This window comes from Nocardia halotolerans, from assembly GCF_042650145.1.
GTDB lineage: Bacteria > Actinomycetota > Actinomycetes > Mycobacteriales > Mycobacteriaceae > Nocardia > Nocardia halotolerans.
This window is the reverse complement of sequence record NZ_JBHSDL010000002.1, coordinates 113,786-169,845: the sequence shown is the minus strand read 5'-3', so window position 1 is coordinate 169,845 and position 56,060 is coordinate 113,786. Positions and strand designations below refer to the sequence as shown.

At 68.7% G+C, this 56,060-nt stretch carries 54 protein-coding genes (2 of these 54 running past the window's edge); 31 read left to right on the top strand and 23 right to left on the bottom strand.

Features of this window, described 5'->3' with window-relative positions:
* The 3 genes from ACFO5K_RS01795 to pruA all read right to left on the bottom strand — a co-directional run.
* A protein-coding gene (locus ACFO5K_RS01795) for an ATP-dependent Clp protease ATP-binding subunit (RefSeq protein ID WP_378555340.1) crosses the window boundary here: on the bottom strand, positions 1-2,083 show its 5' portion. The gene continues 506 nt to the left of window position 1, outside the view; 2,083 of the gene's 2,589 nt are visible here — the first part of the coding sequence; the start codon lies at positions 2,081-2,083; the stop codon falls past the left edge of the window.
* A 129-nt stretch (positions 2,084-2,212) separates the two neighbouring features.
* Positions 2,213-3,169: a proline dehydrogenase family protein gene (locus ACFO5K_RS01790; RefSeq protein WP_378555339.1), complete on the bottom strand. Its 957-nt coding sequence runs from the start codon at positions 3,167-3,169 to the stop codon at positions 2,213-2,215.
* Positions 3,169-4,821 (bottom strand): L-glutamate gamma-semialdehyde dehydrogenase, encoded by a 1,653-nt coding sequence (gene pruA, locus ACFO5K_RS01785; RefSeq protein ID WP_378555338.1) that lies wholly within the window; start codon positions 4,819-4,821, stop codon positions 3,169-3,171. Before pruA ends, ACFO5K_RS01790 begins: the two co-directional genes overlap by 1 nt.
* Positions 4,822-4,956: 135 nt before the next feature.
* On the opposite strand from pruA, the gene ACFO5K_RS01780 reads away from it, so the two are divergent.
* Positions 4,957-6,603: a PucR family transcriptional regulator gene (locus tag ACFO5K_RS01780; protein WP_378555337.1), complete on the top strand. Its 1,647-nt coding sequence runs from the start codon at positions 4,957-4,959 to the stop codon at positions 6,601-6,603.
* Positions 6,604-6,769: 166 nt separating this feature from the next.
* On the opposite strand, the gene ACFO5K_RS01775 is transcribed toward ACFO5K_RS01780, so the two are convergent.
* Positions 6,770-7,573, bottom strand: a complete 804-nt coding sequence (locus ACFO5K_RS01775) for a VOC family protein (RefSeq protein WP_378555336.1) — start codon at positions 7,571-7,573, stop codon at positions 6,770-6,772.
* 256 nt (positions 7,574-7,829) lie between these two features.
* Here ACFO5K_RS01775 and ACFO5K_RS01770 point away from each other — a divergent pair, with 256 nt between their 5' ends.
* On the top strand, positions 7,830-9,863 hold the full coding sequence (locus ACFO5K_RS01770) for a CocE/NonD family hydrolase (protein ID WP_378555335.1): 2,034 nt from the start codon (positions 7,830-7,832) through the stop codon (positions 9,861-9,863).
* Between the two features lie 12 nt (positions 9,864-9,875).
* Here ACFO5K_RS01770 and ACFO5K_RS01765 read toward each other — a convergent pair whose 3' ends face one another.
* Positions 9,876-10,793, bottom strand: a complete 918-nt coding sequence (locus ACFO5K_RS01765) for an LLM class F420-dependent oxidoreductase (RefSeq protein WP_378555334.1) — start codon at positions 10,791-10,793, stop codon at positions 9,876-9,878.
* A gap of 131 nt (positions 10,794-10,924) precedes the next feature.
* Between ACFO5K_RS01765 and ACFO5K_RS01760 the strand changes: the two genes are divergently transcribed.
* Positions 10,925-11,407 (top strand): gluconokinase, encoded by a 483-nt coding sequence (locus ACFO5K_RS01760; protein ID WP_378555499.1) that lies wholly within the window; start codon positions 10,925-10,927, stop codon positions 11,405-11,407.
* On the opposite strand, the gene ACFO5K_RS01755 is transcribed toward ACFO5K_RS01760, so the two are convergent.
* Complete coding sequence (locus ACFO5K_RS01755; protein WP_378555333.1) at positions 11,398-12,144, bottom strand: M50 family metallopeptidase; 747 nt, start codon at positions 12,142-12,144, stop codon at positions 11,398-11,400. The two genes, ACFO5K_RS01760 and ACFO5K_RS01755, sit on opposite strands and share 10 nt — an antisense overlap.
* A gap of 150 nt (positions 12,145-12,294) precedes the next feature.
* Here ACFO5K_RS01755 and ACFO5K_RS01750 point away from each other — a divergent pair, with 150 nt between their 5' ends.
* Complete coding sequence (locus tag ACFO5K_RS01750) at positions 12,295-13,263, top strand: SMP-30/gluconolactonase/LRE family protein (RefSeq protein WP_378555332.1); 969 nt, start codon at positions 12,295-12,297, stop codon at positions 13,261-13,263.
* Between the two features lie 68 nt (positions 13,264-13,331).
* Positions 13,332-14,072: a glutamine amidotransferase gene (locus tag ACFO5K_RS01745; protein ID WP_378555331.1), complete on the top strand. Its 741-nt coding sequence runs from the start codon at positions 13,332-13,334 to the stop codon at positions 14,070-14,072.
* 13 nt (positions 14,073-14,085) lie between these two features.
* Here ACFO5K_RS01745 and ACFO5K_RS01740 read toward each other — a convergent pair whose 3' ends face one another.
* Together ACFO5K_RS01740 and ACFO5K_RS01735 are read right to left on the bottom strand one after the other, a co-directional pair.
* Positions 14,086-14,661, bottom strand: a complete 576-nt coding sequence (locus ACFO5K_RS01740) for a pyridoxamine 5'-phosphate oxidase family protein (RefSeq protein ID WP_378555330.1) — start codon at positions 14,659-14,661, stop codon at positions 14,086-14,088.
* A 167-nt stretch (positions 14,662-14,828) separates the two neighbouring features.
* A complete protein-coding gene (locus tag ACFO5K_RS01735; RefSeq protein ID WP_378555329.1) occupies positions 14,829-15,821 on the bottom strand; it encodes an LLM class flavin-dependent oxidoreductase in 993 nt (330 codons plus the stop codon).
* 228 nt (positions 15,822-16,049) lie between these two features.
* On the opposite strand from ACFO5K_RS01735, the gene ACFO5K_RS01730 reads away from it, so the two are divergent.
* The 9 genes from ACFO5K_RS01730 to ACFO5K_RS01690 all read left to right on the top strand — a co-directional run bounded on the left by ACFO5K_RS01730 (position 16,050) and on the right by ACFO5K_RS01690 (position 25,166).
* Entirely contained in the window at positions 16,050-17,057 is a 1,008-nt protein-coding gene (locus ACFO5K_RS01730) for a hypothetical protein (protein ID WP_378555328.1), read from the top strand.
* A gap of 333 nt (positions 17,058-17,390) precedes the next feature.
* On the top strand, positions 17,391-18,518 hold the full coding sequence (locus ACFO5K_RS01725; protein WP_378555327.1) for a polyprenyl synthetase family protein: 1,128 nt from the start codon (positions 17,391-17,393) through the stop codon (positions 18,516-18,518).
* A 42-nt stretch (positions 18,519-18,560) separates the two neighbouring features.
* Positions 18,561-20,087, top strand: coding sequence for a phytoene desaturase family protein (crtI, locus tag ACFO5K_RS01720; protein WP_378555326.1), 1,527 nt, complete (start codon positions 18,561-18,563; stop codon positions 20,085-20,087).
* Positions 20,084-21,055, top strand: coding sequence for a phytoene/squalene synthase family protein (locus ACFO5K_RS01715; RefSeq protein WP_378555325.1), 972 nt, complete (start codon positions 20,084-20,086; stop codon positions 21,053-21,055). Before crtI ends, ACFO5K_RS01715 begins: the two co-directional genes overlap by 4 nt.
* 89 nt (positions 21,056-21,144) lie before the next feature.
* Positions 21,145-21,498 carry a lycopene cyclase domain-containing protein gene (locus tag ACFO5K_RS01710; RefSeq protein ID WP_378555324.1) on the top strand — a complete coding sequence of 118 codons (354 nt, stop codon included), beginning with the start codon at positions 21,145-21,147 and terminating at the stop codon, positions 21,496-21,498.
* A complete protein-coding gene (locus ACFO5K_RS01705; protein ID WP_378555323.1) occupies positions 21,495-21,821 on the top strand; it encodes a lycopene cyclase domain-containing protein in 327 nt (108 codons plus the stop codon). The genes ACFO5K_RS01710 and ACFO5K_RS01705 overlap by 4 nt, the downstream gene beginning before the upstream one ends.
* Positions 21,818-22,579 carry a class I SAM-dependent DNA methyltransferase gene (locus ACFO5K_RS01700; RefSeq protein WP_378555322.1) on the top strand — a complete coding sequence of 254 codons (762 nt, stop codon included), beginning with the start codon at positions 21,818-21,820 and terminating at the stop codon, positions 22,577-22,579. Before ACFO5K_RS01705 ends, ACFO5K_RS01700 begins: the two co-directional genes overlap by 4 nt.
* Before the next feature lie 8 nt (positions 22,580-22,587).
* Positions 22,588-24,153: an FAD-dependent oxidoreductase gene (locus ACFO5K_RS01695; protein ID WP_378555321.1), complete on the top strand. Its 1,566-nt coding sequence runs from the start codon at positions 22,588-22,590 to the stop codon at positions 24,151-24,153.
* The gene (locus ACFO5K_RS01690) at positions 24,150-25,166 is read left to right on the top strand and encodes a DUF5914 domain-containing protein (protein WP_378555320.1); all 1,017 of its coding nucleotides are present in this window, start codon (positions 24,150-24,152) and stop codon (positions 25,164-25,166) included. The genes ACFO5K_RS01695 and ACFO5K_RS01690 overlap by 4 nt, the downstream gene beginning before the upstream one ends.
* A 67-nt stretch (positions 25,167-25,233) precedes the next feature.
* Here ACFO5K_RS01690 and ACFO5K_RS01685 read toward each other — a convergent pair whose 3' ends face one another.
* Positions 25,234-26,712 (bottom strand): SDR family oxidoreductase, encoded by a 1,479-nt coding sequence (locus ACFO5K_RS01685; protein ID WP_378555319.1) that lies wholly within the window; start codon positions 26,710-26,712, stop codon positions 25,234-25,236.
* 201 nt (positions 26,713-26,913) lie between these two features.
* Complete coding sequence (locus ACFO5K_RS01680) at positions 26,914-27,786, bottom strand: MerR family transcriptional regulator (RefSeq protein WP_378555318.1); 873 nt, start codon at positions 27,784-27,786, stop codon at positions 26,914-26,916.
* Positions 27,787-27,918: 132 nt separating this feature from the next.
* Here ACFO5K_RS01680 and ACFO5K_RS01675 point away from each other — a divergent pair, with 132 nt between their 5' ends.
* Positions 27,919-28,557, top strand: coding sequence for a lipocalin family protein (locus ACFO5K_RS01675; protein WP_378555317.1), 639 nt, complete (start codon positions 27,919-27,921; stop codon positions 28,555-28,557).
* Between the two features lie 49 nt (positions 28,558-28,606).
* Here ACFO5K_RS01675 and ACFO5K_RS01670 read toward each other — a convergent pair whose 3' ends face one another.
* On the bottom strand, positions 28,607-29,155 hold the full coding sequence (locus ACFO5K_RS01670) for a hypothetical protein (protein ID WP_378555316.1): 549 nt from the start codon (positions 29,153-29,155) through the stop codon (positions 28,607-28,609).
* A 109-nt stretch (positions 29,156-29,264) separates the two neighbouring features.
* Between ACFO5K_RS01670 and ACFO5K_RS01665 the strand changes: the two genes are divergently transcribed.
* From ACFO5K_RS01665 to ACFO5K_RS01650, 4 genes are all read left to right on the top strand, one after another.
* The gene (locus ACFO5K_RS01665; RefSeq protein ID WP_378555315.1) at positions 29,265-30,416 is read left to right on the top strand and encodes a sensor histidine kinase; all 1,152 of its coding nucleotides are present in this window, start codon (positions 29,265-29,267) and stop codon (positions 30,414-30,416) included.
* The gene (locus tag ACFO5K_RS01660; RefSeq protein ID WP_378555314.1) at positions 30,413-31,054 is read left to right on the top strand and encodes a response regulator; all 642 of its coding nucleotides are present in this window, start codon (positions 30,413-30,415) and stop codon (positions 31,052-31,054) included. The genes ACFO5K_RS01665 and ACFO5K_RS01660 overlap by 4 nt, the downstream gene beginning before the upstream one ends.
* A 215-nt stretch (positions 31,055-31,269) precedes the next feature.
* Entirely contained in the window at positions 31,270-31,560 is a 291-nt protein-coding gene (locus ACFO5K_RS01655) for a hypothetical protein (RefSeq protein WP_378555498.1), read from the top strand.
* Between the two features lie 55 nt (positions 31,561-31,615).
* Positions 31,616-32,812 carry a GNAT family N-acetyltransferase gene (locus tag ACFO5K_RS01650; RefSeq protein WP_378555313.1) on the top strand — a complete coding sequence of 399 codons (1,197 nt, stop codon included), beginning with the start codon at positions 31,616-31,618 and terminating at the stop codon, positions 32,810-32,812.
* Between the two features lie 24 nt (positions 32,813-32,836).
* Here the strand turns inward: ACFO5K_RS01650 and ACFO5K_RS01645 are convergent, their stop codons facing one another.
* Positions 32,837-34,087: a serine hydrolase gene (locus ACFO5K_RS01645; protein WP_378555312.1), complete on the bottom strand. Its 1,251-nt coding sequence runs from the start codon at positions 34,085-34,087 to the stop codon at positions 32,837-32,839.
* A 73-nt stretch (positions 34,088-34,160) separates the two neighbouring features.
* Positions 34,161-34,835, bottom strand: coding sequence for a PaaI family thioesterase (locus ACFO5K_RS01640; RefSeq protein ID WP_378555311.1), 675 nt, complete (start codon positions 34,833-34,835; stop codon positions 34,161-34,163).
* Positions 34,836-35,004: 169 nt separating this feature from the next.
* On the opposite strand from ACFO5K_RS01640, the gene ACFO5K_RS01635 reads away from it, so the two are divergent.
* Both ACFO5K_RS01635 and ACFO5K_RS01630 read left to right on the top strand, forming a co-directional pair.
* Positions 35,005-35,658, top strand: coding sequence for an HAD family hydrolase (locus ACFO5K_RS01635; RefSeq protein WP_378555310.1), 654 nt, complete (start codon positions 35,005-35,007; stop codon positions 35,656-35,658).
* Between the two features lie 52 nt (positions 35,659-35,710).
* Positions 35,711-36,187 carry a hypothetical protein gene (locus tag ACFO5K_RS01630; RefSeq protein WP_378555309.1) on the top strand — a complete coding sequence of 159 codons (477 nt, stop codon included), beginning with the start codon at positions 35,711-35,713 and terminating at the stop codon, positions 36,185-36,187.
* Here ACFO5K_RS01630 and ACFO5K_RS01625 read toward each other — a convergent pair.
* Positions 36,156-37,448: an MFS transporter gene (locus ACFO5K_RS01625; RefSeq protein WP_378555308.1), complete on the bottom strand. Its 1,293-nt coding sequence runs from the start codon at positions 37,446-37,448 to the stop codon at positions 36,156-36,158. The two genes, ACFO5K_RS01630 and ACFO5K_RS01625, sit on opposite strands and share 32 nt — an antisense overlap.
* A 111-nt stretch (positions 37,449-37,559) precedes the next feature.
* Between ACFO5K_RS01625 and ACFO5K_RS01620 the strand changes: the two genes are divergently transcribed.
* Together ACFO5K_RS01620 and ACFO5K_RS01615 are read left to right on the top strand one after the other, a co-directional pair.
* On the top strand, positions 37,560-37,943 hold the full coding sequence (locus ACFO5K_RS01620) for a winged helix-turn-helix transcriptional regulator (protein ID WP_378555307.1): 384 nt from the start codon (positions 37,560-37,562) through the stop codon (positions 37,941-37,943).
* A gap of 73 nt (positions 37,944-38,016) precedes the next feature.
* A complete protein-coding gene (locus ACFO5K_RS01615) occupies positions 38,017-38,313 on the top strand; it encodes a hypothetical protein (RefSeq protein WP_378555306.1) in 297 nt (98 codons plus the stop codon).
* A 16-nt stretch (positions 38,314-38,329) separates the two neighbouring features.
* On the opposite strand, the gene ACFO5K_RS01610 is transcribed toward ACFO5K_RS01615, so the two are convergent.
* The gene (locus tag ACFO5K_RS01610; RefSeq protein ID WP_378555305.1) at positions 38,330-38,590 is read right to left on the bottom strand and encodes a hypothetical protein; all 261 of its coding nucleotides are present in this window, start codon (positions 38,588-38,590) and stop codon (positions 38,330-38,332) included.
* Between the two features lie 165 nt (positions 38,591-38,755).
* Between ACFO5K_RS01610 and ACFO5K_RS01605 the strand changes: the two genes are divergently transcribed.
* Both ACFO5K_RS01605 and ACFO5K_RS01600 read left to right on the top strand, forming a co-directional pair.
* Positions 38,756-39,409, top strand: a complete 654-nt coding sequence (locus ACFO5K_RS01605; protein ID WP_378555304.1) for a YdcF family protein — start codon at positions 38,756-38,758, stop codon at positions 39,407-39,409.
* A gap of 136 nt (positions 39,410-39,545) precedes the next feature.
* Positions 39,546-40,379 (top strand): IclR family transcriptional regulator, encoded by an 834-nt coding sequence (locus ACFO5K_RS01600; RefSeq protein WP_378555303.1) that lies wholly within the window; start codon positions 39,546-39,548, stop codon positions 40,377-40,379.
* Between the two features lie 7 nt (positions 40,380-40,386).
* Here ACFO5K_RS01600 and ACFO5K_RS01595 read toward each other — a convergent pair whose 3' ends face one another.
* The gene (locus ACFO5K_RS01595) at positions 40,387-42,084 is read right to left on the bottom strand and encodes an FAD-binding dehydrogenase (RefSeq protein WP_378555302.1); all 1,698 of its coding nucleotides are present in this window, start codon (positions 42,082-42,084) and stop codon (positions 40,387-40,389) included.
* 96 nt (positions 42,085-42,180) lie between these two features.
* On the opposite strand from ACFO5K_RS01595, the gene ACFO5K_RS01590 reads away from it, so the two are divergent.
* The 4 genes from ACFO5K_RS01590 to ACFO5K_RS01575 all read left to right on the top strand — a co-directional run bounded on the left by ACFO5K_RS01590 (position 42,181) and on the right by ACFO5K_RS01575 (position 44,862).
* The gene (locus ACFO5K_RS01590; RefSeq protein ID WP_378555301.1) at positions 42,181-42,393 is read left to right on the top strand and encodes a hypothetical protein; all 213 of its coding nucleotides are present in this window, start codon (positions 42,181-42,183) and stop codon (positions 42,391-42,393) included.
* A 182-nt stretch (positions 42,394-42,575) separates the two neighbouring features.
* Positions 42,576-43,238, top strand: coding sequence for a cutinase family protein (locus ACFO5K_RS01585; RefSeq protein WP_378555300.1), 663 nt, complete (start codon positions 42,576-42,578; stop codon positions 43,236-43,238).
* Positions 43,239-43,333: 95 nt separating this feature from the next.
* Positions 43,334-43,912, top strand: coding sequence for a DapH/DapD/GlmU-related protein (locus ACFO5K_RS01580; protein ID WP_378555299.1), 579 nt, complete (start codon positions 43,334-43,336; stop codon positions 43,910-43,912).
* Positions 43,913-43,983: 71 nt separating this feature from the next.
* A complete protein-coding gene (locus ACFO5K_RS01575) occupies positions 43,984-44,862 on the top strand; it encodes an NmrA family NAD(P)-binding protein (RefSeq protein WP_378555298.1) in 879 nt (292 codons plus the stop codon).
* 41 nt (positions 44,863-44,903) lie between these two features.
* Here ACFO5K_RS01575 and ACFO5K_RS01570 read toward each other — a convergent pair whose 3' ends face one another.
* The 4 genes from ACFO5K_RS01570 to ACFO5K_RS01555 form a co-directional block, all read right to left on the bottom strand.
* Complete coding sequence (locus ACFO5K_RS01570) at positions 44,904-46,928, bottom strand: SDR family oxidoreductase (protein WP_378555297.1); 2,025 nt, start codon at positions 46,926-46,928, stop codon at positions 44,904-44,906.
* 378 nt (positions 46,929-47,306) lie between these two features.
* On the bottom strand, positions 47,307-48,938 hold the full coding sequence (locus ACFO5K_RS01565) for an ABC transporter permease (RefSeq protein ID WP_378555296.1): 1,632 nt from the start codon (positions 48,936-48,938) through the stop codon (positions 47,307-47,309).
* Positions 48,935-49,873, bottom strand: a complete 939-nt coding sequence (locus tag ACFO5K_RS01560) for an ABC transporter ATP-binding protein (protein ID WP_378555295.1) — start codon at positions 49,871-49,873, stop codon at positions 48,935-48,937. The genes ACFO5K_RS01565 and ACFO5K_RS01560 overlap by 4 nt, the downstream gene beginning before the upstream one ends.
* Before the next feature lie 2 nt (positions 49,874-49,875).
* Positions 49,876-50,523 carry a TetR/AcrR family transcriptional regulator gene (locus tag ACFO5K_RS01555; protein ID WP_378555294.1) on the bottom strand — a complete coding sequence of 216 codons (648 nt, stop codon included), beginning with the start codon at positions 50,521-50,523 and terminating at the stop codon, positions 49,876-49,878.
* Between the two features lie 100 nt (positions 50,524-50,623).
* On the opposite strand from ACFO5K_RS01555, the gene ACFO5K_RS01550 reads away from it, so the two are divergent.
* Complete coding sequence (locus tag ACFO5K_RS01550) at positions 50,624-52,555, top strand: acyl-CoA dehydrogenase family protein (protein ID WP_378555293.1); 1,932 nt, start codon at positions 50,624-50,626, stop codon at positions 52,553-52,555.
* An 8-nt stretch (positions 52,556-52,563) separates the two neighbouring features.
* Here the strand turns inward: ACFO5K_RS01550 and ACFO5K_RS01545 are convergent, their stop codons facing one another.
* From ACFO5K_RS01545 to ACFO5K_RS01535, 3 genes are all read right to left on the bottom strand, one after another.
* A complete protein-coding gene (locus ACFO5K_RS01545; RefSeq protein WP_378555292.1) occupies positions 52,564-53,175 on the bottom strand; it encodes a phosphatase PAP2 family protein in 612 nt (203 codons plus the stop codon).
* 31 nt (positions 53,176-53,206) lie between these two features.
* A complete protein-coding gene (locus tag ACFO5K_RS01540) occupies positions 53,207-54,088 on the bottom strand; it encodes a nuclease-related domain-containing protein (RefSeq protein WP_378555291.1) in 882 nt (293 codons plus the stop codon).
* 115 nt (positions 54,089-54,203) lie between these two features.
* Positions 54,204-55,601: a DUF2252 domain-containing protein gene (locus ACFO5K_RS01535; RefSeq protein ID WP_378555290.1), complete on the bottom strand. Its 1,398-nt coding sequence runs from the start codon at positions 55,599-55,601 to the stop codon at positions 54,204-54,206.
* A 110-nt stretch (positions 55,602-55,711) separates the two neighbouring features.
* On the opposite strand from ACFO5K_RS01535, the gene ACFO5K_RS01530 reads away from it, so the two are divergent.
* Positions 55,712-56,060: the 5' portion of a CDP-alcohol phosphatidyltransferase family protein gene (locus ACFO5K_RS01530; RefSeq protein ID WP_378555289.1), read on the top strand. 287 nt of this gene lie beyond the right edge of the window; only the first 349 of its 636 coding nucleotides appear in the window; the start codon lies at positions 55,712-55,714; its stop codon lies off the right edge, out of view.

The window sequence follows — 56,060 nt, the reverse complement described above, 5'->3', positions numbered from 1 at the left end:
GGGGTGCGTCGAGGATGATGTCGGAGCCGATGTTGGACGTCATGATCACGATGGTGTTCTTGAAATCGACGGTGCGGCCCTTGGAATCGGTGACGCGTCCGTCGTCGAGCAACTGCAGCAGCACATTGAACACATCCGGGTGCGCCTTCTCGACCTCGTCGAACAGGATCACCGAATAGGGCTGGCGGCGCACCTTGTCGGTGAGCTGGGCCGCGTCGTCGTATCCCACATATCCGGGCGGGGCACCGACCAGCCGCGACACCGTGTGCTTCTCCTGGAATTCGCTCATGTCGAACCGGATCAGCCGGTCCTCGTCACCGAAGACCGCCTCGGCCAGCGCCTTGGCCAGCTCGGTCTTGCCGACACCGGTCGGACCGAGGAACAGGAACGAGCCGATCGGCCGGTTCGGATCCTTGAGCCCGGCCCTGGCCCGGCGCACCGCCTCGGCCACCGCCACGATCGCCTCGTTCTGCCCGATCACCCGCTTGTGCAGCACATTCTCGAGTTCGAGCAGACGCTGCTTCTCCTCGGCGGTCAGATCCGCCACCGGTATGCCGGTTCGCCGCGAGATCACCTCGGCGATGTCGACGACACCCACCTCCGGTTCCGACGACGTGACACCGGATTCCTCGAGTTCCGCTTCGGCCGCGGCGATATCGGCCTTGAGCGCCTTGGCCTTCTCGTAGTCCTCGTTGTCGACGGCGGCGTCCTTCTCCCGGTACAGCCGGGCGATCTGCTCGTCCTTGGCCTTCACCTCCGGGTCGGGCGTGCCCGACCGCAACCGCACCCGCGCCCCGGCCTGATCGACGAGGTCGATCGCCTTGTCGGGCATGAACCGGTCGGTGATGTAGCGGTCGGAGAGCTGCGCGGCCGCGATCAGCGACTCGTCGGAGTAGCGCACCTGATGGTGTTCCTCGTAGACGTCGGCCAGCCCGCGCAGGATTTCGATGGTGTCCTCGACCGAGGGTTCGGCGATCATCACCGGCTGGAATCGGCGCTCCAGCGCGGCGTCCTTCTCGATGTGTTTGCGGTACTCGTCGATCGTGGTAGCGCCCACCACGTGTAGGTCACCGCGGGCCAGGGCCGGCTTGAGCAGGTTGCCCGCGTCCATCGAGCCCTCGCCACCACCGCCCGCCCCGACGATGGTGTGCAACTCGTCGATGAACACGATCAGCTCGTCCTTGTGCGCGCGCACCTCGTCGAGGATCTTGGTCAGGCGCTCCTCGAACTCACCGCGGTACTTGCTGCCGGCCACCAGCGAACCGACATCGAGGGCGATGACGCGCCGGTCGGCGAGGATGGTCGGCACATCGCCGTTGACGATGCGCTGCGCCAGACCCTCCACGATGGCGGTCTTGCCCACCCCTGGATCACCGATCAGCACCGGATTGTTCTTGCGCCGCCGCGACAGGATCTCGATGGTCTGCTCGATCTCCTCGGCCCGCCCGACCACCGGATCCACCAGACCCTCGCGGGCCTCGGCGGTGAGATCGCGCCCGTACTCGTCCAGGGTCGGGGTCTCGGTCTTGGGTTGGCGGCGCGACGTGGGGGTGGCGGCGGCAGTGCCCGGCGGTGGTGTGCCGCCACTCTGGCTGGCGGCGATCCCGGCCACCAGCGCTTGCGCGGCAACACTGTCGGACAGCGAGGCGATGCCGAGCAGGATGTGTTCGGGGCCGATGTAGCTGCTGCCCGCCTGCGCGGCCTGCCGCTGAGCCGCGCGTAGAGCCGTCTTGGTCGCGGGGCTGAGGGTGATGTCGGCGAGGTCGTTCTCGCTGGGAGTTCCGGTGTCGAGATAGTCCTGCATCTGCTCGGCGACCTGATCGGGGTCGAGACTGAGTTCGGCGATGATGCTGCGACCCGGTTCTGCTTCGGTGGCCGCGTAGAGCAGGTGCTCGGGGGTGATCTCCGGGTTGCCCCACTCCTGGGCGGCTGCCCTGGCGGAACCGACCAGCAACTTCGCATTGTCGGTCATCAGCCGCCCGAGGTCGATCCGTTGCACGGGCGGCTTCGACGACATCCCGGAACCGAAAAACCGCTGGAAGATGTCGTCGAAGGGGTCAGAACTCGGCCAGCTGGCTGTCATGTCCACACCTTTTCGCTCGTCGCGCCGCTACGTCGCGGCGACTTCTGCAGATCGGGTAGGTACTGCCAGCAATACTTCGGCATCCTCGGGCGGTGTGCAAGCGATCAGCGGCTTTCGCCCGCGCGGCGCTCAGTTCCCGACCAGCGCGCGCAGGAAGAATCCGAGATTGGCGGGGCGTTCGGCCAGCCGGCGCATGAAGTACCCGTACCACTGCTCGCCGTAGGGGACGTACACGCGCACGTGGTTGCCCGCGGCGGCGAGTCGCTGCTGTTCGTCGACGCGGATGCCGTAGAGCATCTGGTACTCGTACTCCTCGCTCTTGCGCCGCGCCGACCCGACCGCCACCGCGGCCGCACCCAGCATCGCCGGATCGTGCGAAGCGATCATCGGATAGCCCTGGCCCGCGGCGAGCACCGCCAGACACCGCAGGTAGGAGGCGTCGACGTCGGCCTTGTCGCGGAACGCCACCGACTCCGGTTCGTCGTAGGCGCCCTTGCACAACCGGATCCGGGATTGCGGGCCGGCCAGCGCGCGGCAGTCGTCCTCGGTGCGCCGCAGGTACGCCTGTAGGACCGTGCCCAGCCACGGGTAGTCGGCCCGCAGTTCCCGCACGACGGCCAGCGTGGAATCGGTGGTGGTGTGGTCCTCGGCGTCGACGGTGACCCACAGACCGGCGGCTTCGGCGGCGGCGCAGATCTGGCGGGCGTGGTCGCGGGCGATGGCGTGCCCGTCGTGGGACAGGGCCTGTCCCAGCGCGGACAGCTTCACCGAAACCTCCAGTGGCCGAACGGCTCCCGCCGTGGCGTCGGCCTCGGGTAACCGGCCCAGCGCGGCGATCAGCGAGCGGTACTGCGCGAGCGTGGCCTGGGCGCCGGCCAGGTCGGTGGTGTCCTCACCCAGATAGTCGATGCTGACGAAACGCCCCGAACGCAACAGGGCCCCGGCCGCGGCCACCACCTGCTCCTCGGTGCTGCCCGCCACGAAGCGGCGTACCACCGCACGACTGACCGGCAACTTGGTGACGGTCTGTTCGAGCCGCGCGGATCGACCCGCCGCGAGCAGCGCCGAACGTAGCGGCGCCGACATCACCGTGCCTCCGTCTCGGGCGCCTGGTGCGGATAGCGATGGTCGGTGGGCGGATCGAAGGTTTCCTTGATCGTGCGCGCCGAGGCCCAGCGCAGCAGGTTCTGCGCCGAGCCGGCTTTGTCGTTGGTGCCCGAGGCGCGCGCACCACCGAAGGGCTGCTGGCCGACGACCGCGCCGGTGGGCTTGTCGTTGATGTAGAAGTTGCCCGCGGCGAAGGCCAGGCGCTCGGTGGCCGCGGCGATCGCGGTCCGATCCTGCGCGATGATCGAACCGGTGAGCGCGTAGGCGCTGCCGTGGTCGACGAGCTCCATGGCGTCGGCGAAGCCCGAGGCGGTGCTGTCGTCGTAGACGTGCACCGCCAGGATCGGGCCGAAGTACTCGGTGTTGAAGACCTCGTCGGTGGGATCGTCGCCGACCACGACGGTGGGTTCGACGAACCAGCCCACACTGTCGTCGGTGTGCCCACCCGCGACCACGGTGAGCCCCTGGGTTGCTTTGGCCCGCTCGAGCGCGGTGGTGTTGCGGTCGAAGGCGCGCCGATCGATGAGGGCGCCACCGAAATTCGAGAAATCCGTGATGTCGCCGTAGCGCAGCGCCGTGGTCTGCTCGATCAACTCTTCCGACATCGTCTGCCACACCGAGCGCGGCACGAACGCGCGCGAGGCGGCCGAACACTTCTGCCCCTGGTAGTCGAAGGCGCCGCGCAGCAGTGCGGTGGTCAGTACCGCCGGATCGGCCGACGGGTGGGCGAGCACGAAATCCTTGCCGCCGGTCTCGCCGACCACGCGCGGGTAGCCGCGATACCGGTCCAGATGGCGGGCCACCTCACGCCACAGGTGCTGGAAGGTCGCGGTGGAACCGGTGAAGTGCACACCGGCCAGGCGCGGATCCGCCAGCACCACATCCGAGATCTCCGGTCCGGGCCCGTGCACGAGATTGATCACCCCGGGCGGCAGGCCGGCCGCCTCGAGCAACCGCATGGTGAGGTAGGCGGCCACGGCCTGCGACCTCGACGGCTTCCACACCACGGTGTTGCCCATCAGCGCGGGCGCGGTGGGCAGGTTGCCCGCGATGGCGGAGAAGTTGAACGGTGTCACCGCGTAGACGAAACCCTCCAGCGAGCGGTACTGCATGCGGTTCCACACGCCGGGTGAGGAGACCGGCTGCTCGGCGATGATCTTGCGCGCGTAGGACACATTGAATCGCCAGAAGTCGATGAGCTCGCAGGGTGCGTCGATCTCGGCCTGATAGGCGGACTTGGACTGGCCGAGCATGGTGGCCGCGGCGATCTTCGCCCGCCAGGGCCCGGCGAGCAGATCGGCGGCCCGCAGGAAGATCGCGGCGCGGTCGTCGAACGACATCGCCCGCCAAGCCGGTGCCGCCGCGGTGGCGGCCTCCACTGCCGCACCGGCTTCGGCGGCACTCGCATCGTGGAGGGTGCCGAGCACGGCGCTGTGCCGGTGCGGTTGGACGACCTCGAAGACCGGTCCGTCGCCGCGCAGGTGGCGGCCGCCGATCACGTGGTCGATCTCGGTGGGCGTGGCGGCCAGCTCGGCGAGCGCGGCCTGCAACCGGGCGCGTTCGGGGGTGCCCGGAGCGAAGGTGCCGACGGGTTCGTTGACCGGCGGCGGGGTGTTCGCGATGGCGTCCATGAGTGCGGCTCCTGCGTCGTGGTGGTGGCGGGATGTGACCTAGTCAACACCGGCGCCGCTCGGGCATAATCGTCTGATCGGATGAAGAATCCACGAGGCCTTCGTCCGATCCGCCAAACAAGAGGTAGGCCCCCGATGCCTGAGGACGGCACCACGCTCGGTGAGCTGCTCGCCGCGCTCGATCACACCGTCGTCACCCTGATCGACGCACCGGCGGGGGAGCAGGTGCCGTTGCGGTCGGCCACGGTGGCCGAACCCGCCGACCTGCCCGAGCACCTCGAGACGCACGGCGCGCTGCCCCAGGTGTATCTGCTCGTCGGAATCGACGCCGCGGCCACAGTGACCTGGGTGCGCCGACTCGGCGCCCGCGAACCCGCGCATCGGCCACAGGTGCTGCTGACCAAGGCCGCCGACGACGACGCGCCGGCACTGCGCGCGGCGACCCACGCGGCCGGGCTCGCCCTGGTGCACGTGCACCGGCAGGCCCGCTGGGACCAGGTGTTCGCCGTGGTGCGCCGGATGCTGACCCGGTCACCGGGCCAGCGCGCCGCCGCAGGCACGCCCGGCCTGCTCGCCCCCGACACCGACCTGTTCGGGCTGGCGCAGGTGGTGGCCCGCGAAACCGGGGGCATGGTCTCCGTCGAGGACCCGTATTCGCACGTACTCGCCTACTCGGCCTCCGACGCCGCCGCCGACCAGCTGCGCATCCGATCCATCCTGGGCCGCGAAGGGCCCGCCGATTATCTGCGGATCCTGCGCGAGTGGGGCGTGTTCGACCGGGTGCGGCGCAGCGACGAAGTCGTCGACATCCCCGAACACCCCGAACTCGACATCCGCCGCAGACTCGTCGTCGGCATCCGGCGCGGAACCGGCGCACAGGCCCGGATCCTCGGCACCATCTGGCTACAGCAGGGCGACGAACCACTGCGCACCGACGCGGCCCGAGTGCTGCGCGGCGCGTCCGCGGTGGCGGCGCGGATCATCGCCCGTGGGCTGGACGCACCGTCGACCGAGGCGTTGCTGGTGCGCCGGTTGTTCGGTGCGCACGGCGAGGGCGTCGACGTACCGTCGGTGGCCGCCGCCCTGAACCTGCCCGTCGCCGGGCCCGCCGCCGTGATCGGCTTCGCTTCGGTCGAGCCCGCCACTGCCCCTGTCGCCGCTACTGCGAGTGGTCTGATCCGGTTGCACGCCAGTGCTTTTCGGGACGACTCGGTCACCGAGGTGATCGGTGACCGAGTGTATGTGCTGCTGCCCTCCTATCACTCCGAACACGGTGTCGGCTCGTGGGTGCGCGAACTGGTCGCACAGCTCGAACACGCACGGGGGCTGATGCTGCGGGCCGCCGTCGCCGCGCCCGTGGCCGGGCTGGGCGCGGTGGCGAGTGCGCGCGCCGAGGTGGACCGGGTGCTCGACAGCCCGGCGGCCGCTGCCGCCGGCAGCCGTGTAGCGACGCTGGCCGAGGCCAGGACCGCGGTGTTGCTGACCGAGATCGTCGAGCTGATCCGCCACCGTCGCGAGCTGCACGATCCGCGCCTGGCCGCACTCGACGAGTACGACCGCGAACACGGCGCCCCACTGCGGGCTTCGGTGCGGGCCTATCTGCGGGCGCACGGCGAGGTGAGCGCGGCGGCGGCCGAACTGCGGGTGCACCCGAATACGTTGCGCTACCGGCTGCGTCGGGTGGAACACCTCCTGGGTATCGCCCTGTCGGACCCGGACGACCGCCTACTGCTCGAAATTCAGCTCGCCGCCGTTCCCACCGGTCACCGAAGTCCCCGGTGACAACCGGGTGACCGCAAGAGGATTCGCGCCGGCCCACCAGGACGAGTGCCCTGGCCACGGTGCAAGCACGCCCCCCGTGCGCTGCCGACGGTGGAGCACGGGTCGACACGGGTGATCGCGCACCGACGTCGCCCTCGTCCGATCCCGCCGCTTGCCCGGCTGCTCCTCAGGACCCCGGTGCCGCCTCGTCGACAGCCTTGGCCGGGTCGATCACCCCGAGCACCTCACCCTGGGGTGCCTGCAGAATGCCCATCCGGCCGAACGGGCTGTCGTCGGGGCCCATGATCACCGTGGCGCCGAGACCGGTGGCCTTTGCCAGGATGCTGTCGGTGCCTTCGACCTGGATCCAGGTGAGCCAGTACGGCGGGGTGCCCAGCGAGGAGGCGTCCATCATGCCGCCGAGCTCGTGCTTGTCATCCGGTAACGCGAAGGTGGAGTAGGTGAAGTTCACCCCGTCGCCGATCTCGTCGTAGTTCCAGCCGAACACCGCGCGGTAGAACTCGTGGGCCTGGTCGTAGGCGGGGGTGTGCAGTTCGTTCCAGCAGTAGGCACCGTGCTGGTTGAACACCCCGGCACCGTTGTGCGCCTTGGCCTCCCAGACGCCGAACACCCCGCCGCCCGGGTCGGCGCCGACGAACATCCGGCCGGCGTCCAGCACGTCGAAGGGCGGCATGAAGACCTGCCCGCCGGCCCAGGTGACGCGTTCGGCCGTTTCGTCGGCGCTGTCGGCGGCGAAGTAGGTGGTCCACACCGAAGGCGCCTGTGTCATGCCTTCGGGTTTGGCGCCGATGCCCGCCACCGCTCGCCCGTCGAGCAGGGCCATGCGGTATCCGCCCGCCTCGGCGGGGCCGTCCTGGATCTCCCACCCGAACAGCGCGTGGTAGAAGTCGCCGGCGGCGGCAGTGTCGTCGACCTGGCAGTCGACCCAGCAGGGGGTGCCTTGGGGCCAGGCGGTGTCACGTGTGGGCATTGTCGAACATCCTCCTCGGGTGATGGATGGGGACCGACCGCTTCGCGCCGGCCTGTGCACAGTCAACCAGCGGCCACCGACAGCAACGGTCGCACCGATAACGCGCTGAACTGGAACAACGCGTGTTCACTGCGACAGTCCGAGCGGGCCGTCGCTCGCGGCCCCGAGTCGTTACCGCTGTTACTGTTTCGTCGCCGATCGTGCGGTGGCTTGGTCAATGATGGAGACGAACCGGTCGGGGAGCGACACAATGGCGATGGAAGGTTCGAAACGCGGGTTCGTTCGGATGCTGGTGGCGATCCTCGCGGTGGTTGTCGTGCTCGGCTGCGGCGGCGGTCCCGCCCTGGGCGAGCCGGGCGAGGCGCCCGGTGCGCGCTGGACCGTGCAACACGACGGGCCAGGCGCCTACCCCGAGGTCCGGGTCGAGCGCGGCGTGCACATCACGATGAGCGACGGCGTGGTGCTCAAAGCCGATGTGTACCGCCCCGCCGACGCCGCCGGCGTGCTCGAGGAGCGACCGCTACCGACCATCGTCAGCCTCACGCCCTACTCCAAACTGATGACCGGGCTGATCGAGTCGGCGGCCGCGATCCCCGGCCTGCAGTCCACGGCGGTCGACATCGTGCGCCGGCTGAACCTGTCGGCCACGCCCGTCAGCGGCTTCGGCGACCTGATGCAGGCACTCGACGGCGGCATGATCCAGACGATGCTCGGGGTGGACCGCAAGCTGATCAGCAGCGGCTACACCGTGGTCGTGGCCGATGTACGCGGAACCGGTCTGTCGCAGGGCAAGTGGGACACCTTGGGCGAACGCGAGCAGCTCGACACCCGTGAGGTGATCGACTGGGCGGCCGCGCAGCCCTGGTCCAACGGCCGGATCGGGATGAGCGGCGGTTCCTACTCCGGCATCAACCAGTTGCGCGCCGCCGAGAACGCGCCCGCGGCCCTGCAGGCGATCTTCCCGGTGGAACCGGGCAGCGACCTGATGCGCGATGTGGTCGCGCCCGGTGGCGGGGTGGGCACCACCTTCCTGCCGCTGTGGCTGAACTCGGTGAACCAGCTCAAGCTCGTGCCCGATGTGGCCTCCATGGCCGACGGCACGTTCGACTGGACCTGGTTCAACGACCGCCTGGCCGATCCGACCACCAACTTCGACCTGCTCGCCCAGTCCCTGCTCACCCCGTCACTCGATGACATGCCGCCCGCGCTCGACGGCGCGCTCGACGACACCTCGGCCTTCCGTGAGGCGATCATGGGTCACCCCGACCAGGTGAACGTGCCCACCTTCGTCTACGGCGGTTGGCACGACATCTTCGCCAACAGCGCCACCAAACTCTACGAGCAGATCCCGTTGCCCGCCGGGCACAAGCAACTCGTCGTCGGTGACACCTACCACGCCAATCCCGGTGCGGGCACCGGTGTGGCGGGTGCCCCGCCGCGGTTGGACGTGTTGCAGCGGGCCTGGTTCGACAAGTGGCTCAAGGACATCGACAGCGGTATCGAGGAATTCGGCCCGGTGACGGTGAAACAGCAGGGTGGCGACTGGATCACCCTGCAGGAGTTTCCGCAGCCGGGCGTGAGCCATCGACGGGTCTACCTGTCGGCGCAGCCCAGCGGCAGCACCGAGGACAGCCTGCACGACGGCTCGCTCCGCGCCACCGGACCCGGCAAGGTCGACGACCTCACCGTGAAGCCGGGCCTGAGCACGATGTGCTCGCGGGACGCGGCGCAGGGTTCGGCCGGGATGACCGCCGCACTCGACGTGTGTGCGAAGGATTCACGCATCGCCGAACGCAACGCCCTCACCTTCACCAGCGCCCCGGTCACCGAGCCGACGGTGATCTCGGGTCCGATCAACGTGCACCTCAACACGGTCCACGACGGCGCCGACGGCTTCTGGCACGTCACCGTCAACGACGTGTCGCCCGACGGCACCTCCACCGTGCTGACCACCGGTCAGCTCACCACCTCGATGCGCGCCATCGACGAACGCCGCAGCGCCCGCTCGGTCAACGGTGATCTGACCGCGCCGTTCAACCCGCTCAGTCTCGACCGGCTGCTGCCCGTGCAGCCCGGCGCGCCCACCGCCATCGACGTCGCCGTCATCCCGACTCAGGCGGTACTGGCGCCGGGGCACCGGTTGCGCATCGACGTGTACGCGGGCAACGCGCCCAAGGCGCTGCCGTTCCGGCCGATGCTCGACGCCTCCGGTCTAGAACCTCAGCACCTGCGCCTGGACCCGGCGGCCCCGAGCTTCGTCAACCTGCCCACCGACCGGCCGATCCCCTGATCGCCACCGATCTCAGAGCCGCGATTGCACTTCGGCGGAGATGAGTTCCAGATGATCGAGATCGGCGAGATCGAGGATCTGCAGGTAGATCCGGCTCGCACCGATCTCGCGGTAGCGCGCGATCTTGTCGACGACCTCGGCGGGCGAACCGGCCAGGCCGTTGTCCTTCAGTTCGTCGACGTCGCGGCCGATCGCGGCGGCCCGGCGCGCCACCTCGGCATCGGTGCGCCCGACACAGGCGACCAGCGCGTTGGAGTACACCAGGTCGTCGGCGCGCCCGGCCGCGCGTATCGCGGCGCGGACCCGGTCGAACTGGGCGGCACTGTCGGCGACCGAGGCGAACGGCATGTTGAACTCGGTGGCGTAGCGGGCGGCCAGGCGCGGGGTGCGGACCTTGCCGTGGCCGCCGACCACCACCGGCATCGGGTGTTGCACGGGTTGGGCCAGGGCGGGGGAGTCGCTGAGCTGATAGTGCTCGCCCGCGAAGTCGAACGTCTCACCGGGCGGGGTGTTCCACAGGCCGGTGACGATGGCGAGCTGTTCCTCGAGCAGACCGAAGCGGTTGTCGGGGAACGGGATGCCGTAGGCGGCGTGTTCGGCGGCGTACCAGCCGCTGCCCAGGCCCAGTTCCACCCGACCGCCCGACATCTGATCCACCTGGGCGACCTGGATGGCCAGCGGTCCGGGCAGCCGGAAGGTCGCGGCGGTGACCAGGGTGCCCAGGCGGATCCGGGAGGTGTCCCTGGCCAGCCCGGCCAGGGTGATCCAGGCGTCGGTGGGGCCGGGCTGCCCCGAGGCGTCGCCCATGGCGAGATAGTGGTCGGAGCGGAAGAACGCGTCGAAGTCGAGTTCCTCGGCGGCGCGCGCCACCGACAGCAGCGTGTCGTAGTCGGCGCCCTGCTGGGGCTCGGTGAAGATGCGGAGGTCCATGATCACCATCGTGCCCGACTCGGGCGGGCCGGACCCGCTTCGCCTGCCGCGGCGTGCGCGAGTATGTGAGTCCGGGATGTGATCGTTCAGCGCGAGGAGGTCGTGTGGTGGGCAAGCCCGTCATTGTTGTCATGGGAGTCTCGGGGTGCGGCAAGTCCACGGTGGGCGCGCTGATCGCGGGCCGGCTGGAGTTGCCCTACGCGGAGGGCGACGGTTTCCATCCGCTGCCCAATATCGAGAAGATGGCCGCGGGCATCCCGCTCGACGACGCGGACCGGGCGCCGTGGCTCGATCTCGTTGCCGACTGGCTCGGGGAGCACCGCACCGACGGCGGCGTCATCGCCTGCTCGGCGCTCAAGCGCGCCTACCGTGACCGGTTGCGCGCGGGCGCCCCGAACGCCTACTTCGTGTTGCTGTCGGCGCCGCGCGCGGAGCTCGAACGGCGACTGGCCGCCCGGCTCGGGCACTTCATGCCGACGACCCTGCTGGATTCACAGCTGGCGACCCTGGAACCGCTGGAGCCCGACGAGGCCGGGGTCACCCTCGACGCCACGGCCGGACAACAGCTGCTCGTGACCGAGGCGATCGAGGCCTGGAACGCCACTCACCGCTGAAACAGTGGATGCAGTTCGGCCACCGGCGCGAGCATCAGGGCGGTGCCCGCGACGAGGGCGGACAGGCACGCCGCGGCGAAGAACAGCACCCACAGCAATGCGGGCAGATGGGTGAGCCTGGCGAGCTGGTCGGCATCGGACACGCCGGGCCCGCGTTGCCTGCGCCTGCCACGCTGCATCTCGAGTACCGGACGCACCGAGGCCGCGAGCAGGAACCAGGCGGCCAGGTAGGCGAATCCGGCCTGGAGCAGGTCGTCGCCGAACCAGGAGACCCCGAACACCGCCGCGCCGAGCACCAGCACGGTGAGCACGCCGTAGACATTGCGCACCTTGATCAGGACGGCGGCCAGCATCGCCAGGGTCGCCCACAGCATCACCGTCACCCGGCCCGAACCCAGCAGCGCCGCGTAGCCGAGACCGAGCAGGGCGGGGGCGGGGTAGCCCGCGGCGGCGGTGATGATCATCCCGAGTCCGGTCGGTTTGCCGCTGGACACGGTGAGCCCGGAGGTGTCGGTGTGCAGGGTGATCGCGTGCAGCCGGCGTCCGGTGCACAGGGCGAACAGCGCGTGTCCGCCCTCGTGTGCCACGGTGACCGCCGCTCTGGTCAGGCGCCACAGCGGGCGGTACCCGACGAGAACCAGCGCCAGCACGGCGGTGGCGAGCACCAACCACCACGGCGGTGCGGGTTGCGGGGCGAGCAGTCGATCGAACGAAGAGCTGACGGATCCGGTGTCCACTGCCGCACTTTAGCCGCGATTCGGCGCCACCACCGCCCGGTCGTTCGGCCACCGATCGCCGGCCGACGCGAAATCCGCGCTGTGCCAATGGGTCCCGTTTCACCGCGGCCGCACCGCGGGCGGTCGGCCGTGATAGCAATAGGCATGCAGATGCGACCGCACCGATGGACCCCGCCTCGCCCCACCGCCCGTGCCGGGCAGACACAGAGCCAGCCCCCGCTACCGTCGGTGCGGTTGCTGCCGGTGCCCGAGGCCGGCCCCGAGGACGTGGTGCTGATGCCCGACGGGCGGGTGGTCACCGGTACCGAGGACGGCGCGATCCTGCGCATCGATCCGGCCGACGGTGCCGTCGAAAAGATCGCCCAGACCCCGGGCCGGCCGCTGGGCATGCACGCCTACCCCGACGGTTCACTGCTGATCTGCGTGGCGGGCCACGGCATACTCCGGCTTCCCGCGCCCGGCGCCGAACTCGAAACCCTGCTCGGTGACATCGACGGTGTGCCGCTGCTCTTCCCCAGCAACGTGGTCGGCGACGACGACGGCACCGTCTACTTCTCCCTCTCCTCGCGGCGGTGGCCGTTCGAACAGTGGATGGGTGACATCCTCGAGCACTCCGGCAGCGGGCAACTGCTGCGCCGTGACCCGGACGGCCGGGTGACGGTGCTGATCGAGAGCCTGCAGTTCGGCAACGGTGTGGTGCTGGCGCCGGACCGCTCCTGCGTGCTGGTCGCCGAAACCGGCGCCTACCGGATCACCCGGTACTGGCTGTCGGGTCCGCGGGCAGGCACCCACGATCATCTCGTCGAGAATCTCCCCGGCTCACCCGACAACATGTCGGTCGGCAGCGACGGACTGGTCTGGGTCGGCATGGTCGCCCCGCGAAACCCGCTGCTGGACAAGATGCTCGCGTGGCCCGGTATATTCCGGCGACTGGCCTGGGCGCTTCCCGATCGGCTCCAGCCGGCCGCCGCCCGCAGCGCGTGGGTGCCTTCGACTTCGACGGCACCCTCGTACACGACCTGCAGCGCACGGGCGAGGACTACGCCATGGTCACCGCGGTCGTCGAACGCCAGGGCACCCTGTATCTGGGCAGTCTTTCCGAATCGGCGGTCGCGGTGACCACCGTGCCGTGAACAGGGCAGTATCGTCGATAGCCGACCCGGCACCGCAGAGGGGATGGCCCGACGATGTCCAAGCCCTGCCTGTTACTCCAGCTGCGCCCTGAGCGCGCGGCCGCCGATGACGAGTACGCCGCGATCCTGCGAGCGGCCGACCTCGCTGCCGCGGAGGTGGTGCGCGTCCAGATGGACCGCGGACTTCCCGAGGTCGATCTGGACGAGTTCGGTGCGGTGATCGTCGGCGGCGGACCGAGCAATGTGAGCGCACCCGAGCACGAGAAGTACGAGTACCAGCGACGGTTCGAACCGCCGCTGCGCCGGTTGGTGGCCGAGATCGTCGACCGGGACCTCCCGTACTTCGGCGCCTGCTACGGGCTGGGCATCCTGGCCGAGGTACTCGGTGGTGAGGTCGGCACCGAGCGCTACGGCGAGGCCGTCGGGGCGAGCACGATCGTGTTGACCGACGGTGTCGACGACCCGTTGCTCACCGATATCCCGCGGTCCTTCCGTGCCTTCGTCGGGCACAAGGAGGCGTGTCAGGACGTGCCGCCCGGCGCGGTGCTGCTGGCCGGATCGACCGGTTGCCCGGTGCAGATGATCCGGGTGCGGCGCAATGTCTATGCCACCCAGTTCCACCCCGAACTCGACAGCAACGGGCTGGCGGTGCGCATCGAAACCTATCGGCACGCGGGCTATTTCGATCCCAGCGAGGCGGACATGCTGGCCGAACTCGGACGCCGTGAGACGGTGCCGGTACCGCGGGAACTGCTGCGCCGCTTCGCGGTGGGCTATCGCGAGCCACGCCGGTAGCCGCGGTCCGGAGTCAGCGGAGGCTGGAGGGCACGGGGTGGTCGGGATCCAGGGCAGGCAGACCATCGATGCTGACAGAGTTGTCACCGGCGATGCGGCGGGCGAAATCGGCGTCGGTGCGGCGGGTGTGGGCCTGGTCGAGCACGGGTCGTTCCTCTACCAGTTCCAGGCGGGGCACGCCCCAACCGCACGAATCGGCGATACGCTCCACCGAAACCGTCACCACGGCACGGATGCCGGGATGCTCGGTGCCGAAATGCGCACGCAACTGCTCGAATTCGGTGGAATCGGGGCGCACGATCCGCCCGGTGCCCGACAGGCGCAGGATGCGGGCCACCCGGTCGAAGGAGCAGAACATCACGGTGATGCGGCCGTTGTCCCGCAAGTGCGCGATGGTCTCGGAGCCGCTGCCGAACAGATCGAGGTAGGCGATGGTGTGCTCGTCGAGCACGGCGAAGGTGTCGCGGTAACCCTTGGGGGACACGTTCACGTGGCCACCGTCCGAGGGCGCGGTGCCGACGAAGAACATCGGTTGTGCGGCGATGAACGCGCGCAACTTGTCGTCGATCCGGTCGAACACTTTGCCCATGACGCACTCCCTCGTCTCACCCGGTGGCGAGCTCCCCGTTGATCGAGTGTAGTCAGAGAGGACGCCGGTTCCGGCAGCCGGCCGAGCGGACAGGACCACCGGTCCGAGCCCGAGAGAGGTCCTCGACGCTGTCCTCAGTGGGCATGCCTGCGGCTTTCGGACTGCGGTCAGCCGTTGATCGCTTTGCGGGTCAATTCGAGCGAACGGATACGGGCGTCGAGGTCGTAGACGAGCGTGGTGAGCATGAGCTCGTCGGGTGCGGTCGCCTCGAGCAGGTGCGCGGCCTGGGCGCGCACTGTTTCCGGCGAACCCTGGAGCTGGCCGGCCTTGCGCTGCGCGGCGAAATGCCGCTCGGCATCGTTGCCGGGGAAAGCCGCCGCTTGCTCGGGGGTGGCCATCGCCTGCGGCCGGCCCGATCGCAGGTTGGCGAAGGCCAGGTCGCGCGGTGCGGCGAGCCGGTCGGCTTCGGCGTCGGTATCGGCGCAGACCGACGAGGCGGCCACGATGGTGTAGGGCTCGCTGCGGGTCGGTGACGGCCGGAAGTTGTCGCGGTAGAGCTGTAGGGCCGCGGCGGTGTTGTCCGGGGCGATGTGATGGGCGAACGCGAACGGCAGGCCGAGCGCCGCGGCCACCTGGGCGCTGAAGCCGCTCGAACCGAGTAGCCACACCTCCGGTTCCGCGCCCAGACCCGGGCTGGCGACGATGCCGTCCGGGTCGCTGCCGCGGAAGAAACCGATCAGCGTGGTGAGCTCGCGGGGGAACGAATCCCCGGCGAGTCCCTCGGCATTGCGGCGCAGGGCGCGAGCCGTCACCGGGTCGGTGCCCGGCGCGCGGCCGATGCCCAGGTCGATGCGTCCCGGATGCAGGGACTCGAGCGTGCCGAACTGTTCGGCGACGACCAGCGGCGGATGATTGGGCAGCATCACCCCACCGGAACCGACCCGGATGCGCGAGGTCGACGCGGCCAGATGCGCGAGCACCACGGCGGGCGCGGCGCTGGCGATGCCGGGCATGTTGTGGTGTTCGGCCACCCAGAACCGCCGGAAGTCGAGCTCCTCGGCATGCTGGGCGAAGCGGGTGGTCGCGTGCAGCGCGTCGCCCGCGGTCGCGTCGACCTGCACCGGCGCCAGGTCCAGGACCGACAAAGTGACCGGGCTCATGAGCCTCCTCCAAAAAGTGACAACCCCTCTGTAAGCCAACCCGGGCGCGGTCGCCGGTATTTCCGGGGTGATCCGCGGCACGGTGACCGCGCGCGGCCGCGCGCCCCGGTTTGCTGGAAAGCCGCTGGCAGACAAGCGTTTTCTGTCATACCCCACCGGTATCGTGGAAATGTCACACAACCGGCCCGGGGCGAGTGTGGCCGGGTCGTGCGAGAACGGGGGCACATGATGAGTGACAACGAACGCGGCGATCTGCGGCCGCCACGCCGGCACGGCAGCACCTGGCGGGAATCGGAATACCGGGTACTGGCCGACGACCTGCGCGCCGGTGCCGACCTGGCCCGCACCGCCCGCACCCTCGGACGCACCGAGTCGGCGGTGCGCACCGCGCTGCGCAACTTCGTGCCGCCCGAAGACCGGGTGAGCGCCGCCGAACGCGAACACTGGATCCGCAGGCGCTTGGTCGCCGAACCGGAATGGGACTGGTGGGCGGTGGTGGTCGAGCACCATCACCGCTCCCGCAGCAGGTTGTGGTGCACCGGCCACGAGCACCGCGCCCGCATCGGCTGGCGCAGACGTACGCCGATGCCGGCCCTCGCGCAGGAACTGGGCACCTCGGAACTGTCGGTCGCCGAACTACTACGCGCTCTCGGCCTGGTCGAGAGCATCGACGAAGCCGCCGACCGGCTGGGCGCCACCCCGGGCCTGGCCCTGGCCGAACGGATCTCGGCGCGCCGCGACGATGCCGCGGGCGCCCGCTGGATTCTGGTGATCGACGGCGCGTCGGGCACCACGAGGCCCCGCAACGCACCCACCCGCCGCCAGATCTCCTGCCACGAGACCCGCGCCGCCGCCGAAGCCGAACGCGACCGGGTGCTCGCCTGGCATCAGCGCATCGGGCCGGTCGACACCGAAACCCCGGTGCGATGGACCATCGCCGAACGCGCCCTCGGCGCCACCACCGGCCCCACCCGCTGCGGCGAATACGATCCCACCGCACCCACCGGCGGCCGGCTCGGTGCCGAAGCGCTCGTCGTCGGCGACCTCATCCGCGTCGCCGTTCCCGGCGGGGGTTTCCTGCAGGACCGCATCACCGCGATCACCCGGGCCGGCGCGGGCGCACCCGTCGTCGTCGACCTGGCGCCGGTGGCGAACTCGCGCGTCCGCCGCGTCGTCGAGTTCGGGCCGGGCGAGCGCGTCGAGGTGGTGCGGTTGTCCCGAGATCGAGCCGGCTGACTCGTCACGGCAGCCGGCTCGACGACTTCGTGTTCGCTGCCACGGAGTTCCACCGGCAGACCACCCGCCGGGCACGATCACCGATCCGCAGCTGTGGGTTTGTCCGAACATGCCCACAGCTACGGGTATGCGCCGTTCGACGGGCGCGGCTGCCTCGCCGAGCTCATCGAGACAGCCGGAGTTCTGTTGTCGGCTTCTCTATGCCGGAATTCGGACGCACGCGATGTGCTGTTTCGGGCCGGCCGAGCGTCGGACTCGACCGGCCATCGCCGACGCGCCGAAGAATGACGCAGAAACGATGCATCACGTAGTGGACGGTGTCACAATCGAAACGTGGATGCAGAGCAAACAGCGATTGCACTCGGACCTCACGAACCCGGCACCGGCGACGACGGCTCTGCGCAGTTCGCGCAGTGGCTCGCGCACACGCAAGCCTCGGTGCGCGGTCACGTCGATGAGTTCGTTCGCGCGCGCTGCACGGCAGAACTGGATCCGGCGGGGTTCTCGCTACCTGCTCAGCTGATGATCGACTTCGTGTCGGGCGGCAAGTGCATACGGTCGGTGTTCGGCTATCTGGGCTGGTTGTGTGGTGGTGTCGGTGAGTCCGAACCCGCGCTGCGCGCGGCCGCGAGCGCCGAGCTGCTGCACGCGTTCGCGCTCGTGCAGGACGACGTGATGGACGAGTCCCAGGTCAGGCGGGGACGGCAGGCGGCCCATCGGCGTCTGGCCGCATGGCACACCGATCAGGGGTTGTCGGGATCATCGGCCCGATTCGGTGAGTCCGCGGCGATCCTCGTCGCCGATCTGTACCTGGTGTGGGCTGAGCGCATGCTGCGCGAAAGTGGCGTCACGGCAGCCGCGTTGGATCGAGCATGGCCACGGTATGACTCGATGCGAAGCGAATTGGCAGTAGGTCAGCTCGCGGATTTGTCCAATGACGCCAACCGCGTTCCGACCTTGGGCGCGGTGATGGACATCGCGCGCCGTAAATCCGGCAACTACACCGTGCGCCGACCTCTCGAACTGGGTGCGGCGATGGCCGGCTGCGACGAGACGGTGATGCGCCTCCTCGGTGAATACGGCGAAGTGATCGGGGAAGCGTTCCAGCTCCGTGACGACCTGCTCGGCATCTTCGGCGACCCCACGACTACCGGGAAACCTACCGGCGACGATGTCCGAGAACGAAAGGCAACCACCGTGATCGCGCTGGCTGATCAGCTCGCCGGGCCGTCGGACCGCGCTCGGCTACGAGATCTCTGGCGGGGACAGGTTATCGATGAGCAAGGCGTAGCCCTGGCGCAGGCGGTGATCACCGACAGCGGCGCACGACAGCGCGCTGAGCAGATGATCGGCGACCGCGTCGAACACGCGCGTTGGGTCCTCGACGTCGCAGATCTCGAACCATCGGTGACCGACACGCTGCACCGAATGGCGCTGTTGTGCACCCGCCGCACGCACTGACCCACCTGCACGTGCTACCGGAAGTCCGGCCGAGAGGTAGAGATGCGAACGATATCGGGAAGAACTGATGAGGTGGTCGTCGTCGGTGCCGGTCTGGCCGGGCTGGCCGCAGCGTTGCACCTGGCGGGGCGCGGTCGCACTGTCACGGTAGTGGAGCGCGACTCGGTCGCCGGCGGCCGAGCTGGACGGCGCGATGTGGATGGCTTTCTGCTCGACACCGGGCCGTCGGTGCTCACCATGCCCGACATCGTCGCTGACACCCTCGCCGCGGTCGGTGAAAGTCTCGAATCCCGGCTGGACTTGTTGCCGGTTGTTCCTGCCTACCGCGCACATTTCGCCGACGGCAGTGGGTTGGATGTGCACACCGACGCCATGGCGATGGAGGAATCGGTGTCGGCGTTCGCCGGGCCCAAGGAAGTCGAGGGGTATCGCCGGCTGCGCGCGTGGTTGAGCGAGCTGTACCGCGTGGAATTCGATCGGTTCATCGCCGCGAACGTCGATTCCCCATTCTCGCTGTTGACGCCGGCGCTCGCGCGGTTGATCGCCTTGGGCGGATTCCGGCGTCTCGACAGAGCGGTCGCATCTTTTCTGAACGACGAACGGCTGCGCCGGGTGTTCACCTTCCAATCCCTCTACGCAGGTGTATCACCCCAGCGAGCCCTGGCGCTGTACGCGGTGATCTCCTACATGGACACCGTGGGCGGGGTCTACTTTCCGCGCGGAGGGATGCGCGCGCTGCCGGACGCCCTGGCCGCCGCTGCCGTCGATGCCGGTGTGAAGTTCTGCTACGGCGAAACAGCCCAGGACCTGGAACGGAACGGTTCACGCATCACCGCGGTGCGCACCGAGCACCGGCGACGGATCCCTTGCGACGCAGTCGTTCTGGCGACCGAACTGCCCACCGCCTACGAGTTGCTCGATCGCTGCCCGCGCCGCCCGATCAGCCGGCGCCCGGCGCCATCCGCGGTCGTCATGCACGTCGGCTTTCCCGCCGCGGTGCCGACCGCACATCACAACCTTGTGTTCGGCGGCGCATGGAAACAAACCTTCGACGAACTGATCGGGTCGGGGCAGCTGATGACAGACCCATCACTGCTGGTGACCCGGCCGACTGCGACCGATCCCGCCCTCGCCCCGCACGGCCGCGATCTGTTCACCGTTCTCGCTCCGGTACCCAACCTCTACCGCGGCAAGGACCTGGATTGGGACCGTCGCGCCACCGCTTACAGCGAGGAACTCGCGGCGATCGTCGAGGACCGGTTGGTCCCGGGATTCATCAAGGACTCCACGATCATGCACGTGGACACCCCCGCCGATTGGGCACGGCAGGGCATGCTGGCCGGTACTCCGTTCTCACTCGCGCACACCTTCGCCCAAACCGGTCCATTTCGTCCCGCGAATTTGCCACGCGGCGCGACCAATGCGGTGCTGGCCGGCTGTGGCACCGTGCCCGGCGTCGGCGTGCCGACGGCCTTGTTGTCGGGTCGCCTCGCCGCCGACCGTGTCACCGGCACGGTGTCGAAATCGCGGTCTTCGACTTCCACCCCGACAAGGAGTAATCGACGATGATGCGCACCGAACTCGACGCCGCCGGTATCCGCGCTGCCGGGCTACGTGAGTCCTACCAGCGATGCCGGGAACTCAACGCGCGCCATGGACGCACTTTCTTCCTCGCCACCCGGCTGCTCGCACCCGCCCAACGCCCCGCGATCCACGCTCTCTACGGTTTTGCCCGGTGGGTGGACGACATCGTCGACGAACCCCGGATCGACGAGGCGGCCGGCGCTGCGGAGGCACGACTGGACGCCGTGGCGCGGGCCCTGCGCGACAGCCTTTGCGGTACCCCCGGCGATGACCCGATATTTGCCGCGCTGGCCGATACCAGCGCCAGATACCGGATCGACCACTCCCTGTTCGACGACTTCCTCGACTCGATGCGAATGGATCTGACGGTGACCGACTACCAGGACCGGGCCGCGCTGGATCGTTATATGCACGGTTCGGCAGCAGTGATCGGCCTGCAAGTTCTGCCCGTGCTCGGCACCGTGGGCTCGAATGCCGATGCTGCCCCCTACGCAGCGGCACTGGGCAGAGCATTTCAGCTCACCAACTTCCTTCGGGACATCGCCGAAGACCTCGACCGCGGCCGGGTGTATCTACCCGCCGACGAATTGGCCGCTTTCGGTGTCGATCGCGCCCGGCTGCAGTGGTGCAGGACGCATCGACGCACCGACGCCAGGGTGCGATCAGCGCTGGCTGCGCAACACGCTGTCGCCCGAGCTTGGTACAGATACGCCGATACCGGCATTTCCCTGCTACATCCGGTGTCGCGACCATGTGTGGCTACCGCAGCCACGCTGTACTCAGGAATTCTCGACCGTATCGAAGACACCCGGTTCGCGGTGTTTTCCGAGCGGGCCACCGTCGGCAACGCGCGCCGGGTTCGTGTCGCCGGGTCAGCGTTGGCTCGCGCACTGTGGGCGCGGCGGGGCGACCGCGCACGCGCCCTGCCCCAGGTCGGCTATTTTGTGCGGTGAGTACCCGATCCTTCGAGGATCGTGGAGCGTATGAATCGCCTGTTTCGCCACTGGGACCACGTGTTGTCGACCGAGAGCTGGGTGACACGATGCAAAGCTGGCAGTACTTGATCGTCATGGGACTGTGTTGGGTGGGGACCTTGCCACTGGAGGTCTTCGGCGCGGGCGTGTATCGGCGCCCCGCCCGGAGCCTCCGTTGCATACTGCCGGTCGCCGCGGTGTTTCTGGTATGGGATGCGATCGCCATCGGTGCCGGAGTCTGGACCTTCAGCCCCCGTTATCTGACCGGGTGGTTGCTGCCCTTTGCGATACCGGTCGAGGAACTGGTCTTCTTCCTCGTCATACCGCTGTGCGCACTGCTCACCTACAACGCGGTCGAGGCGATACTTCAACGATTCCGCCCCGCCAGGACTTCCGCGCCGTCTTCGGAGCGGGCCCGATGACCGGTCTGGGCTATACGTTGCCAGCGGTGACAGCGGTGGTGCTGGTCTGCGCATGGGAGATCACGATCTTGCGGACCGGTTTGTTCCGGCGGCCCGGATATTGGTTGTCGATGATCATCGTGCTCAGCTTTCAGATCGTGGTCGACGGCTGGCTGACCAAACTCAGCGCACCTCTGGTGCTCTACGACTCCGCACATATCACCGGGATCCGCTTCCCGTGGGACATTCCGGTTGAGGATTTCCTGTTCGGCTTCGCCTTCGTCACCGCGGTCTTGCTGCTGTGGGAGCGCGAGCGAATCCGGGATCGAAAGGCCGGCTCATGAACGACTCTCGGATCAGTGCCACCGGACTACCGCGCGAGGAGGTCCCGAACGCCTTCGACGCGGCCGCCAACGACTACGACCGCCTCGTAGCGGTGAACCCCGGCTATCACAAACACCTGCGCATCTCCGCGCGTCGGATGCAACTGCCCGACCGTGGGAAAGGTTTGCGATTGCTCGACGCCGGCTGCGGCACCGGTGCTTCTACCGCCGCGTTGTTATCGGCCGCCCCGTACGCGGAGATCGTCGCTGTCGACGGGTCAGCACAGATGCTCGCGCGAGCGCGTACCAAACCGTGGCCCGATTCCGTCCGGTTCGTGCACAGCCGCATCGAGAACATCGAGGCCGCAGGCGTTGCCGGCCCCTTCGACGGAATCTTCGCCGCCTACCTCATGCGCAATCTCGCCGACCCTGACGCTCGACTGCGCGCGTTCGCAGCCCTGCTACGCCCAGGCGCCCCTCTGGGGGTGCACGAATACTCGGTGGCAGAATCGAGGTGGGCACGTGTGGTCTGGAACACGGTGTGCCGCACCATCATCGTGCCCGCCGGCTGGATGCTCAGCCGAGACGCCACCCTGTACCGGCACCTGCAACGAAGCGTCGTCTCCTTCGACAGCACCTCTCGATTCCGGGAGCGGCTGCGCGCCAACGGCTACACGGCCGTCCGCAGCGAAACCGTTCCAGGATGGCAACACGGCATCGTGCACACATTCCTGGCGACCCCCCGTCGATCTTCCGGCCTGGATGGGGGCGAGCGCTAGTGGAGGCGATGATCGGCCACGATCGGCGCATAGTCCGCCATACCGCCGCTCGCCCTGTCGGCAGTGCGCGGCGCACGCGCCCGCACGTGGTCGTGGTCGGTGCCGGCATCGCCGGGCTGGCCGCGGCTACCGGGCTCGCCGAACGCGGCATCGGTGTGGAGGTGATCGAGAATCAGGAGTATCTCGGCGGCCGCGCCGGTGGTTGGACCGACGCCCTTCCCGACGGCACCCCGATCGCCGTGAACCGGGGCTTTCACGCGTTCTTCCGGCAGTACTACAACTTGCGGCAATTGTTGCGGCGCACCGACCCCCGGCTACAGCGCATGACGGGTGTCGAGGACTATCCGTTGGTGGATGCCGAAGGTCGGCGCGATTCGTTCCGTGGCCTGCCGCGCACGCCGCCCTGGAACGCGCTCGCCTTCGCGGCGCGCAGTCGCACGTTTCCGCTGCGCGAATTGCGTCGACTCGACGCCCGGGCCGCAGCCCCGTTGGCGGCGGTGTCAATACCCGCCATCTACGAGTGGTTGGATCATGTGGACGCGGAAACGTTTCTGCAGCAGATCGAATTTCCGGTCGCCGCGCGCCACCTCGCCTTCGAAGTGTTCTCCCGCAGCTTCTTCGCGCCTCCGGCGCAGATGTCGGCGGCCGAACTGGCTGCCATGTTCCACATATACTTCCTCGGTTCCAGTGAGGGTCTGCTCTTCGACGTGCCGACGTCGAACTACGACACCGCACTGTGGTCGCCGCTGCGCGAGTACCTCGAGTCGCACGGAGCCCGCATCCGCACCGGATCGACGGTCACCAGGGTGCAGGCGGGCGGAGATCGAACCTTCCGGATCCACGACGACGCGGGCAGTGTCACCGACGCCGATGCGGTTGTGCTGGCCACCGACGTCGCCGGACTGCGTCGTATCGTCGCCGACTCCCCGGATCTGGGCGATGCCCAGTGGCGCTCACGGATCCAGGCGTTGCGCAGCGCCCCACCGTTTCTCGTCCATCGCCTGTGGCTGGATCAGCCCGTCGCGGGGCACCGGCCGGCGTTTCTCGCCACCGGTGGCATGCCTCCGCTGGACAACATCAGCGTCCTGGACCGCTATGAGCATCAGGCTCGCTCCTGGGCTGAACAGCACAACGGTGCGGTGCTCGAACTACATGCCTACGCACTGCCCGACGTTCGGACACCGGAGTTCGAGCGGGAGACCCGCATGCGACTTCTCGCCCGGCTACACGAGCTGTACCCGGAGACAGCGGTCGCACGGATAGTCGGTGAACATGTGCAGTGGCGACAGGATTGCCCATTGTTCGGAGTAGGCGACCACGCCCACCGCCCAGCCGTCCGGACACCACACGACAAGCTGATGTTGGCCGGCGACGGCATTCGTATCGACCTGCCTGTGGCATTGATGGAACGTGCTGCCACCACCGGCTGGGCCGCGGCGAATGCGCTGCTCGCGCAATGGGGCCTGCGCGGGCACGACCTGTACACGGTGCCGACCACCGGACGACACGCCGTGCTGCGACGTCTCGCCGAGCGGACCATGTCGAAAGCGGCGCCTCAGGAGGAATCTGTATGAGCAGCAGTATCTTTCGCCGTCCCACCGACTGGCCGGTGCGACTTGTGGATTTCGCACGCTGGGGGACACAGGAACCCACCTACCGCGACGCCGACCCCGCCGTCATCGGCGCGGCTCTGGGACGGTCGCAGAATCGTCCGTCCGGCAACTGGTACGTCTTCGGCGCGAGCCGCGACGTTCGAAACGATCGGCCTTTCGGTGCCACGGTCGCCGGCGTAGAGCTGGTGGCCTGGCGTGACCAGCAGCGACGACTGGTGGTCGGGCCCGGCGCGTGTCCGCACCTCGGTGCGCCGTTGGCACAGGCGCGCATCGACTGCGGGGCACTGGTGTGCCGCTGGCACGGCCTCCGCGTGAGCGGCGACGGTGCACCAGGGTGGACAGCGCTGGCGTGCCACGACGACGGGATTCTGGTTTGGGTTCGGCTCGACCACATCGGCGAGGAACCACCCTTGGCTGCGCCGGTCATCGGTGCCCGCCCAGCCGCGGATCACGCGATCTCGGCGGTCGCCACCATGACCGGAGTGTGCGAGCCCGCCGACATCATCGCCAACCGGCTCGACCCCTGGCACGGATCCTGGTTTCACCCCTACTCGTTCGGTCATCTCGAGGTGCTCGAATCTCCAGCGCCGGAACAGGCCGCGGCCGACGCTGTCGAACGGTTCGTCGTCGCGGTCACCTTCCGGCTCGGCGGCCGGCTCGGCGTCCCCGTACGCGCCGAATTCCTCAGCCCGGAACCGCGAACACTGACGATGCGCATCATCGACGGCGAAGGAACGGGCAGTGTCGTCGAAACCCACGCCACTCCGCTGGGTCCGGGACCGGACGGGCAGCCACGCACGGCGGTCATCGAAGCAGTGATCGCGCACAGTCCCAGACGTGGCTTCCGGATAGCGCGACACGCCGGTGCCGCGCTGAGGCCGCTGATGACACACGCCGCGACCCGGTTGTGGCGCGATGACCTCTCCTACGCAGAACGCCGCTACCAATTGCGCACGCGCCACCGCGCCGAGTAGGCCCGCCACGCGTGCATCGAATCTGCATCGGCTGTCCGATGGGGTGCTCGGGGTGGTGGTCGAATCGTCATCCTGACGGGAGCCGGCTGTCGGCCACGTGTTCGGCAGTGTTGGTGATGTTGCGGATCATGCCGCCGAACACAGCGCTGTGAAACGGTGTGATCGCCTTCCAATACAGGTGCCCGGCAAGTCCGCGCGGTTGAAAGATCGCGCGTTGGTGGTAGCGGGAACCTCCGACCGGGTCGGGTTCGACGCCGAGCTCGAGCCATGCCGAACCCGGGACCCGCATCTCGGCGCGAAGGCGCAGCAGTCGTGGACGGTCGATGTGTTCGACCCGCCACCAGTCCAACGCTTCACCGGAGCGCAGGCGCCGCGGGTGTTTACGGCCGCGGCGAAGTCCGACCCCGCCGGTGACCCGATCGATCCAGCCGCGTAGCGACCACGCGAGCGGGAACGAATACCAGCCGTTCTCACCGCCGATGGATTCGATCACCGCCCATACGGTGCGCGGGTCCGCGCAGATGTGGTGTTCGCGCAGGTCCTCATAGAGTGAGCCGCCGGACCAGTCCGGATCGGTGGGCAGGGGATCCGAGGGCGCGCCGTATGTGCCGGCATCGGACCAACGGGTGGGCACCTCGGCGTTGCGGATGCGGGTCAGCGCGAGCTCCACGGCATGTTCGTACCGAGTGAGGCCCGCGGCGGGATCTGGGATATGTGCGGCGATATCGTGCTCGCCACAGACCACTTCGTGGACGAGAGATTCGATGAGCGGCACAGCGAGCGCGCGCGGTACCGGGGTCACCAGATTCACCCACTGCGCCGACAACCACGGGGTGAGCACCGGAACCGGCAGCACCACTCGACGAGTGAGCCCGGCCACGACAGCGTATTCGCGCATCATGGTCAAATACGTCGAGACGTCGGGCCCACCGATATCGAACGAGCGGTTGACCTCGGCGGGCAACCCCGCGGCATGCAGCAAGTAATACAGGACGTCTCGCACGGCGATGGGCTGGATCCGGTTGTGCACCCATCTGGGTGTGACCATCGCGGGTAGACGTTCGGACAGATAGCGCAGCATCTCGAAACTGGCAGAGCCGGATCCGATGATCACCGCCGCGCGCAGCTCCACAGTGGGGACTCCGGAGGCTCGCAGAATTTCTCCGACCTCGGCACGGGAGGCGAGGTGACGAGACAGTTCGGTGTCTGGCGGAATGATCCCGCCCAGATAGACGATGCGCTCGACCCCGGCCGAGCTTGCCGCAGCCGCGACGACCTGCGCGGCGTCGCGGTCTATATCGGCAAAGCCATGACGGGACAACGAGTGCACGAGGTAGTAGACGACCTCCTGGTCGGCCACCGCAGCACGCACGTCGCCGTGGTCGGTGACATCCCCATCGACCACCTCGACCCGATCACGCCACGGCACTTCCGTCAATTTCGCTGGTGTCCGGGCCACCACCCGGACACGATGACCGGCCTGAACCAGCTCAGGGACCAGTCGTCCTCCGATATAGCCGGTCGCGCCGAAGACCACACACCGCATGCTCGTTCGACCTTCCTTCCGGTGACCGAGGCGAGATCGGTGAGCACCGTGCTCGTTCCGGGTCTGCCCGGGCCGAAGATTGTTCGCGTGGAGGCAGAGTGCCCCGCCGCCGCGAATCCACACCGGATTGATGCAATTTCGCTTCAGTGGTCGATTTCGGTCACCGTGCGACGAGTCGGGTACTCGATCGGGGGTCCCGACTCAGGCTCCGGTCGGCCCCGGGCGGGCGATGTGATCGACCGCATCGGCCAGCGTCGTGATCGCAATGGCTGCGTCCGGCAGGATGATCGTGTCCCAGCCCGGCCCCCCGACGAACACTCGCGCGCCCGCGTTGACACAGGTGGATACCGCTGAGGTGAGTGCAGTGGATTCCTGCTGGGACCACAGTGCAACGTCGGGACGTCGTCGAGTCCGCGCGAGGGTGTCGGCAAGGGCGCTGGTGGGCACGTCGGCGCCCAGCATCCAGGTGTTCACGCCACGCTCAGCCAACGCGGCCCGCAATGCCTCGAGTGGGAGTGTGTGGGTCTCGCCGCTGGTGCATGCCAGTATCGCGGCGTGGCCGGCCGGGGGTCCGGCGGGCCGGGTGTAGCTGTGCAGGACCGCCGTGATCGACCACGACAGGAGGTGCTCGATATCGACGCACCCCTCGCCGCCGAGTTGGCGCGTGACGATCGCGGCGAAGGCGGGTCGACAGAGCAGGTCCCAGGTTTCAACGACCCCGAACGCGTCCAAATGCGCGGTGAGCAGCGCGGATACTTCTCGGGTGTCGAGCGCGAACGCTGCGGTGACCAGCGAGGGCCAATCTCCGCGGGTGGCAGTGGCATGCCGCCCCGTCACCCAAGCCGCCGCACCGGCCGGACTCACACCCGCGCGAATCCGGGACATCATCTGCTCGAGATCGGCGATATCGGATGCGCTGTAGAGGCGATGCTTTCCCGGCTGGTGATCGGTAGGCCCGATGCCGTATCGCCGGGTCCAGCTACGGAGAGTCGCGGTCGGTACGCCGATTCGCTCGGCAACCGCGCGCACCGTGTAGCCGGCCGCGTCGGAAATGGGGGCAGATCCGGCGGGCATGCCCATATTCTGCCCTGTCGGACCAGCGTTCGGGACAACGTTGTCGTGACCAGCACTTCAACTTCTACACGCATCGTTCGTGCATCGTTGTACGATAGTTTCTCACGTCGGGGCACGGCCAGGGAGTTGTCCATGAAGTCACATCTTTTCCGCGCACACGGACGGCAGCAGCGGTGGGCCGTGCCATTGGGGCTGGCGGTGATCGCAACGATCGCATTACCTCCCGGTCCGGCTGTAGCGAACCCCGGCTCAGCACCGGCGACTGGTCCGGTGCCGGTGGCCCAGGTGGAACTCGATCGATATCTCGGCACTTGGCGTCAACTCGCCGCAGTGCCGCAGGTGTTCAACTTGTCCTGCGCGCGCGACACCACGGCCGAATACCGACTGGACGAGCGCGGTGACATCGCGGTGCGCAATTCGTGTGTGACTTGGCAGGGGTCGCTGAACGAGATCCACGGCACGGCTACGGTCAACGACGAGCAAACCGGAGCGCAACTGCACGTCAGCTTCCCGGGTGTGCCCGGTCAGGACCAGCGATACGGCCCGACCAACTACATCGTCACCGAACTGGGTGTCGGCTATTCATGGGCCCTGGTAACCGACCCTTCCCGGCTGTCCGGATTCGTCTTGGCCAGGGACTCCACACTGGACCCCGCGACGTGGGACCAGGTGCGTGCCGCCATCGCGCGGGTGGGCCAGAGCCCGTGCGCCTACTTGACCTCACCCACATCAGGCGGAATCAGTGGTATCGCGCCACTGTGCACGCAATGAACGAATCGGTCGGCATTCTCGACTTCTGCCCGGCGAGAGCTCGCGGCGATCAGCTCCGCCGCGTCCCCGTGACCCACACCGGTCCGGTGAGAAACCAGATCACCGTGATCACTCCCAGCGACCCGAACACCCCCATCAACTGCTCGCGCTGCCCGGCATCGGCCACCGTGTAGCTCAGCACCACGGTGAGCACGGCGGCGATGGCGGCCGCGCCGAGCCAGCGCGAGAAGTCCGCCCACTCCCGGCGCGCGCGTTCGGGCCCGGCCTTGGGTACCGGCACCGGGGCGGGGCCACCGGCGAAGCGATGGGCGAAGCGCTGGTCGAGCCACTGGATCACCCGGTGCCCGAACATCACCGTGCATCCCAGATAGATTCCGGCGACGCGGTGCGCGAAACCCACCTCCCCGCCCCGGTGCAGATCGATCGCCACCGCGACCACCAGCACCACATCGAGCACCGGCACCAGGGCCAGCGTCACCGTGCTCGCCCGCCGCGACCGGACCGGATAGCGCAGCCCCAGCCCGCCGATCACCAATACCCAGAAGCCGACTTCGCACGCCACGATCGTCAGCAACACCGGGTTCGTCAGTTCTCCCATACCCGCACTGTGCCCGGTGGGCCGGGGTCGCGGCGTCCGGCGACCGGTCACCGAGTGGTCCGTCCTTCGGGGGACCCCCGGCCGCCGCCGGATGTGCTGGAATGGGCAGATGCCAGCTGCTGTCCGCGCTACTGCCACCCGGCTCGCGCTCGACAGCTCCACTTCGGCGGCCATCGGTGTGTTCCTGGTCGGGTTGCTGCTGTGGGCCGCGGGCGGCTGGACGGTGCTGAGCGACCGCGACCTGTATCCGGCCCCGGCCAAGCTGGTGCTGCTGTGCGCCGCGCTGGCGATCCAGCTCACCGCGCAACGGCGCCCCGCGCTCGCGTTCGGGCTGATGGTCGCGCTGCTGGCCGTCGACGTGCCGTTCGGCCTGTCGCTGCCGTTGTGGATCGCGCTGACGGACGTGATCTTCCTGGCCGTCAGCACCGGCTCCGACCGGTTGGGTGCGGTGGTCGGGTGGTTCGCGCTGCTCGTGACAGCCGGTGGTGCGTTGCTGGCGTTGAGCCAGGTCGGCGTGCGCGCGGGCCTGTACGCGGCCCTGTTCGGGGTGGCCCTGACCTGGTCGCCGCTGGGCTATGCCCGCGCGGTGCGCGCCTCCCGCCGGATGGTCCACGCCGAACGCGACACCCGCCGAGCCGAACTCGCCGCCCACGATGCCGAACGCAGCGCCGCGATCGGGGAGGAACGCCGGCGACTGGCCCGTGACCTGCACGACGCGGTGGCCGGTCACGTCTCCGCCGTCGCCATCCTGGCCGAGGTCGCCCAGCGTGACCCCGGCAATGTCGCGGTGCTGCAGACGATCCGTGCCAGCAGCCTGGCGGCGATGGAGGAGATGCGCTCCACGATCGAACTGCTCACCGCACCCGACGACGTGGCCGTCACGACCCGGCTCGCCTCGCTGGACGGCCTGATCGAAGCGGCCGAGGCGGCAGGAGGCGCGGTCACCCTGCGACAACCACCCGAGCTGCGCTTGCCCGTCACCGTGGAGGCGGTGCTCACCCGCATCCTGGGCGAGACCATCACCAACGCCACCAAACACGCACCCGGCTCACCCCTGGACATCGACATGCACTCGGACGGAAAGACCTTGGTCGTCGAGGCCGCGAACCCGCTACCGCCGGACGCGCCGACCGGAAACGGAAACGGAAACGGTTTACGCAACATGGTATTTCGAGCCGAATCGGTCGAGGGCACCGTCACCGCGGGCAGCAGAGACGGCAGCTGGCGAGTACGGGTGCGCATTCCGCTGGGGGACAGATGACGGTCACCGTGCTGGTCGCCGACGACCACGCCGCGATCCGGGCCGGGCTGCGAATGCTGCTCGAAGAGACCGGTGAGGTGCGCGTGGTGGGCGAAGCGGCCGACGGCGCCGCGGCGCTGCGGCAGGCCCGCGCCCTGAACCCCGACGTGGTGCTGATGGATGTGCGCATGCCGCGGGTGGACGGCCTGGCCGCCACCGCCGCCGTAGTGGCCGAGACCCGCGCGAAGGTGCTGGTGCTCACCACCTTCGCCATCGACGAATATGTGCTCGGTGCGCTCTCGGCAGGGGCGAGCGGATTCCTGCTGAAGTCCGTCGGTGGTGCGGAGCTGGTCCGGGCCGTGCGGGCGGTGGCCGACGGCGACGCCGTTCTCGACCCGAAGGTGACCCGTGCGGTGATCGCCGCGCTGCCGCGTACCGAGCGGCCCGCGCCGCCGGATCTGTCCGCGCTCACCGACCGGGAACGGCAGGTACTGGCCGGTCTGGGCGCGGGGCTGTCCAACAGCCAGATCGGTGCCCGGCTGCACATCGGGGAGGCCACGGTGAAAACCCACGTCTCCCGGGTGCTGAGCAAGCTGGGAGTGCAGTCGCGGGTGCAGGCCGCGGTGATCGCGGCGCAATCGGGTCTCGATCCGGTCTGACCCTGCACCGGGATCCGCTGTCCTCGCGGTACGGTGGACGCGCGATGAAGGTGGTGGTCAGCGCCCTGCGCGACACGGGCACAGCTGTGCGTGTCGGCCACCGCACCGAAGCGGCCTGAGGTTGAATGTTCAAATAGATCTGGGTTTCACCGCGTCACGCGTTCTCGACATCGGCTTCACAACGAACCACCGACGAAGGAGCAACGATCGTGAGCATGATCCTGGCCGCAGTGCACGACACCTACGGCATCGTCGTCGCCCAGGTGGGTAACCCGACGCCGGAGGCACCGCCGATGGCCGACAAGGTCCTGCAGCTCAGCAGGTATTTCACCTGGATGATCCTGCTGTCCGGGATCACGGCCATCACCTATGGCGGTGGGCGTTTCGCGTGGGAGAAGTGGAACGGCGGCGGCCTGCAGTCCCCGAAGATGATCGCCAGCGCCATGGCGGGCGGTGCGGTCGCCACCAGCGCGGGCACGATCATGAACGCGGTCATCGGCGCGTGAGTCACCGCGCCGAATATCAGTAGAAGGCCGGCCCGGCATCAGGGACAGTGGTGGAGTGACCGTTGACGTAGACACACTCCACCGCGATGACGACATCCACGCGGCGGCCGCGCTGTTCCGTGCGGCCATGGTGGGCCTGCCGCCGCTGCCGCCGCACCGTGATCACCTGTGCGAACCCGGGCGCACCCTCGGCGCGCGCCTGGCCGGTGAACTCGTCGGCACCGCCGATTCCTACACCAGCTGGCTGGTGGTTCCCGGCGGTGCGCGCGTGCCGCACGCCGCCGTCACCCACGTCGGTGTGCTGCCGACCCACACCCGCCGCGGTGTGCTCACCGCCCTGCTGCGCCGTCAACTCCACGACATCGCCGAACGCGGTGAAGTCGTGGCCACCCTGCGCGCCTCGGAAGGCGCCATCTATGAACGCTTCGGTTACGGGGTGGCGAGCTCGTTCGCGCGACTCGACCTGCTGCGCGGGCGTGCCCGGCTCCGCGACACCGTGCCCGCCGCCGGCCCGGTACGGTTCGTGGAACCGGGGCAGTCGTGGAAGCTGTTCGCGCAGATCTACGCCGACGCCTCGGTCGACTGGACCGGCGCGATCGCCCGCCCGGACTACTGGTGGAAGCTGCGTGAACGCACCGCCACCGAGCCGCTCTACACCGTGGCACACGGACCTGCCGGCGCCGAGGACGGTTTCGCGCGCTACCACCCGGTCGACACGGCGAACTGGTTCACCAGCCGCGAGCGCACGATCGTGGTGGACGATCTGGTGGCCACTACTCCGCAGGCCTATCTCGGATTGATCCGGCACCTGCTCACCGTCGATCTGGTCGACAAGGTGCGGTTCGCCTTCGCCCCGGTGGACGCACCACTGCGGCACCTGTTCACCGACGAACGCGCGGTCGAGGTCGCCGAGGTGTGCGACGAGACCTGGTTGCGTGTCGTGGACGTGCCCACCGCCCTCGCACAGCGCACCTACCGCGCCGCTGCGGCGGTGATCGTGCAGGTCGAGGACACGATTCTGCCCGCCAACACCGGCCGGTACCGGATCACGGCGCAGGAGGTGACCCGAGTCGGCGACACTCCCGACGTCACGGTCGACGTCGCCGCTCTCGGCGCGCTCTACCTGGGTGGATCGACGTGGCGTCAGCTCGCCCTCGCGGGCCGGGTCACCGAGCACCGACTCGGTGCCGTCGAGGCCGCCGACGAGTTGTTCGCCACGCCCACGCTGCCGTTCAGCGGTACCTTCTTCTGAGCCGGCCCGTGCGGCCCCGCAGTGTCAGGGACGGAACAGCCGCTGGGCCGGGGGCAGCGGGCCCAGCGTGTTCGACACCTGGGCGACCAGTTGCCACGGGCGTTTGGTATCGGTGGAAGCCTTACCGCTGGTGAGGATCGCACCGGAGAGCCCGCGCGTCGGATCGGCCCACCCGTACTGCGTGGTGAGGCCGCTGCGGCCGAAGTGGAACCGGGTGTCGCGGCCGAATTTGGACCGCCGCGCGCCCAATTCGAAACCGGCCCGGCTGACCCGGCCCGCCGCACCCGGCATCCGGTCGGCCGGGCTGATCGCCGCGCGCAGGGTGTCGGCTCCGATGATCCGGGTGCCGTCCAATTCGCCGCCACGGGCGAGGATCTCGTAGAACCTCGACAGCTCGTAGGCGGTGGTGACCAGATTGCCGGACGGAAGTTCGGCGGTGAGGAACGCGTCGTTGGTGGCCTTGGATGCTTTGTCCATCCGGCCACCGAGTGCCTTGTGCGCCAGGAACAGTGCGGTGCGCGAGGGCGGCGGGCCGGTCTTCACGCTCGGTACGACCTGGTCGACATCGGCGGGATCGACTCCGAAATTGGTCCACCGGAAGCCCAGTGGGGTCAGCACCTGTTCGGCCAGGTGTTCGCGCATCCGCTTGCCGGTGGCTCGCTGCACCAGCAAGCGCTGGATCAAACCGCTGGTCAGGGCGTGGTAGACGCGGAAACGCCGGGTCGGCCAGCTCGGCATCAGTGCGGTGAGCGCCGCGACGGCCAGCTCCTCGTCGAGAACCACCTCGGATCCCTTGAACGGCGGGGTCATGAACGGCACACCGGCCGAATGCGAGAGCACGTCACCGATGGTGATCGCGCCCTTGCCGTGCGCCGCGAACTCCGGAATGTAGTCGCAGACCGGGTCGTCGAGCGCGAAAGCGCCCTGTTCGGCGAGCATGCACATCACGGTGGCCGCGACGCCCTTGGCGGTCGAGAACCCGCAGAACGGGGTGTCGGGCGTGGCCAGGGTCGGCTCGGTATCGGGGCCGTCGCCGGGGGCGTTGCCCCAGCCGTGCCCGATGGTGCGGTTCAGCACGATGCGGCCGTTACGTCGCAGACACACCTGGATGGCGGGCGTGGTGCCCATCGCGTACCAGTCGCGTACCGACGCCCACAGCGCTGCCACCTCGGCGCGCGAAGTGCCGGCGGCCGCCGGATCGTCCTCGTGCCCGACCGTTGTCACCGCGTCGAGGTCTTCGGTCACCCGCACCAGCGTGGCGGGAAGTGCGTTCATCGGGCCAGCCTACCGAGGCCCGGCTGTGATCTTGCTGAGCTCGGGCTTCGAATCGGCTGTCAGTCCAGCGCGCTCAGGGCTGGCCGGGATTGAGCACGATGAACAGGCCGTGGGCTTCGGCGCACAGGCGCTCGCCGTCGTGCAGCGTGGCCCGCAGGTACACCTTGCGTCCGTCGATGCGTTCGGCCCAGGCCCGTACCGTCAGCTTTCGGTTGAGCGGGGTGATCGAACGGTAGTCGAGGGTCAGCGAGGCGGTGCGGGTCACCGAGTTGGTGGCCAGCGCGGCCGTCATGCCGAGAATGTCGTCGAAGGCCACCGCGATCTGCCCGCCGTGCGCGGCATTGTTACCGCCCAGGTGGAAGGTGCGGAAGGTGACCTCGGCGGTGACGCCTTCGCTGTCGCCGCTGACCACGGTGTACGGCGGCAGGGTGATGTTGCCGCGGGAGGGCAGATCGGTGCGGGACCAGCCGGGACTGGACCACTCGTCGACCACCGCGGTGTCCAGACGCGCGTTGAGCTCCTCGATGGCCGCGATCGCCTCCTTGGCGAGCTCGTCGGACGGGTTCACCAGCCGCACCCGGTCCATCAGGGCGCGCACCTGCTCGATCAGTTCGCCGTAGTGCGTGCCACCCGCGGTGTTGTCGGTGCCCGCGTCCTTGCGTGCCCGGATCAGCTCGGCCACGGGCCGGAACCCGCCCTCGTGATGCTCCTCGTCCGGCAGCGAGTTGCCGACCTGTGTATCGCCCATATGCAACACGTTATCGCTGTCGAACTGGATGTTCACGCCGGGTAGCACCTACGGGGTGCGCACGGCCGGGTCCACTACCCTGGATGCCGATCACCGAGCAGGTCTGTACGTACCGGAGAGTCGGCGCACCGATGGTGGCCCTCCGGGTGAGCGGCGAAAGGCTGAGCGCATGGGTATCACGGCTGTTGTGTTCGACATGGACGGCGTGCTGATCGATTCCGAATCGATGTGGGCGCAGGTCCGGCACGAGTACGTCGATCTCAAAGGCGGCCGGTGGCAACCGGATTCACAGCAGAAGATGATGGGGATGAGCACCCAGGAATGGTCGGCGTATCTGGCCGACGACCTCGGTGTCGCCCAACCGGCCGACGAAGTGGCCGCCGACGTCATCGATCTGATGGCGGCCAGATACGCCGAGCGTGTTCCGCTGCTGCCCGGCGCCGTCGAGGCGGTGCGGCGGTGTGCGGATTCGTGGAAGCTGGGACTGGCCAGTTCCTCGCCCACCACGCTGATCGACCTGGTGCTGCAGCAGGCCGGGCTGACCGACCACTTCGCGGCGGTGCTGTCGAGCGAGGACGTCGGTCGCGGCAAACCGGCGCCGGATGTCTATTTGGCGATCGCGCAGCGTCTCGGTGTCGAAGCGACAGAGTGCACGGCGGTGGAGGATTCGAGCAACGGTCTGGCCTCGGCGCACGCCGCGGGGATGCGGGTGATCGCGGTGCCACGTCCGGACTACCCGCCGTCGACGGAGGCACTCGCCCACGCCGCCGTGGTCATCGACGATCTCGACCAGCTCACGGCCGAGGTGGTGACCGGGAGCTGATCGTCGCGGTGTCCGCTGGTCGGTGACGTCGCGGATGCGGCACACTGGCCCGATGGGTGCCCAGCACGATGACCTGCCCGAGGTCGTGGTCCACGTCGGCGACGGCTCCGACGTGCCACGCGCCGTCGACCCGGCCCATCCCGGTCCCGCCGCCCGCGACCCCGCCCCTGATCACCCCTTCCTGCTCCTCACCCGCCCGGCCGAGCAGTTGCAGGCCCGCTATCTCGACGACGGTGCCTACGAACTCGAATACGCCACCGGACCCGAGCATCGCCGGCTGTTCACCACCGACGCCCGGCTGGTCCGCGACATCGTCTGGTCCTGGATCCAGCGCGACCGCTGGTGGTGCGACACCGTGGCCTGGACCACCGTCGATCCCGCCATCGCCGAACTCGACGCCCTGCGCACGGAACTGTCCGATCTGCTCGACGGTATGTCGGTGATGGACACGGTCACCGCCGACCTCGATCAGGCCCTGGCCCGCGCCGACGAACTGCTCAGCGCGGAACCGGATTTCGGGGACGACTAGCGGCCGCGCCCAGTACCGCGGCGAGCAGGCAGGCACCGGCGGCCGCGAGCCACACCGGTGTGTAGGAGCCGTCGAGGTCGCGAATCACGCTGCCCGCCAATGCCATGACGCCTGCGCCCAACTGATGGAACACCGAGATCCAGCCGAAGACGAGGGCGCTGTCGTCGCCGAAGTAGGTGCGGCACAGGGCCAGTGTGGGTGGCACGGTGGCGACGTCGAGGATGCCGAAGACCACGGCGAACACGACGAGGTCGGGGGACAGGCCGCTGCTGAACAGCAAGGGGAGCAGTGCGAGCGAAACACCCCGGGCGAGAAAGAATGTCGCCAGGAGATACCGGGGTTCGATTCTGTCGGTGAGCCAACCGGCGGCGATGGTGCCGACGATATTGGTGAGGCCGATGATCGAGAGCAGACTCGACGCCATGGTGGCCGCCATCCCGTGATCGTGGGCGGCGGGGGTGAAATGGCTCCACATCAGGCCGTTGGTGGTGGCTCCGCAGAGTGCGAACAGTGCTGCCAGCAACCAGAATCGGCGGTCGCGCAGCGCGGTGCGCACTGCGCGGACGGTGCGGGCGAGGGGATTGACGGCGCGGTGCTCTTCGGCTGTCTGCTCGGCGGGATCGGCACCGAAGCGGACGGTACCGACCGCTGCCGGGCTCTCGCGCAGAAACGCGAGCACCACGATCAAGGCGATCGCGGCCACCGCACCCGCCGCGATCACCGGGCGCCGCCACTGACCGTCGGCCAGCAGCACCGACAGCACCGGCAGCATGGCGAACTGACCGAATACGGCGGCGCCCGTGAGTATCCCGGTGGCCAGACCGATCCGGCTCCGAAACCACCGGTTGGCGAGGGTGGCACCGAACACCATGGTGATCGACCCCGTTCCGACCCCGACCGCCAGGCCCCACCACAGGACGAACCATCCCACCGTGGGTGTCACGGTGACGGTCAGTAGGGACGCGGCGACGAGAACCGCCAGTGCGCCGGAGGTGACGCGCCGAATCCCGTACCGGTCCATCAGCGCCGCGGTGAACGGCGCCACGACGCCGTAGAGCACCATGTTCATCGCCACCACGAGCCCGATGCCGCTGCGGCTCCACCCCTGCGAGACCACCAAAGGTTCGGTGATCAACCCGGCGATGGTGGTGAAGGTTCCGGCCGCCACCAGCGCGAGCGCGGCCACCGCCACCATCGTCCACGCCGGGTGCCGCCGGGGCTCGCCGCGGGTCTCGATCTTGTCGGTTGCAGAAATCGTCACCCGGATCCTCCACGCTGGTACGGCCTTCCTGAACCGTTCTAACAGCTGGTGACCCGGATCGACAGTATGCACATTTTCGTCCATATGGACGGTATGGATACCATCGGACTCATGGCTGATGAGTTGTCCGGCGAATCGAGCCCCCGCGATGTCCGCACCCCGGTGCGCCGGGCGATATCGGTGTGCCCGGTGGAAGTGAGCATCGCGGTCCTGGGCGGCGCCTGGAAGATGACCATCGTCAAACACCTGCTGGCCGGTCCGCTGCGCTACGGCGAACTCCGTCGCCGCGTCGGTGAGGTCACCCCGCGCGTGCTGACCCGCCAGCTCCGCGAGCTCGAGCAAGACGGCATCCTCACCCGCCACGCCTATCCCGAGGTCCCGCCCCGGGTCGAGTACTCCCTGACCCCCACCGGTGAGGGCCTGCGCGGCTTCGTCACCGAACTCGACCGGTGGGGCGCCGACTACGTGCAGGCGCTGGTATCAGCCCGGGAGTGACCGTGGCCGGACCAGAGGCCGCCAGGGCATGTCCCGTGCACGGGTGCGCTGCGCGCCCCTGTTGACTGTGGCGATGACCCCTGAACAACGCCCGACCGTTCTCGCCGCCACCGTGCTCGGATTCGGCTGCGGTCTCGCCGCTTCGGCGGTCCTGGCCGCGTGGTGGACTGCCGGACCGAATTCGGTCAGCTGCTACTACGGCAGCTATGAGCCGTTCGGCGGCGACGACGCAATCAGTGAGATGCTGACGAAGATGTGGCCGACCTGGTGGTTGTGGGTCGGTGTGCTGGTAGCGCCGACTGTCGCCGGCGCCCTGCTGGGTGTGCTCGCCGCTCGGTTCGGTGTGCGGGTGCAGCGGTTGCCGCGGTGAGCACCGCGGCAACCGGCTAATCCTCGTCCGCCTCGCACCAGTCGTCGAAGGCCTCGAACTCGGCTTCGTACCGGGGTGGAACCGAGTCCTCGATCGAGTCCTCGATCGGATCCCAGACATCGTTGCAGCCCTGCGGGGCGGGTGGCCAGGACTCGATGAATTCCACCATGGGGGTCTTGGGCGGCTCCGGTTCCTCAGCGACGGCCAAGCCCGTGGCGCCCAGGGTGAGGGCGGCGGCCGCGCCGGCGGTGGCGATGATGCGGCAAGCGATCTTCATGAACATCCTCCTGTCTGCGTCGACACGTGATGTCCTGCGATCCTAACCCCGGGCAACCCGATGGCAAGCGCGCGCGGCCCCGGTTCGAACGGCTCATCGGCCGGTTCCCGCACACCACAGCACCGCACCGATCGCCGCCCGACCCGATCGTGGTTACCTGGAGATGTGCGGACACGGACCCGGTGCACCCTCGCCACCGTCCTCGGCGTGCTGCTGTGGGGCGAGTGGGTGAACTGGCGTGCCTCGCGCACCGGTGTGGGCGACGGCGGCACCGGATCGGAGGCTGTGGTCGTGCTGGGCTACCGCAATGCCGGGTCGCGCGCCAATGCGATGAACCGGTGGCGGGTGCGGGCCGGTCTGCGCTCCATCGATTCCGCGGCACCCTCGTCTCGGCTGGTCCTGTGCGGGGGCGCGTGCGCGGGCCCGATGTCGGAGGCCGCGTTGATGGCGCGCTACGCCAGGCAAGCGCGTGGCTATGCCGGTGCGCTCGTGCTCGAGGAGCAGAGCCGTTCCACGTGGGAGAACATCGCCTTCGCGATCCCGTTCCTGCGCGATGTCGAACGGATCAAGATCGTCTCCCTGCCCACCCACGCCGCGACCGCCCGCCGATATCTCACCGAACAGAGTCCGGAGCTGGCAGCCAAGGTGGTGCGCGCCGACGACTACCGATTCGGCGAATGGCTACCGCTCAAACCGGTGTTCGCCCTCTACGGTCTCGCCAAGGAGCTCCGTGCACGCGCACTCGCCGCGCGGCTGGCGCACAGTGCCTCGGTGCGGCTGGGCAATTTTCGGGCGAGCGCATCCGAATCCGTTCTGTGACAAGGATTCCGCCGATTCGCCGCCTGCTGGGTCGTTGCTGATTCGCGCAGGTGAACCGAGCGGTCCAGCGAAATGGTGCGTAAGTGGAGTCATCAGCTCTAGTCTGTATCCGCTACACACTGTGGAGGTTGGATCAATGACGGTCGAGATCGTGACCGAGCCGGCGCCGGAAGAATTGTGGACCGGATCGGGCCGGGCGACCGGGGCACCGCCGACGTCGATGATCGAGCGGATGACGCTCATCCTCGACGCCTTCGATTCCACCACCCCCACCCTGACCCTGTTGGGCCTGGCCGAACGCACCGGTCTGCCCCGTTCGACCGTGCACCGCATCCTGGACCAGATGATCCGCCTGCGCTGGCTCGCGCACACCCCCGGCGGCTACCGGCTCGGACTGCGCGTGCTGGAACTGGGCGGGCTCGCCGCCGAACACAACGAACTGCGCGAGGTGGTCGGCCCGCTGCTCTACGACCTGAGCCAGCGCACCGGCATGATCGGCCATCTCGCGGTGCTCGACGGCCGCGACGTGCTGTTCCTCGACCGGGCGGGCGGGCGCAGCCGGGTATCGATCCCCACCCGGGTCGGTGGCCGCCTGCCCGCGCACTGCACCGCGCTGGGCAAGGCGCTGCTGGCCACCCTCGAACCCGGTATCGCCGAGGCGTCACTGCGCGGCAACACCGTCGCCCGTACCGCCCGCACCATCGTCGACCGCGCCGAACTGCACCGCGAACTGGCCCGGATCCGCCACCGCCAGGGCGTGGCCGTGGACAGTGAGGAGTCGATGCCCGGCGTGGGGTGCGTGGCGGTGCCGATCCGCGGCCGCGGGGTGGCGGTGGCCGCGATCTCGTTGTCGGGCATCGTGCAGGCCGATCGCAGCGCCCTCGACACCGCGCGTCTGGCACGCGCGCTGGCCGAGGTCGCCCACGAGGCTTCGCGGACGCTGACTCCGCGGCACGGCCGCCCCCACTAGCCCACGTTCACGCCACCGGCGGCCGCTGCGCGATCGCGCGCCCCGCGGCCCGGCCGGAGAAGATGCAGCCGCCGAGGAACGTGCCCTCGAGCGCGTTGTAGCCGTGCACGCCGCCACCGCCGAACCCGGCGACCTCGCCGGCGGCGAACAGACCGGGAAACGGGTCGCCGTCGGGCCGCAGCACCTGTGAATCGAGGTCGGTCTGCAAGCCGCCCAGCGTTTTGCGGGTCAGCACGTTGAGCCGCACCGCGATCAGCGGACCGTGTGCGGGATCGAGAATGCGGTGTGGTTTCACCACCCGCCCGGCCTTGTCGCCGAAGTAGGTGCGCGCGTTGGTGATCGCGGCCAGCTGGGCGTCCTTGGTGAACGTGTTGGCCACTTCGCGGTCCCTGGCCACGATCTGGCGTTCCATGTCCGCGACATCGAGTCGGGGTCCGCGCGCGATGGCGTTCATGCCGTCGACGAGTTCGGCGAGTGAATCGGCGACAACGAAGTCCACGCCGTGCTTCTTGAACGCCTCGACCGGGCCCGGCGCGCCCTTGGCGACCCGGCTGCGCAGCGTGAGCTTCAGATCCTTGCCGGTGATGTCGGGGTTCTGTTCCGAACCCGAGAGCGCGAACTCCTTTTCGATGATCGTCTGGTCCAGCACGAACCACGAGTAGTCGTAGCCGGTCGAAAGGATCTGGCGCATGGTCGTATTGGTGTCGAAGCCGGGAAAGCACGGCGCGGGCATGCGGGCACCGTTCGCGTCGAACCACAGCGACGACGGGCCGGGGATGATGCGGATGGCGTGATCGGGCCAGACCGGATCCCAGTTGTTGATGCCTTCGGTGTAGTGCCACATCCGGTCCCGGTTCACCAGGGCCGCGCCCGCCGACTCGGTGATGGCCAGCATCCGGCCGTCCACATAGGCCGGCACCCCCGAGATCATCGTCTCCGGGCACGGGCCGAGCCGTTCGGTGGGCCAGTTGCGCCGGATCAGGTCGTGCGCGTGGCCGATGCCGCCCGAACTCACCAGCACCGCCGGCGCGTGAGAAGTGAACTCGCTCACCACGTCCCGGTTCGACGCCTGACCACGCTCGGTGTCGCTCGCCGCGAGCACGCTGCCGCGGACCCCGGTGACGGCGCCGTCCTCGACGATCAGGTCGTCGACGCGATGCCGGAACGCGAAACGGACCAGTCCGCGGGCCTCAGCGGCCAGCACCGGCTCGAGGAACACCCGTACCACCTCGGGACCGGTGCCCCAGGTGAGGTGAAAACGCGGCACCGAGTTGCCGTGCCCGTCGGCCAGCGCACCGCCGCGCTCGGCCCAACCGACCAATGGCGTGACCCGTAAACCCAGCGCCCGCAGGTACTCCCGCTTCTCGTCGGTGGCGAAGCGTACGTAGGCCCGCGCCCACTGCTGGGCCATCCGGTCCTCGTCTTCGCGATCGAAACCGGCCGAACCCAGCCAGTCCTGGAGTGCGAGCTCGTAGGAATCCTTGATACCGAGGCGGCGTTGCTCCGGGGTGTCGACCATGAACAGCCCGCCCAGGGACCAGAACGCCTGCCCGCCCAGGTTGGCGCGGTTCTCCTGATCGAGTACCAGCACCCGGCGACCGGCCAGGGCCAGTTCGTGCGTGGCGACCAGGCCCGCCAGGCCGGACCCGACCACGATCGCGTCGGGAGTGAAGTCATCGGTGGGCTGGGACGCTGCGTTCGACATCAACGGAACGTAGCATTGGTCCGTCGCTGACCGGGGGTAAGTCTTCGAAAATGCTCTTGACCAGCGACGTTCAATCGAAGAGAGGTCTGAGAAGCCATGAAGTTCCGTACCCGCGCCGGCGCGGTCGTCCTCACACTCACAGTTCTGGCCGGACTGGGTGCCACTTCCTGCTCGAAAGCACGCTGGTGCGAGCGTGATCGTGGTGATGTGCACGTCGCCGACTCCTACTGTGAGCGCGGCGTTCCCGGCTACGAATGGGAACCCGACAACGACAAGCCCAAGTACAAAAAGAAGTCCAAGAAGAAGTAAAAATTCCGGGGCCCCTGCGCCGCAGACGATTCGAGACGAAACCGTGGCGCAAGGGATGCCCAACCCAGGCCGTTCCGATGTCGATCACCGGGTATTCCACCTCTGAGCACGCCGAATGCCGTTGAGGCAGCAGGTGATCGCTCGATTCATATTTCTCACAACGGCGTGAGCGGGTGGTCGTCATGACTTATCGGAAGGTAATGCGGTTCGGCGCAAGGAATACGGTGCGAGCACTGTCGATCCTGCTACTGGCAGCGGGGATCGGAACGGCAATGTCGCCGGGACCGAGCGCACACGCGCGGGCATGCGCCACATTGGAGGTCGTGATCGCCCGTGGCACAGCGGAACCCGGATACCTGGGTGCCGCCATCGGCGACCCGCTCTACGCGGTACTACAGGCCCAACTGCCGGTGGACATCACCGCTCACCGCGTCGACTACCCGGCCGACCTGCTGGTGCCGACCTCGGTCAGCGACGGCACCCGTGCCATGACCGGGCACCTCACCGCCCGAGCCGCCGCCTGTCCCGGCCAGCGCTTCGTGCTGGTCGGTTACTCCCAGGGCGCGGTGGTCACCCACGGCGTCCTCGCGACCCCGGCCGCCCTGGCCCTACCGGGCATCTGGACCCTGCCGCCCGAACTGTCCCACCGCATCGTCGCGGTTCTGCTCTTCGGTGACCCACTGCGCCTCGTCGGGGGCACCGTTGCACCCTGGTACGCCGACCGCACCGCGAACTATTGCGCCGCAGGTGATCCCGTGTGCGCGGGCGGAACCTTCCCCACCGCCCACGGAAGCTATGCCTGGTCCTTCGCGGCTGCCGCCACCCAGGTGCGTTCCCGCCTGTGATCCACAAGACCTCGAACGGTCCGGCTGTGGCACCGGTCCGCGCGTGGCCCCGACACCGGTTCAGCAGCGCGACGCGGTTGGTACAGAATCAGGCCATGGCGAGCGAGAATCTCATGTTGATCCATGATCCGGAACTGCTGGCGCGTGGAGAGCGGGTGCTGGGGGCCGAGTTCCGGGCGATGAGCGAGCGGGTGTTGGCGGTCACCGAGATGACCTCGCGGCTCAACAGCCTGCCCTTCGACGACGAGGCGGGAAAGACAGCCTTGTTCGAGCAGATCTTCGGGCGTCGGCTCCCCGGCAGGTTCACCATCTACCCACCGTTCTATACCGACCACGGTCTCAACCTGCAGCTGGGGGAGCGCGTCTTCATCAATCAGGGCTGCACGTTCCTCGACTACGCCGGAATCCGGTTGGGCGAAGGCGTGATGATCGGTCCGAAGGCCACACTGATCACCATGGGCCACCCCGTCGACCCGGCGCAGCGGCGCGAATTCCTCACCGGTGCGCCGATCGACGTGGCGGAGAACGTGTGGATCGGCGCCGGTGCGATGATCCTGCCCGGAGTGCGCATCGGCCGCGACGCGGTGATCGCCGCGGGCGCGGTCGTGGCCGATGACGTTCCCGCGAGCAGTCTGGTGGCAGGTCCCAAGGCGGACGTGCGCCGCAGCTGGTGAGTGCAGAGCGTCCGCGACGGGTCGGCGTATCGCGGCCGAGAACTGGCCGCGATGGGGTTTAACGTGCGGGTATGAGACCTTCAGCGAAGAAGATTGTGGTCACCACGCCGGTGGGGCACGTGGGCTCGCGGGTGGTGCGGTTGCTGGTGCAGGCGGGTGCGCGGCCGACGGTGCTGATGCGAAATCCGGAGCGGCTGGACGCGGCGATTCGGGAACTGGTGGAAGTGGTGCGGGTCGACCAGGGCGACGCGGATGCGGTGGTGCGGGCCACCGAAGGGGCCGATCGGTTGTTCTGGGTCGACCCCCCGGCGCTGGTGGACGGCGACCCGGTGGCGGGGTACGCGCGGATGGGGGCCTCGGCGGCGCGGGCGGTGGTGGCGAACGAGATCGAAGCGACCGTGTTCCTCAGCAGCGGGGGCGCCGAGAAGCGCAGCGGGGCGGGGGAGATCGACGGACTGGGCAGAACCGAGGAACTGCTCGACGAAACCGGTGCGAATGTGATGCACCTGCGCTGCGGGTATTTCTTCACCAACCTGCGGACCCAGCTCGACGAGATCCGCGCGGGCACACTGTCCACACCGTGGCCGCTCGACCACGCCATGCCATGGGTGGACCCACGCGATATCGGTGAGATCGCCGCGGTCCGGCTGCTCTCGGACACCTGGTCGGGGCGGGTCGTGCAGGCGGTGCACGGACCACAGGACCTCACCTTCCGTGCAGTCGCCGAAATCCTGGGCGAGGAACTGGGCCACGAGGTGACCCCGGTACACCTCGCCGACGGCGAATTCCGCGAGATGCTGGGCTCGGTCGGGCTCGGGCGGGCACAGATCGACGGAATCGCCGGGATGGCAGCCGGATTGAGCTCGGACTATGTCCCTGCGGACGCGCGCACCGTGCTCACCACCACGCCGACGACCCTCGCTCAGTGGGCGCGCACCCACCTGCGATGAACAGATTCGGCCGGTCCCGAGCGGGACCGGCCTTTCGCGGTCTACCAGTGCACGCCGGGCAGCATCCGGCTCATCCGCGCCGCCGGGCTAGGCATCACCATCAGCGGCGCGAGCACCGGACCCAGCACGGTCAGCGCATTGCGCGACGGTGGCACCGGTTCCTCCGATGCGGCGACGACCGGTTCGGCCGCCGGTTTGCCCTGGGCCGCCGTGGATTCGCCGACCAACCGGAAACCGGTGTGCATGATCGTGCGCTTGAGCGAGGGCAGGAACAGCTCCACCGCTTGGGAGAAGGTGCCCATCGGGGTGTCGATCCGGTCGGGACGTTCCAGTAGCGCACGGACCACGATGTCGGCCGCCCGCTCCGGGTCGGGCAGCGGCAGCGCCCGGTACAGCTCGGTCGGCGCGATCATCGGGGTGCGCACCAGCGGCATCCGGATCGAGGTGAAGCTGACTCCGGCGCTCTGGTTCTCGACTGCGGCGATGTCGCTGAAGTTGTCCAGCGCCGACTTGCTGGCGGCGTAGGCCGCGAAGCGGGGCACCTTCGTCTGTACCGCGATCGAGGAAATGTTGACGATGTGACCGAAGTGCCGCTCCCGCATCGAGGGCAGCAGGCCCAGGATCAGCCGGACGGCACCGAAATAGTTGACCGCCATGGTGCGCTCGAAATCGTGCATGCGGTCCACCGAGTTGGCCACCGAGCGCCGAATCGACCGGCCCGCGTTGTTGACCAGATAGTCGACGTGACCGTGCTCGCTCAGGACGGTCTTGACCAGTGTGTCGACGGCGGCGGCATCGGTGATGTCGCACGGGTAGGCGAATGCGGTGCCACCGTCGGCCTGCACGGCTTCGGCTGCGGCGGTGAGGTCTTCGACACCGCGAGCCACCATCAGCACGATCGCGCCACGGCGTGCCACCGCGTGGGCGGTGGCCAGTCCGATCCCGGAGGACGCGCCCGTGATCAGCACCGTCCGGCCGGCCAGCGGATGCGCGTCGGCGGCGGGGCGGCCACGGTGCGGATCGAGATTGGCGCGCCAGAAATCCCACAGTCGCGTCGCGTAGGTCTCGAAGGCGGGCACCCGCAGACCGGGCAGCAACGCCCGGGTGGATTCGGAGACGAATTCCGCGGTGAATCCGATGTGCGGGGCGACCTCGGCCGGAATCCCCACCTGTTCGAACAGGAAGTCGCGCACCGCGTGGGCGCCGGGCAGGTGGCCGAGCCCGCTCAGCGCGCGGGCACTGCCCGGCACGGTGCCGACCCCGATGGGGCCACCCGCCGCGGTGGCGAGCGCGCGGTAGATCTCCCCGAAGGGCTGCGGCTCGGGATTGACCAGGTGGAACGTGCGACCTTCGAGGCCGTCGCGGCGTACCAGGCGCACCATCGCCTCGGCCGCGTAGTCCACCGGAACCACGTTGGTGGCGCCCAGGTCCGGGAGTGGCAACGGCAATTCGGCGGGCAGCGCCGACAGCGCCGCGATCGCGGAGAAGAAGTAGTAGGGGCCGTCGATCTTGTCCATCTCACCGGTGCGCGAATCGCCGACGACGATCGCCGGGCGATACACCCGCCAGCGCAGGTCGGTGGCTTCGCGTACCAGTTTCTCGGCGGCGAACTTGGTGCGGTGATACGGCGAGGTCAGCTGCTGTCCGAGGTCGAAATCCTCTTCGAAGAACTTGCCGCGATGATCACCGGCCACCGCCACCGAGGACACGTGGTGCAGCACCGCGTCGAGCTTGCGTGCCAACTCGATCACCGAACGGGTGCCGGCGACATTGGCCGCGTGCGCACTCTGCTCGTCGGCGGTCATGTCGTAGACCGCGCCGAGGTGCAGCACGTGGTCGGCGCGCGGCGGCGCGTCACCGAGGCCCAAGCCTTCGGCGGTCAGGTCTCCCACCAGGGCGAACACCCGGTCGCTGTGGGGGTGTTGCGCGGTGAGCGCGGTGAACTTGGGCAGCGATTCGGCCCGTACGAGTACGTGCACGATCGCGGTGGGATCGGCTGCGAGCAGTCCTCGTACCACTCGCCGACCCAGAAATCCGGTACCGCCTGTCACGATGTAGGAAACCATCGCCCCTCCTGAAATTTTCGAAACACGGTGTCGCGCAACAGTGATCCGGCATGCGGCGGTGGATGCGGGCATCGACTGTCGGGTCCAGCAGCAAGTGGCTGGCGAGAAACCGGGCACGTCGTCGTCCCGGCTGCGCTAACCGTACTCGTCAGTAACCTGGGCGGGCAAGCTGCTGGTTGTCTGTGACCGTGTGGGATCTGTCACCTGTAACGCCAGGTCAAAGGGTATGTGTGACAGAAGATTTCCGTAACCGTGAGTTTCGTACACCTTGTCGTCGTCGGAATTGTCGGCCGCGCGGAGGGCGTGGGTGGGCCTGCGCCACAAGCTGTGGTCACCCTCGACCCGGCCGGTGCGAAACATCGCACCGGCCGGGTGCGTTCAGCGCAGATCGCGGCGGCGGAAAGCCAGCAGGCCGACGGTGATCCCGGTGAGGGCGAGGGCGAGCAGCCAGGCGATCGGGGTGGCGGTGAAGTCCGCGCCGGGCAACTTGGGCGGGTGGACGAACGGGACCAGGTCCAGCATCGGCTGGGGCAGGCCGTCCAGGGAGCCGAGCAGGAAGATCACGATCATCGCGCTCAACACGCCCCAGCTCAGCGGCGCGTACCGGGGCAGCACGCCGACGAGCAGCACGGCCACGGCGGTGACCACCCAGACCGCGGGCAGTTGCACCGCGACCGCGGCCAGCGACTGGCCGGTCTTGCGCATCAGCTCGCCGTCGGTGGCACCCCACACAACGCCGATCGCCAGGCCCGAGGTCAGCAGGGCCAGTGCCGGACCGGCGACGGCGAACAGCAGGTGGCTCGCGGCGTAACGGACCCGCCCCACCGCGGCCGCCAGGACCGCTTCGGCGCGACCGGTGTTCTCCTCCTCGTGCAGGCGCAGCACCGACGACACCGAGTAGGCGGCCGCCGCGGCGGCGAGCATGGTGGCGGTATAGGCGACGAACGCCTCCTCCAGCACCTCCGACCCGCCGAGTGCGGTCACCATGTCGCGGATGGCGCCGCTGTCGTCGAGCATGCCGGTGATGCTGTTCACCGCGCCGCCGATGAGCAGACCGTAGAGAGCGAAACCGGTGGTCCAGGCGATCAGCGAGCCGCGCTGCAACCGCCACGCCAGACCGACCGGACCCGACAGCGCCGGTCCGGCGACTGCCCGACCCGCCCGGTCGGCCAGCAGGCCCGCACCGAGATCACGGTTGCCGAGCAGCCGGTAGGCGAACAGGGTCGCGCCCGCGCCGAGTACGGCGAGGGGGATCAGTATCCACCAGCGCTCCTCGGCGAACGGACGGATCTGCAGGCACCAGCCCAGCGGTGAGAACCACGACAGCACACCGTTTCCCGCGTCACCGACCGCGCGCACCGCGAACGCGGCGCCCAGGGTGCCCAGTGCGACACCGCGCGCGATGCGGGCGCCGTTGCTCACCTGCGCCGCGACCGCGGCCAGCGCGCCCCATACGAAACCCGAGCCCGCCAGGGCGGCGCCGAAGGCGACCGAGCCGGCCGCAGGCAGCCCGGTGGCCAGCAGGGAAGCGGCACAGACGATTCCGGCGGTGGCCGCGGCTCCATAGGTGAGCAGCAGGGCCGCGCTGAGACCGGCGAAGCGCCCGATGCTGGTGGCGCCGACCAGCTCCGCTCGCCCGGTCTCCTCTTCCACCCTGGTGTGCCGGATCACCGTGAGGACCGCGGCGATGGCGATGATGGCGTACATCGCACCGGCCTTCCAGGTGCCGATCGAACCGAGTGCGGAACTGAACACCGGACCGTACATGGCGATCAGCGCGGGACTCGAGGCCGTGGTGGTCGCGAAGTTGTCGAGCTGCTGCTGGGTGTCGTAGAGGTCGCGCACCGAAACGATCTGCAGCGCGGGCATCAGGCCGATCAGCAGTGACCACAGTGGCGCGACCACCCGGTCGCGGCGCAGATACAGCCGCAGCATCTGCCCGGTACCCGCGAAGTCCGTTGCGGTGCGGAAGTTTCCGATGATCCGTGGGGTGGCGGTGACGGCGGTCATGCTCGCACCTTCTCCGTGGTCACGGCCCGCTCGCCGCCGTCGACGTGATAGTGGCGCAGGAACAGGTCCTCGAGGGTGGGCGGTGCGCTGGTGAGACTGCGCACCCCGGCGGTGCCGAGTACCCGGATCAGCGCACCCAGGTGTTCGGCGTCGACCTGGCAGCGCAGGGTGGCGCCGTCGCGTTCGACATCGTCGACGCCGGGCAGGGCACCCAGATCGCCCGGGTCGCCGATCATTTCGGCGGTGATGGCGGTGCGGCTGAGGTGCCGCAACTGGGCCAGCGAACCGGACTCGACCGTGCGTCCGGCCCGGATGATGGTTACCCGGTCGCACAGGTGCTCGACCTCGGACAGGATGTGGCTCGACAGCAGCACCGTCGTTCCGCGCGCGGCGGCTTCGTGCACGCAGTCCTGGAATACCTGCTCCATCAACGGGTCCAGGCCCGAGGTCGGTTCGTCGAGGATCAGCAGATCGGCCTGCGCGGAGAACGCCGAGACCAGCGCGACCTTCTGCCGGTTGCCCTTGGAGTAGGTGCGTGCTTTCTTCGTCGGGTCGAGTTCGAAGCGTTCGATGAGCTCTGTGCGGCGGGCCGGGTCGATTCCACCGCGCATCCGGGCGAGCAGGTCAATGGTCTCGCCGCCTGACAGTGACGGCCACAGCGTGACATCGCCTGGCACATAGGCGATTCGGCGATGCAGGGCGACCGCCTCCGACCATGGGTCGCGACCGAACAGCGTGACCTCGCCGCCGGTGGCGCGCAACACCCCGAGCAGAACCCGGATGGTGGTGGACTTACCCGAGCCGTTGGGGCCGAGGAAGCCGTGGATCTCACCGGCGCCGACTCCCAGGTCCAGGCCGTCCAAGGCGGTGAAACGACCGAAAGTCTTTCGCAGCCCGGCGATTTCGATGACTTGGTCGTCGATGGGTGATGACATGTCTACTCCTCGGGGAGTGTGTCGAGCAGACTCGAATCGGTCAGCAGACCCTGGGTGTAGAGCTCGAGGGCGGGCAAGGTGAGTTCGTCGGACATCTCACGAATCGCCTTGCCGTAGTCGATCTCTCCTTCCCGCTGTATTCGCATCTGCAGATAAAGGTTCGTGGCTCCGAGATTGCAGAGCACGAGGAATTTGGCCCGGGCGGCGGGATCGCGGCTCGGTTTCAGGCGGCCTTCGTCCACGGCGGTCTGCATGTACTGCTCGGTATCGGCGATCATGTGTTCGAGCAGGGACTCCGCCAACTCGCCGCCGGACTGGAAGCTGCGCATGATGTAGGCCACCAGTGGGGCGTAGGTCTCGAGCGAGGCCAGCGCATCGATCATCGCGGTGGGTCCGGTGGCGCGCAGGCTGCGCAGCTTCTCGTCGCGGATGATTTCGATCACCCGCTCGTCGCAGGCTGCGCGCAGGCCCTGCTTCGATCCGAAGTGGTGGTTCACCAGTCCGGGGGACACCCCGGCCGCCGTGGCGATCGCACGCACCCCCACACCGAAACCTTGCTCGCCGAACAGGGCGATCGCGGCATCTCGGATGCGGGCCGCGGTGCTCAGGTCGTTGGCGGGTCCTTGCGGTACGGACTGTTGGCTATACACATGTTCAATATACTAAACGAGTGTTCAACTGTCCGGCAAGAGTTGGTCACACCGAGTTTCGGGACAGCTCCCGACACGCCCACACGGCTATGGTCGAGGCATGGCTACCGGCACATCGACGACGGCAGAACACCTCCGCGCAGCGCTGGACGGACCGTGGCGCGCGGTCAGGGAACAGGCACGGGTCCAACTCGCCGACGACCGGTTCACCGGCGACCCGGAACTCGACATGCACCAAGCCCGCGCTCGGGTACTCGAGCAGATGCGGGTCATCGCCCAATTGAGCTACCCGGAACGGGGCTTCCGGACCGAGAACGGCGGCACCGGAGATCCCGGCGGTGCGGTCACGGGCCTGGAGATGCTGGCCTACGCGGATCTGTCGCTGTGGGTGAAGTCCGGGGTGCAGTGGGGTCTGTTCGGTGGTGCGGTGGAGAACCTCGGCACCGAACGGCACCGCGACTACATCAAGCAGCTCATCTCCCTCGACCTGCTCGGCTGCTTCGCGATGACCGAATCCGGGCACGGCAGTGACGTCGGTGAACTCGAGACCACGGCCACCTACGACCCGGCCACCCAGGAATTCGTGATCAACACCCCCACGCCCTCGGCGCGCAAGGACTACATCGGTGGCGCCGCTGCGCACGCGCGGATGGCGGCGGTGTTCGCCCAGCTGATCACCGCCGAGGGCAACCACGGTGTGCACTGCCTGCTGGTGCCGATCCGTGACGAGCGTGGCGCCGACCTACCCGGGGTGACCACCTACGACGACGGCCTCAAGGGCGGGCTGCCCGGTGTCGACAACGGCCGCATCGTCTTCGACCACGTGCGCGTGCCGCGGGAGAACCTGCTCAACCGTTACGCCGACGTCGCCGCGGACGGCACCTACAGCTCCGAGATCGAAAACCCCAGCCGCCGCTTCTTCACCACCCTGGGCACCCTGGTGCGCGGTCGGGTCAGTGTCGGCGGCGCCGCCGCGGCCGGCGCCCGGGTGGCGCTGAGCATCGCGGTGCGTTACGCGCTGGCGCGGCGCCAGTTCTCCGACCCCGAGACCGGCGAGGAGACCCTGCTGATGGACTACCGCAGCCATCAGCGCCGGCTGCTGCCGCTGGTCGCGAAGTCGTTCGCGCTGGCCTTCGCGCAGAACGACCTGGTGCACCGGATGGACGAGATCCAGCGTGGCGACCAGACCGAGCCCGGCGCCCAGCGCGCGCTCGAGAAGCGGGCCGCCGGTCTGAAGGTGGCCCAGACCGCGCACGCCACCCGCGCGATCCAGGAATGCCGCGAAGCGTGCGGCGGCGCCGGTTATCTCACCGAGAACCGGCTGGTCACCCTCAAGGCCGACACCGACGTGTTCACCACCTTCGAAGGTGACAATGTCGTGCTCACGCAGCTGGTGGCCAAGGAACTGCTCACCGCCTACTCCGATGAGGTGCGCGACCTCGACGCGGCGGGCTGGGTGCGTTTCGCCGCCACCATGGCCGGCGACGTGGTGCGCAAGCGTTCCGGCGTGCGCCAGCTGATCCAGACCCTGCGCGACCGCAGCGACGAAACCGTCGACGAGGCCGACCTGTCCAAACGCGATGTGCAACTGCAGCTGTTCGCCGACCGCGAGGACTACCTGCTGCGTACCGCCGCGCACCGGCTGCGCGCTCGGGCCGCCGACACCGGCCCGCTCGAGGCGTTCAACAACGCCCAGGACCACATCCTGGCCGCCGGCGCCGCCCACATCGACCGGCTGGTGCTCGAGGAATTCGTCGCCGGCCTCGCCGACATCGAGGACCCCGAGGCGAAGGCGCTCGCCGAAACCGTCTGCGACCTCTACGTCTACTCGACGCTGGAGGAGAACCTGGCCTGGTACATCATGCACCGGTTCATGTCGGTGGAGCGGGCCAAGGCGGTGCGGCGCGGGGTGAACGAACTCGTCGACCGCTTGCGGCCGGACGCGCTCACCCTGGTGGAGGCCATGGGCGTGCCCGAGAGCATGCTGCACGCCGAGATGCTGCACGACGCCAGCGTGTTCGACCGCAGATAGCGCCGAACTCAGCGGCCGGCTCGCACGCGCAGCAGCACGGCGAGGCGGCACAGGCCGATCGAGAGCGCCACCGCTGCCGCCGCGCCACCGAACACATCGGTGGCGTGGTGGTAGCCGAGCACGATCATGCCCGCGGTGATCGAAGCCAGCGCCACCGCGGTCAGCGCGGCGATCGCGATCCGCGGCCGAACGCTCGCGAGCAGGCACGCGAACGTCGTCGCGACCGCCACCAGGTGCACGGTGTGACCACTCGGATAGGCCAGGTAGTCGTGTAGGGGGCGCTCCCACAACGGTTTCAGCACCCAGGTGTTGACCGCGACAGCGATCTCGGGGACCACCAGCATCGTCGCCGCCCGCCACCAGTGCCCGCGCACGGCGAACCAGGCACAGGCGGCGAACAGCAGTATCAGCACCACCGGCCCGTTGCTGGGCGCGACGAGGAATTCGGCGAGGCCGGGGGAGACCTGCCGGCGCACCGGCGCAGCGATCGCGGTGTCGAGGCCGCCTGCCCCGCCGCCCGGGGCAAAGGTCACCGGGATCGCTGCGGTGAGCGCCGCACAGGACCCGATCGTGGTCACACGCACAGCGGTGGCGCGCCGCTCGGAAACTCGGTCGATCACGGTGGCGACGATAGCCGTGCGCGCACAGAACTCAGGTGGGACCGTAGGTGAGCACCGCGGTCACCACGAACCACAACACCCAGACGATGGCGACGATCATGCCGATCGCCAGGGTGATCCGCAGGAACGCCCGCCCGAAATCGAGATCGCCACCGACCCGCGGATACAGCTTCCACGGGCTGTACCAGGGTGCGATCAGACCACCGGACTGTTGCGCCGCCCGCTCGAGCTCGGCCTGTTCCTCGGCATAGGCCTCGGCTTGGGCCTGGGTGGGACCGCCGTGCCACAGCGTCACGTCGATCGGTCCGAGGAAGCCCTCGTTGAGCAGGTCCTGCGGTGCCGGCAGATACGGGAGGATGCCCAGGCCGCGGAACGCGATGGCGATGTCGTTGGCCGACCAGAGATTGTGCCCGTTCTCGGCCAGCGCCTCGAAATACCGTTCCAGCCGGCGCGGGTCGTCGGTGACGATCACATCGAAGCTCGGGTCGCTCCACCCCTGGTGCACGTCGATGTCGGCTCCGCGCATCGGCACGATCAGGCCGAGCCCGTGCACCGCCCGCTGCCCGAGGCCCCGGGCCGCGAGAAAGTTCTGCAACGCGAACGTGTGCTCGCGGGACCGCTCCAGCGGGGTCGACTTCTCCCAGCCCGCGAACTGGGCCAGCTCACCGGAGACCATCCACGGGCCGTTGAGCGGGATCTCGAGCACCCCGTCCTGGGGCGCGGTGAAGGTTTCGGCTTCGATCACCACACAGCTGGTGGGCGTCCACACCACGGCGTCGAATTGGTGCAGGCGATCGTTGTGGAACAGGCTGCAATTGATGGTGGCGACCCCGCGTGGGCCCGCGGGGTCCTTCCAGGTGCGCAACCAATCGATCAGTGCCCGCTCGGCATCGGTGCCTGCCGCATTCTGCACGCGAACGAGCATGGAGACCGCCCTTCTGGGTCGTTGGCGTCGCGGGCCGAGAACCGTTGGCGTACATCGTAGCTCGCCGGTCGGCGGTTGCCGGTCAGGTTGTGGGGTGCGCGGGTCAGCTGGGCTCGGCGGCGATCTTGCCCGCGTCCACCGCGGCGACCAGCTCCGCGTGATCGGCCTCGGTGCGGTCGGCGTAGCGCACGGCGTACCGGGTCATCGCGTCCTCGAACCGGTCGTCGTCGGCGCCCTCGCCCGCCAGGTAACCGGCCAGCACGCGCGGATCGAGCGACCGGGCGTGCGCCCGGGCGAGCAGGGCGCCGGCGAGACGGCCGTAGTCGTCGAGATCCCCGGCCGACAACTCCGCCGGGTCGATGCTGCCCTTCAGATTGCGGAACTGGCGGACGATGAACGGCAACGGCGTGTCGAGTTCCACGGTGGTCCAGCCCAGCAGGATGTCGGTCTCGGACTGCACCGAACGGGCGCCTGCCACGATCCGCTCACCCTCGTGCCGGTGCGAGGTCGCGGGCAGGAACGGGCTGAGCGCGGACGGATTGGCCTGCTTGAGCTGCAGCACCAGCGCCTCGTCACCGTTGCCGTGCAGCAGCGCCACATAGCTGTGCAGGCCGACGCTGCCGGTGCCGACGATCCGGAACGCCACGTCCGAGATCGCGAACCGGGCCAGCAGGTCGCGCCGGGACTCGCGGATGGTGCCCGCGTAGCGCTGTAACCCGTCGATCACCGCCTCGCGCACCTGATCGCCGACCTCGGTGAGGATCGGCGGATCGCTGACGAAGCGCCGCTTGCGGATCCCGGTCTCGTGATCGTCGAGGTGCTCGGTCCATTTGGCCGCCACCTTGGCGCTGGTGTTCTTGCGCGCCTTCTTGGCGGCCTTCTTGAAGTCGTCGAGCAGATCCTCGGCCTTGGCCTCGGTGAGGATCGACTCGTCGTGCATCGCGGTCCAGGACTGCATGAACGGCAGCTGCGCCAGTTCGGCGACGGTGCGGCGGTAGGAGCGGGCGGCATCGCGCGCAGCGCGCACACAGTCGTGCTCGTCGGCGCCGCTCTCGCGCCCGGCCAGCACCAGGCTCGCGGTGAGACGATCCAGGTCCCATTCCCACGGTCCACGGATCGTCTCGTCGAAGTCGTTGATGTCCATCACGATCTCGCCGCGCTGAGTGCCGTAGAGGCCGAAGTTGGCCGCGTGCGCGTCACCACAGATCTGGGCGGTGAGCCCGCTGTCGGGACCGGCGGCCAGATCGGCGGCCATCAGGCCGGCCGCACCGCGGAAGAAGGTGAACGGTGAGGCCGCCATCCGGCCGATTCGCAGCGGGACCAACTGCTCGAGCCTGCCCCGGTTGCTGGCCTCGATGAATTCGAGCACCGACGGGCGGTCGGGACTTTCGGCCGGTCGATCCCGTTCGGTCACCGGCACCCGCGCGGCGGCGGCGCGGCCCCGGTCGCGGGCCTGCTCGGCGGAAACGAAGGAGCGCAGATCAATACCACTGTCGGACACGACTGCCCACGGTAGCGGGTGGCTGTGGCGGCAGCATTGTCGTAGGCGATGCGCTGCGGATTCGGCGCGCCCGGATGGCGCGAGAGGGGGTCGGTGCGGTAAGCAAGGGCGTGGCAACCGAATCGGGAACGCCGGGCGAGCACGACACCGGCCGTGGTGGCGTGTTCAGCGATCGCATCCTGACCGTGCCCAACGCGCTGAGCCTGCTGCGCCTGATCGGCATCCCGGTGTTCCTGTGGTTGATGCTGGTCGAGCACGCCGACGGCTGGGCCTTCGCCCTGTTGATCGCCAGCGGCTTCACCGACTTCCTCGATGGCAAACTCGCCAGACTGCTCGACCAGTCCTCGCGGCTGGGCGCGCTGCTCGACCCGCTCGTGGACCGGCTGTACCTGGTGACCACGCTCGCGGCCTTCGTCGCTCGCGGCCTGATTCCCTGGTGGCTCGCAGTGATCTTGATCG

Coding starts and splice junctions, on each gene's coding strand:
- ACFO5K_RS01790 (WP_378555339.1), bottom strand. CDS start 3,169: ATGTCGGCGCCGCTACGTTCGGCGCTGCTCGCGGCGGGTCGATCCGCG.
- pruA (WP_378555338.1), bottom strand. CDS start 4,821: ATGGACGCCATCGCGAACACCCCGCCGCCGGTCAACGAACCCGTCGGC.
- ACFO5K_RS01780 (WP_378555337.1), top strand. CDS start 4,957: ATGCCTGAGGACGGCACCACGCTCGGTGAGCTGCTCGCCGCGCTCGAT.
- ACFO5K_RS01775 (WP_378555336.1), bottom strand. CDS start 7,573: ATGCCCACACGTGACACCGCCTGGCCCCAAGGCACCCCCTGCTGGGTC.
- ACFO5K_RS01770 (WP_378555335.1), top strand. CDS start 7,830: ATGGAAGGTTCGAAACGCGGGTTCGTTCGGATGCTGGTGGCGATCCTC.
- ACFO5K_RS01765 (WP_378555334.1), bottom strand. CDS start 10,793: ATGGACCTCCGCATCTTCACCGAGCCCCAGCAGGGCGCCGACTACGAC.
- ACFO5K_RS01760 (WP_378555499.1), top strand. CDS start 10,925: ATGGGAGTCTCGGGGTGCGGCAAGTCCACGGTGGGCGCGCTGATCGCG.
- ACFO5K_RS01750 (WP_378555332.1), top strand. CDS start 12,295: ATGCGACCGCACCGATGGACCCCGCCTCGCCCCACCGCCCGTGCCGGG.
- ACFO5K_RS01745 (WP_378555331.1), top strand. CDS start 13,332: ATGTCCAAGCCCTGCCTGTTACTCCAGCTGCGCCCTGAGCGCGCGGCC.
- ACFO5K_RS01740 (WP_378555330.1), bottom strand. CDS start 14,661: ATGGGCAAAGTGTTCGACCGGATCGACGACAAGTTGCGCGCGTTCATC.
- ACFO5K_RS01735 (WP_378555329.1), bottom strand. CDS start 15,821: ATGAGCCCGGTCACTTTGTCGGTCCTGGACCTGGCGCCGGTGCAGGTC.
- ACFO5K_RS01730 (WP_378555328.1), top strand. CDS start 16,050: ATGAGTGACAACGAACGCGGCGATCTGCGGCCGCCACGCCGGCACGGC.
- crtI (WP_378555326.1), top strand. CDS start 18,561: ATGCGAACGATATCGGGAAGAACTGATGAGGTGGTCGTCGTCGGTGCC.
- ACFO5K_RS01715 (WP_378555325.1), top strand. CDS start 20,084: ATGATGCGCACCGAACTCGACGCCGCCGGTATCCGCGCTGCCGGGCTA.
- ACFO5K_RS01710 (WP_378555324.1), top strand. CDS start 21,145: ATGCAAAGCTGGCAGTACTTGATCGTCATGGGACTGTGTTGGGTGGGG.
- ACFO5K_RS01705 (WP_378555323.1), top strand. CDS start 21,495: ATGACCGGTCTGGGCTATACGTTGCCAGCGGTGACAGCGGTGGTGCTG.
- ACFO5K_RS01700 (WP_378555322.1), top strand. CDS start 21,818: ATGAACGACTCTCGGATCAGTGCCACCGGACTACCGCGCGAGGAGGTC.
- ACFO5K_RS01695 (WP_378555321.1), top strand. CDS start 22,588: ATGATCGGCCACGATCGGCGCATAGTCCGCCATACCGCCGCTCGCCCT.
- ACFO5K_RS01690 (WP_378555320.1), top strand. CDS start 24,150: ATGAGCAGCAGTATCTTTCGCCGTCCCACCGACTGGCCGGTGCGACTT.
- ACFO5K_RS01685 (WP_378555319.1), bottom strand. CDS start 26,712: ATGCGGTGTGTGGTCTTCGGCGCGACCGGCTATATCGGAGGACGACTG.
- ACFO5K_RS01680 (WP_378555318.1), bottom strand. CDS start 27,786: ATGCCCGCCGGATCTGCCCCCATTTCCGACGCGGCCGGCTACACGGTG.
- ACFO5K_RS01675 (WP_378555317.1), top strand. CDS start 27,919: ATGAAGTCACATCTTTTCCGCGCACACGGACGGCAGCAGCGGTGGGCC.
- ACFO5K_RS01670 (WP_378555316.1), bottom strand. CDS start 29,155: ATGGGAGAACTGACGAACCCGGTGTTGCTGACGATCGTGGCGTGCGAA.
- ACFO5K_RS01665 (WP_378555315.1), top strand. CDS start 29,265: ATGCCAGCTGCTGTCCGCGCTACTGCCACCCGGCTCGCGCTCGACAGC.
- ACFO5K_RS01660 (WP_378555314.1), top strand. CDS start 30,413: ATGACGGTCACCGTGCTGGTCGCCGACGACCACGCCGCGATCCGGGCC.
- ACFO5K_RS01655 (WP_378555498.1), top strand. CDS start 31,270: ATGATCCTGGCCGCAGTGCACGACACCTACGGCATCGTCGTCGCCCAG.
- ACFO5K_RS01645 (WP_378555312.1), bottom strand. CDS start 34,087: ATGAACGCACTTCCCGCCACGCTGGTGCGGGTGACCGAAGACCTCGAC.
- ACFO5K_RS01640 (WP_378555311.1), bottom strand. CDS start 34,835: ATGGGCGATACACAGGTCGGCAACTCGCTGCCGGACGAGGAGCATCAC.
- ACFO5K_RS01635 (WP_378555310.1), top strand. CDS start 35,005: ATGGGTATCACGGCTGTTGTGTTCGACATGGACGGCGTGCTGATCGAT.
- ACFO5K_RS01630 (WP_378555309.1), top strand. CDS start 35,711: ATGGGTGCCCAGCACGATGACCTGCCCGAGGTCGTGGTCCACGTCGGC.
- ACFO5K_RS01620 (WP_378555307.1), top strand. CDS start 37,560: ATGGCTGATGAGTTGTCCGGCGAATCGAGCCCCCGCGATGTCCGCACC.
- ACFO5K_RS01615 (WP_378555306.1), top strand. CDS start 38,017: ATGACCCCTGAACAACGCCCGACCGTTCTCGCCGCCACCGTGCTCGGA.
- ACFO5K_RS01610 (WP_378555305.1), bottom strand. CDS start 38,590: ATGAAGATCGCTTGCCGCATCATCGCCACCGCCGGCGCGGCCGCCGCC.
- ACFO5K_RS01600 (WP_378555303.1), top strand. CDS start 39,546: ATGACGGTCGAGATCGTGACCGAGCCGGCGCCGGAAGAATTGTGGACC.
- ACFO5K_RS01595 (WP_378555302.1), bottom strand. CDS start 42,084: ATGTCGAACGCAGCGTCCCAGCCCACCGATGACTTCACTCCCGACGCG.
- ACFO5K_RS01590 (WP_378555301.1), top strand. CDS start 42,181: ATGAAGTTCCGTACCCGCGCCGGCGCGGTCGTCCTCACACTCACAGTT.
- ACFO5K_RS01585 (WP_378555300.1), top strand. CDS start 42,576: ATGACTTATCGGAAGGTAATGCGGTTCGGCGCAAGGAATACGGTGCGA.
- ACFO5K_RS01580 (WP_378555299.1), top strand. CDS start 43,334: ATGGCGAGCGAGAATCTCATGTTGATCCATGATCCGGAACTGCTGGCG.
- ACFO5K_RS01575 (WP_378555298.1), top strand. CDS start 43,984: ATGAGACCTTCAGCGAAGAAGATTGTGGTCACCACGCCGGTGGGGCAC.
- ACFO5K_RS01570 (WP_378555297.1), bottom strand. CDS start 46,928: ATGGTTTCCTACATCGTGACAGGCGGTACCGGATTTCTGGGTCGGCGA.
- ACFO5K_RS01565 (WP_378555296.1), bottom strand. CDS start 48,938: ATGACCGCCGTCACCGCCACCCCACGGATCATCGGAAACTTCCGCACC.
- ACFO5K_RS01560 (WP_378555295.1), bottom strand. CDS start 49,873: ATGTCATCACCCATCGACGACCAAGTCATCGAAATCGCCGGGCTGCGA.
- ACFO5K_RS01550 (WP_378555293.1), top strand. CDS start 50,624: ATGGCTACCGGCACATCGACGACGGCAGAACACCTCCGCGCAGCGCTG.